General features: G+C 64.9%; 53 protein-coding genes and 2 pseudogenes (1 of these 55 running past the window's edge). 31 read left to right on the top strand and 24 right to left on the bottom strand.

The window, feature by feature from the left end; translation table 11 throughout:
- The 8 genes from AC25M7_RS11455 to AC25M7_RS11490 all read left to right on the top strand — a co-directional run.
- A protein-coding gene (locus AC25M7_RS11455) for an extracellular solute-binding protein (protein ID WP_486971070.1) crosses the window boundary here: on the top strand, positions 1-510 show its 3' portion. Its footprint begins 1,416 nt before the window's first position; 510 of the gene's 1,926 nt are visible here — the last part of the coding sequence; its start codon lies beyond the left edge, outside the window; the stop codon is at positions 508-510.
- The gene (locus AC25M7_RS11460; RefSeq protein ID WP_028688956.1) at positions 507-1,565 is read left to right on the top strand and encodes a microcin C ABC transporter permease YejB; all 1,059 of its coding nucleotides are present in this window, start codon (positions 507-509) and stop codon (positions 1,563-1,565) included. Before AC25M7_RS11455 ends, AC25M7_RS11460 begins: the two co-directional genes overlap by 4 nt.
- Positions 1,565-2,581 (top strand): ABC transporter permease, encoded by a 1,017-nt coding sequence (locus tag AC25M7_RS11465; RefSeq protein ID WP_028688957.1) that lies wholly within the window; start codon positions 1,565-1,567, stop codon positions 2,579-2,581. The genes AC25M7_RS11460 and AC25M7_RS11465 overlap by 1 nt, the downstream gene beginning before the upstream one ends.
- Before the next feature lie 91 nt (positions 2,582-2,672).
- Positions 2,673-4,058 carry a sigma-54 interaction domain-containing protein gene (locus AC25M7_RS11470; protein ID WP_028688958.1) on the top strand — a complete coding sequence of 462 codons (1,386 nt, stop codon included), beginning with the start codon at positions 2,673-2,675 and terminating at the stop codon, positions 4,056-4,058.
- Positions 4,059-4,322: 264 nt separating this feature from the next.
- A complete protein-coding gene (locus tag AC25M7_RS11475; protein WP_088852526.1) occupies positions 4,323-5,714 on the top strand; it encodes a GntP family permease in 1,392 nt (463 codons plus the stop codon).
- A gap of 11 nt (positions 5,715-5,725) precedes the next feature.
- Positions 5,726-6,496, top strand: coding sequence for a 3-hydroxybutyrate dehydrogenase (gene hbdH / locus AC25M7_RS11480; RefSeq protein ID WP_028688960.1), 771 nt, complete (start codon positions 5,726-5,728; stop codon positions 6,494-6,496).
- Between the two features lie 202 nt (positions 6,497-6,698).
- Positions 6,699-8,648 (top strand): acetoacetate--CoA ligase, encoded by a 1,950-nt coding sequence (locus AC25M7_RS11485; RefSeq protein ID WP_486971071.1) that lies wholly within the window; start codon positions 6,699-6,701, stop codon positions 8,646-8,648.
- A gap of 53 nt (positions 8,649-8,701) precedes the next feature.
- Positions 8,702-8,977 (top strand): peptidylprolyl isomerase, encoded by a 276-nt coding sequence (locus tag AC25M7_RS11490; protein ID WP_008095636.1) that lies wholly within the window; start codon positions 8,702-8,704, stop codon positions 8,975-8,977.
- On the opposite strand, the gene AC25M7_RS11495 is transcribed toward AC25M7_RS11490, so the two are convergent.
- The 3 genes and pseudogenes from AC25M7_RS11495 to AC25M7_RS11505 all read right to left on the bottom strand — a co-directional run bounded on the left by AC25M7_RS11495 (position 8,965) and on the right by AC25M7_RS11505 (position 10,846).
- Positions 8,965-9,423, bottom strand: a complete 459-nt coding sequence (locus AC25M7_RS11495) for a CZB domain-containing protein (protein WP_486971093.1) — start codon at positions 9,421-9,423, stop codon at positions 8,965-8,967. The two genes, AC25M7_RS11490 and AC25M7_RS11495, sit on opposite strands and share 13 nt — an antisense overlap.
- A gap of 36 nt (positions 9,424-9,459) precedes the next feature.
- Positions 9,460-9,699 (bottom strand): annotated as a pseudogene (locus AC25M7_RS11500) (methyl-accepting chemotaxis protein); the annotation flags it as partial.
- Between the two features lie 523 nt (positions 9,700-10,222).
- Positions 10,223-10,846, bottom strand: coding sequence for a LysE family translocator (locus AC25M7_RS11505; RefSeq protein WP_028688962.1), 624 nt, complete (start codon positions 10,844-10,846; stop codon positions 10,223-10,225).
- 136 nt (positions 10,847-10,982) lie between these two features.
- On the opposite strand from AC25M7_RS11505, the gene AC25M7_RS11510 reads away from it, so the two are divergent.
- Entirely contained in the window at positions 10,983-11,798 is an 816-nt protein-coding gene (locus AC25M7_RS11510; RefSeq protein WP_028688963.1) for an AraC family transcriptional regulator, read from the top strand.
- Between the two features lie 63 nt (positions 11,799-11,861).
- Positions 11,862-12,482: a LysE family translocator gene (locus tag AC25M7_RS11515; protein ID WP_088852524.1), complete on the top strand. Its 621-nt coding sequence runs from the start codon at positions 11,862-11,864 to the stop codon at positions 12,480-12,482.
- Here the strand turns inward: AC25M7_RS11515 and AC25M7_RS11520 are convergent.
- Positions 12,460-13,155, bottom strand: a complete 696-nt coding sequence (locus AC25M7_RS11520) for a metallophosphoesterase (protein ID WP_186596908.1) — start codon at positions 13,153-13,155, stop codon at positions 12,460-12,462. The two genes, AC25M7_RS11515 and AC25M7_RS11520, sit on opposite strands and share 23 nt — an antisense overlap.
- Before the next feature lie 74 nt (positions 13,156-13,229).
- On the opposite strand from AC25M7_RS11520, the gene AC25M7_RS11525 reads away from it, so the two are divergent.
- Positions 13,230-13,736, top strand: coding sequence for a DUF3016 domain-containing protein (locus tag AC25M7_RS11525; RefSeq protein WP_062363140.1), 507 nt, complete (start codon positions 13,230-13,232; stop codon positions 13,734-13,736).
- 3 nt (positions 13,737-13,739) lie between these two features.
- Here AC25M7_RS11525 and AC25M7_RS11530 read toward each other — a convergent pair whose 3' ends face one another.
- Positions 13,740-14,249: a DUF2867 domain-containing protein gene (locus AC25M7_RS11530; protein WP_486971072.1), complete on the bottom strand. Its 510-nt coding sequence runs from the start codon at positions 14,247-14,249 to the stop codon at positions 13,740-13,742.
- A 156-nt stretch (positions 14,250-14,405) separates the two neighbouring features.
- On the opposite strand from AC25M7_RS11530, the gene AC25M7_RS11535 reads away from it, so the two are divergent.
- Positions 14,406-14,648 (top strand): hypothetical protein, encoded by a 243-nt coding sequence (locus AC25M7_RS11535; protein ID WP_028688968.1) that lies wholly within the window; start codon positions 14,406-14,408, stop codon positions 14,646-14,648.
- 3 nt (positions 14,649-14,651) lie between these two features.
- Here the strand turns inward: AC25M7_RS11535 and AC25M7_RS11540 are convergent, their stop codons facing one another.
- Positions 14,652-15,152, bottom strand: a complete 501-nt coding sequence (locus AC25M7_RS11540; RefSeq protein ID WP_088852522.1) for a methylated-DNA--[protein]-cysteine S-methyltransferase — start codon at positions 15,150-15,152, stop codon at positions 14,652-14,654.
- A 150-nt stretch (positions 15,153-15,302) separates the two neighbouring features.
- On the opposite strand from AC25M7_RS11540, the gene AC25M7_RS11545 reads away from it, so the two are divergent.
- The gene (locus AC25M7_RS11545; RefSeq protein ID WP_028688970.1) at positions 15,303-15,812 is read left to right on the top strand and encodes a GNAT family N-acetyltransferase; all 510 of its coding nucleotides are present in this window, start codon (positions 15,303-15,305) and stop codon (positions 15,810-15,812) included.
- Here the strand turns inward: AC25M7_RS11545 and fos are convergent.
- The 4 genes from fos to AC25M7_RS11565 form a co-directional block, all read right to left on the bottom strand.
- Positions 15,803-16,213 carry a fosfomycin resistance glutathione transferase gene (gene fos, locus AC25M7_RS11550; RefSeq protein WP_486971073.1) on the bottom strand — a complete coding sequence of 137 codons (411 nt, stop codon included), beginning with the start codon at positions 16,211-16,213 and terminating at the stop codon, positions 15,803-15,805. The genes AC25M7_RS11545 and fos overlap by 10 nt on opposite strands.
- Positions 16,214-16,291: 78 nt before the next feature.
- Positions 16,292-16,639: a hypothetical protein gene (locus AC25M7_RS11555; RefSeq protein ID WP_232108862.1), complete on the bottom strand. Its 348-nt coding sequence runs from the start codon at positions 16,637-16,639 to the stop codon at positions 16,292-16,294.
- A 137-nt stretch (positions 16,640-16,776) separates the two neighbouring features.
- Complete coding sequence (locus AC25M7_RS11560; RefSeq protein WP_062363130.1) at positions 16,777-17,316, bottom strand: GNAT family N-acetyltransferase; 540 nt, start codon at positions 17,314-17,316, stop codon at positions 16,777-16,779.
- A gap of 942 nt (positions 17,317-18,258) precedes the next feature.
- Entirely contained in the window at positions 18,259-18,498 is a 240-nt protein-coding gene (locus AC25M7_RS11565; protein WP_028688974.1) for a YceK/YidQ family lipoprotein, read from the bottom strand.
- Between the two features lie 86 nt (positions 18,499-18,584).
- Between AC25M7_RS11565 and AC25M7_RS11570 the strand changes: the two are divergent.
- A pseudogene (locus tag AC25M7_RS11570) lies at positions 18,585-18,816 on the top strand (site-specific integrase); the annotation flags it as partial.
- Between the two features lie 193 nt (positions 18,817-19,009).
- Here AC25M7_RS11570 and AC25M7_RS11575 read toward each other — a convergent pair.
- Positions 19,010-19,863, bottom strand: a protein-coding gene (locus AC25M7_RS11575; RefSeq protein ID WP_486971074.1) for an IS5 family transposase whose coding sequence is annotated in 2 segments (ribosomal slippage) — positions 19,010-19,519 and positions 19,522-19,863 — 852 coding nt in all. Because the reading frame shifts where the segments join, the coding sequence is not laid out codon by codon here.
- Positions 19,864-20,111: 248 nt separating this feature from the next.
- Between AC25M7_RS11575 and AC25M7_RS11580 the strand changes: the two genes are divergently transcribed.
- Complete coding sequence (locus AC25M7_RS11580) at positions 20,112-20,303, top strand: hypothetical protein (protein WP_186596912.1); 192 nt, start codon at positions 20,112-20,114, stop codon at positions 20,301-20,303.
- Between the two features lie 24 nt (positions 20,304-20,327).
- Here AC25M7_RS11580 and AC25M7_RS11585 read toward each other — a convergent pair whose 3' ends face one another.
- Positions 20,328-20,624: a hypothetical protein gene (locus tag AC25M7_RS11585; RefSeq protein WP_028688978.1), complete on the bottom strand. Its 297-nt coding sequence runs from the start codon at positions 20,622-20,624 to the stop codon at positions 20,328-20,330.
- A gap of 870 nt (positions 20,625-21,494) precedes the next feature.
- Positions 21,495-21,824, bottom strand: coding sequence for a hypothetical protein (locus AC25M7_RS11590; protein ID WP_028688980.1), 330 nt, complete (start codon positions 21,822-21,824; stop codon positions 21,495-21,497).
- A gap of 415 nt (positions 21,825-22,239) precedes the next feature.
- Between AC25M7_RS11590 and AC25M7_RS11595 the strand changes: the two genes are divergently transcribed.
- The 3 genes from AC25M7_RS11595 to AC25M7_RS11605 all read left to right on the top strand — a co-directional run bounded on the left by AC25M7_RS11595 (position 22,240) and on the right by AC25M7_RS11605 (position 25,895).
- On the top strand, positions 22,240-22,968 hold the full coding sequence (locus AC25M7_RS11595; protein WP_082750482.1) for a site-specific integrase: 729 nt from the start codon (positions 22,240-22,242) through the stop codon (positions 22,966-22,968).
- Between the two features lie 20 nt (positions 22,969-22,988).
- The gene (locus tag AC25M7_RS11600; protein ID WP_028691879.1) at positions 22,989-24,575 is read left to right on the top strand and encodes an ABC-F family ATPase; all 1,587 of its coding nucleotides are present in this window, start codon (positions 22,989-22,991) and stop codon (positions 24,573-24,575) included.
- A gap of 153 nt (positions 24,576-24,728) precedes the next feature.
- Positions 24,729-25,895 carry an MFS transporter gene (locus tag AC25M7_RS11605; protein ID WP_028691878.1) on the top strand — a complete coding sequence of 389 codons (1,167 nt, stop codon included), beginning with the start codon at positions 24,729-24,731 and terminating at the stop codon, positions 25,893-25,895.
- Here the strand turns inward: AC25M7_RS11605 and AC25M7_RS11610 are convergent.
- Both AC25M7_RS11610 and AC25M7_RS11615 read right to left on the bottom strand, forming a co-directional pair.
- A complete protein-coding gene (locus tag AC25M7_RS11610) occupies positions 25,854-26,903 on the bottom strand; it encodes an alpha/beta hydrolase family protein (protein WP_028691877.1) in 1,050 nt (349 codons plus the stop codon). The two genes, AC25M7_RS11605 and AC25M7_RS11610, sit on opposite strands and share 42 nt — an antisense overlap.
- 148 nt (positions 26,904-27,051) lie before the next feature.
- Complete coding sequence (locus tag AC25M7_RS11615; protein WP_062363121.1) at positions 27,052-27,663, bottom strand: FMN-dependent NADH-azoreductase; 612 nt, start codon at positions 27,661-27,663, stop codon at positions 27,052-27,054.
- Positions 27,664-27,796: 133 nt separating this feature from the next.
- Here AC25M7_RS11615 and AC25M7_RS11620 point away from each other — a divergent pair, with 133 nt between their 5' ends.
- Together AC25M7_RS11620 and AC25M7_RS11625 are read left to right on the top strand one after the other, a co-directional pair.
- Positions 27,797-28,699, top strand: coding sequence for a LysR substrate-binding domain-containing protein (locus AC25M7_RS11620; protein ID WP_028691875.1), 903 nt, complete (start codon positions 27,797-27,799; stop codon positions 28,697-28,699).
- A complete protein-coding gene (locus tag AC25M7_RS11625; protein WP_028691874.1) occupies positions 28,692-29,063 on the top strand; it encodes an MmcQ/YjbR family DNA-binding protein in 372 nt (123 codons plus the stop codon). The genes AC25M7_RS11620 and AC25M7_RS11625 overlap by 8 nt, the downstream gene beginning before the upstream one ends.
- An 18-nt stretch (positions 29,064-29,081) precedes the next feature.
- Here the strand turns inward: AC25M7_RS11625 and AC25M7_RS11630 are convergent, their stop codons facing one another.
- A complete protein-coding gene (locus AC25M7_RS11630; RefSeq protein ID WP_028691873.1) occupies positions 29,082-29,498 on the bottom strand; it encodes a VOC family protein in 417 nt (138 codons plus the stop codon).
- Between the two features lie 222 nt (positions 29,499-29,720).
- Here AC25M7_RS11630 and AC25M7_RS11635 point away from each other — a divergent pair, with 222 nt between their 5' ends.
- Positions 29,721-34,748 (top strand): NEL-type E3 ubiquitin ligase domain-containing protein, encoded by a 5,028-nt coding sequence (locus AC25M7_RS11635; protein WP_486971075.1) that lies wholly within the window; start codon positions 29,721-29,723, stop codon positions 34,746-34,748.
- Between the two features lie 2 nt (positions 34,749-34,750).
- On the opposite strand, the gene AC25M7_RS11640 is transcribed toward AC25M7_RS11635, so the two are convergent.
- Positions 34,751-37,255 (bottom strand): UvrD-helicase domain-containing protein, encoded by a 2,505-nt coding sequence (locus tag AC25M7_RS11640; protein ID WP_486971076.1) that lies wholly within the window; start codon positions 37,253-37,255, stop codon positions 34,751-34,753.
- Positions 37,256-37,442: 187 nt separating this feature from the next.
- Here AC25M7_RS11640 and AC25M7_RS11645 point away from each other — a divergent pair, with 187 nt between their 5' ends.
- Both AC25M7_RS11645 and AC25M7_RS11650 read left to right on the top strand, forming a co-directional pair.
- Entirely contained in the window at positions 37,443-38,141 is a 699-nt protein-coding gene (locus AC25M7_RS11645; protein WP_028691870.1) for a pirin family protein, read from the top strand.
- 131 nt (positions 38,142-38,272) lie between these two features.
- On the top strand, positions 38,273-39,007 hold the full coding sequence (locus tag AC25M7_RS11650; RefSeq protein ID WP_062363108.1) for a hypothetical protein: 735 nt from the start codon (positions 38,273-38,275) through the stop codon (positions 39,005-39,007).
- 82 nt (positions 39,008-39,089) lie between these two features.
- Here the strand turns inward: AC25M7_RS11650 and gntR are convergent, their stop codons facing one another.
- Complete coding sequence (gntR, locus tag AC25M7_RS11655) at positions 39,090-40,109, bottom strand: HTH-type transcriptional regulator GntR (protein WP_062363105.1); 1,020 nt, start codon at positions 40,107-40,109, stop codon at positions 39,090-39,092.
- Positions 40,110-40,316: 207 nt separating this feature from the next.
- Here gntR and AC25M7_RS11660 point away from each other — a divergent pair, with 207 nt between their 5' ends.
- From AC25M7_RS11660 to AC25M7_RS11670, 3 genes are all read left to right on the top strand, one after another.
- Positions 40,317-40,856 carry a gluconokinase gene (locus tag AC25M7_RS11660; RefSeq protein ID WP_028691867.1) on the top strand — a complete coding sequence of 180 codons (540 nt, stop codon included), beginning with the start codon at positions 40,317-40,319 and terminating at the stop codon, positions 40,854-40,856.
- A gap of 114 nt (positions 40,857-40,970) precedes the next feature.
- Positions 40,971-42,323 (top strand): GntP family permease, encoded by a 1,353-nt coding sequence (locus tag AC25M7_RS11665; protein WP_028691866.1) that lies wholly within the window; start codon positions 40,971-40,973, stop codon positions 42,321-42,323.
- Positions 42,324-42,428: 105 nt separating this feature from the next.
- Positions 42,429-42,728: a hypothetical protein gene (locus AC25M7_RS11670; RefSeq protein WP_280064128.1), complete on the top strand. Its 300-nt coding sequence runs from the start codon at positions 42,429-42,431 to the stop codon at positions 42,726-42,728.
- Positions 42,729-42,910: 182 nt separating this feature from the next.
- Here the strand turns inward: AC25M7_RS11670 and AC25M7_RS11675 are convergent, their stop codons facing one another.
- The 4 genes from AC25M7_RS11675 to AC25M7_RS11690 form a co-directional block, all read right to left on the bottom strand.
- Complete coding sequence (locus AC25M7_RS11675) at positions 42,911-44,338, bottom strand: sigma-54-dependent transcriptional regulator (protein ID WP_028691864.1); 1,428 nt, start codon at positions 44,336-44,338, stop codon at positions 42,911-42,913.
- Entirely contained in the window at positions 44,307-45,800 is a 1,494-nt protein-coding gene (locus AC25M7_RS11680; protein ID WP_236247967.1) for a sensor histidine kinase, read from the bottom strand. Before AC25M7_RS11680 ends, AC25M7_RS11675 begins: the two co-directional genes overlap by 32 nt.
- A gap of 289 nt (positions 45,801-46,089) precedes the next feature.
- Positions 46,090-47,535 (bottom strand): sensor histidine kinase, encoded by a 1,446-nt coding sequence (locus tag AC25M7_RS11685; protein WP_062363100.1) that lies wholly within the window; start codon positions 47,533-47,535, stop codon positions 46,090-46,092.
- Positions 47,536-47,682: 147 nt separating this feature from the next.
- Positions 47,683-48,246, bottom strand: coding sequence for a lytic transglycosylase domain-containing protein (locus AC25M7_RS11690; RefSeq protein ID WP_371877799.1), 564 nt, complete (start codon positions 48,244-48,246; stop codon positions 47,683-47,685).
- A gap of 221 nt (positions 48,247-48,467) precedes the next feature.
- Here AC25M7_RS11690 and gspG point away from each other — a divergent pair, with 221 nt between their 5' ends.
- The 3 genes from gspG (at position 48,468) to AC25M7_RS11705 (ending at position 51,306) form a co-directional block, all read left to right on the top strand.
- Positions 48,468-48,893 carry a type II secretion system major pseudopilin GspG gene (gene gspG, locus AC25M7_RS11695; protein WP_028691860.1) on the top strand — a complete coding sequence of 142 codons (426 nt, stop codon included), beginning with the start codon at positions 48,468-48,470 and terminating at the stop codon, positions 48,891-48,893.
- A gap of 11 nt (positions 48,894-48,904) precedes the next feature.
- Positions 48,905-50,083, top strand: coding sequence for a type II secretion system F family protein (locus tag AC25M7_RS11700; protein WP_028691859.1), 1,179 nt, complete (start codon positions 48,905-48,907; stop codon positions 50,081-50,083).
- Positions 50,084-50,148: 65 nt separating this feature from the next.
- Complete coding sequence (locus tag AC25M7_RS11705; protein ID WP_486971077.1) at positions 50,149-51,306, top strand: GGDEF domain-containing protein; 1,158 nt, start codon at positions 50,149-50,151, stop codon at positions 51,304-51,306.
- 15 nt (positions 51,307-51,321) lie between these two features.
- Here AC25M7_RS11705 and AC25M7_RS11710 read toward each other — a convergent pair whose 3' ends face one another.
- A complete protein-coding gene (locus tag AC25M7_RS11710; protein WP_486971078.1) occupies positions 51,322-52,236 on the bottom strand; it encodes a site-specific integrase in 915 nt (304 codons plus the stop codon).
- A 215-nt stretch (positions 52,237-52,451) separates the two neighbouring features.
- On the opposite strand from AC25M7_RS11710, the gene AC25M7_RS11715 reads away from it, so the two are divergent.
- Together AC25M7_RS11715 and AC25M7_RS11720 are read left to right on the top strand one after the other, a co-directional pair.
- Positions 52,452-53,633: an NnrS family protein gene (locus AC25M7_RS11715; protein ID WP_069016643.1), complete on the top strand. Its 1,182-nt coding sequence runs from the start codon at positions 52,452-52,454 to the stop codon at positions 53,631-53,633.
- A 79-nt stretch (positions 53,634-53,712) separates the two neighbouring features.
- Positions 53,713-54,360: a DUF1345 domain-containing protein gene (locus AC25M7_RS11720; RefSeq protein WP_280060920.1), complete on the top strand. Its 648-nt coding sequence runs from the start codon at positions 53,713-53,715 to the stop codon at positions 54,358-54,360.
- On the opposite strand, the gene AC25M7_RS11725 is transcribed toward AC25M7_RS11720, so the two are convergent.
- Positions 54,286-55,515, bottom strand: a complete 1,230-nt coding sequence (locus tag AC25M7_RS11725) for a pyridoxal phosphate-dependent aminotransferase (RefSeq protein ID WP_486971079.1) — start codon at positions 55,513-55,515, stop codon at positions 54,286-54,288. The two genes, AC25M7_RS11720 and AC25M7_RS11725, sit on opposite strands and share 75 nt — an antisense overlap.
- Between the last annotated feature and the right edge of the window lie 71 nt (positions 55,516-55,586).

Genomic DNA, 55,586 nt, shown 5'->3' on the forward strand with positions numbered 1-55,586 from the left:
TCGGGGATGGAACGCCTGCTGCTGCCGTGGAAGCGCAACCTGGCGCAGATCGGCGTCGAACTGAACATCCGCAACGTCGACTCTGCCCAGTACGTCAACCGGCTGATGGCCCGCGACTACGACATGATCGTCACCGGCTACCCGGTGACCCTGTCGCCGGGCAGCGAGCAGTACAACTACTTCGGTTCCGCCGCAGCCAATGATCCGGGCTCGAACAACCTGATGGTGCTCAAGGACCCGGCGGTGGACCGCCTGCTCGACGGCCTGGTACGCGCCACCAGCCAGGCCGACATGCAGCGCCACGCCCGCGCCCTGGACCGGGTGCTGCAATGGAACTACTACTGGATTCCCAACTACTACCCGCCGGGCAGCTCGACGGTGTGGTGGAACCGCTTCGGCCTGCCCAAGGTACAGCCGGCCTATGACGAAGGCCTGGACACCTGGTGGGAAGTCAGCCCCCGGGCCCTGACCAACCCGCGGATGGCCGAGCGCTTGCGGAGCATGCCATGACCACCTACATCCTGCGCCGCCTGCTGCTGATCATCCCCACCTTGCTGGCCATCCTGCTGGTGAACTTCGCCATCGTCCAGGCCGCGCCCGGCGGGCCGGTGGAACAGGCCGTGGCGCGCCTGCAGGGCATCGGCGGCGGCGCGCCGGGTGCCCGCGTCGAGGCAGTACAGGGCGAGTCCCGCGCCACCCGCGGTCTGGACCCGAAGCTGATCGAGGAGATCAAGCGCCAGTACGGTTTCGACAAGTCCGCGCCCGAACGGCTGTGGCTGATGCTTGGCCAGTATGCACGGCTGGACTTCGGCCAGAGTTTCTTTCGCGGCGCCACGGTCACCGAGCTGATCGTGCAGAAACTGCCGGTGACCCTGTCGCTGGGCTTCTGGGCCACGCTGATCACCTACCTGGTGTCGATCCCGTTGGGCATTCGCAAGGCGGTGCGCCATGGCAGCCGCTTCGACGCCTGGAGCAGCGCGCTGATCGTGATCGGCTACGCCCTGCCCTCGTTCCTGTTCGCCCTGCTGCTGATCGTGCTGTTCGCCGGCGGCACCTCGCTCAACTGGTTCCCGGTGCGCGGCCTGGTGTCGGAGGACTTCGACCAGCTCAGCCTGCTGGGCAAGGTCGCCGACTACTTCTGGCACCTGGTGCTGCCGGTTGGCGCCCTGGTGATCGGCGGTTTCGCCACCCTCACCCTGCTGACCAAGAACGCCTTCCTCGACGAGATCGCCCGCCAGTACGTGGTCACCGCACGGGCCAAGGGCCTGAGCGAGCGCCGGGTGCTGTACGGCCATGTACTGCGCAACGCCATGCTGCTGGTGGTGGCCGGCCTGCCCCAGGCATTGATCACGGTGTTCTTCGCAGGATCGCTGCTGATCGAAGTGATCTTCTCCCTCGACGGCCTCGGGCGCATGAGCTACGAGGCAGCGGTGTCGCGGGACTACCCGGTGGTGTTCGGCACGTTATTCATCTTCACCCTGGCCGGGCTGCTGATCCGCCTGCTGGGCGACCTGTGCTACACGGTGCTCGACCCGCGCATCGACTTCGACGCGAGGGGCCGCTGATGTTCTCGCCCATCGCCCGGCGGCGCCTGCGGCGCTTTCGCGACAACCGCCGCGGCTGGATCTCGCTGTGGCTGTTCGCCGGGCTGTTGCTGTTGAGCCTGGGCGCGGAACTGGTGGCCAATGACAAGCCCTTGCTGCTGGGCTACCAGGGCGAGCTGTACACCCCGGCGCTCAAGCGCTACACCGAGCAGCAGTTCGGCGGGCAGCTGCCGTTCCAGCCCGACTACCGCAGCCAGTACGTGCGCCAGTTGATCGAGGGCCAGGGCGGCTGGATGCTGTTCGCGCCCATCCCGTTCAGCGCCGATACCCCCAACTACGACCTGCAGGTGCCCACCCCCAGCCCGCCCAGCGCGAGCAACTGGCTGGGCACCGACGACCAGGGCCGCGATGTGCTGGCGCGGGTATTGTATGGCACACGGGTGTCGCTGTTGTTCGCCTTCGCCCTGACCCTGCTCAGCGTGCTGATCGGCGTGACGGCCGGTGCCCTGCAGGGCTACCACGGTGGCTGGGTCGACCTGTTCGGCCAGCGCCTGCTGGAAGTGTGGTCGGGATTGCCGGTGCTGTACCTGCTGATCATCCTGTCAGGATTCGTCGAGCCGGATTTCTGGTGGCTGCTGGGGATCATGGCGCTGTTCTCCTGGCTGACCCTGGTCGATGTGGTGCGCGCCGAGTTCCTCCGTGGGCGCAACCTGGAATACGTCAAGGCCGCTCGCGCACTGGGACTGTCCGATACCCAGGTGATGCTGCGGCATATCCTGCCCAACGCCCTCAACGCGACCCTGACCTATGTCCCCTTCATGCTCACCGGGGCGATCACCACCCTCACCGCGCTGGACTTTCTCGGCTTCGGCATGCCCGCCGGCAGCGCTTCGCTGGGCGAGCTGGTGACCCAGGGCAAGCAGCACCTCGAGGCGCCGTGGCTGGGCTTTACCGCGTTCTTTGCCCTGGCGCTGATCCTGTCGTTGCTGGTATTTATCGGCGATGCGCTGCGCGAGGCGTTCGATCCCCGCTCATAGCCTTACCTCGGTCACTGCAGGAGCGGCCCTATCGCGACACAAGGCCGCTCTACAGGGGCGCACGACACTTGTCTCAACGGATACGTCTTCCATGCACGACAACCTCAAGGACTACCCCCAGGTCCGCCAACTGGCCATCCGCTCGCTGTTCGAGATCATCGAGCAATCCAGCGAAGGCACGGTGATCGTCGACCGCCAGGCGCGCATCGTCTGGATGAACGAGCGCTATGCCCGACGGTTCGGCCTGCAGGACGCCGCCAGCGCCATCGGCCAGCCCTGCGAGGCGGTAATCCCCGGCAGCCTGATGCGCGAGGTGGTGAGCAACGGCAAGCCGATCCTGCTGGACATGCTCGACACGCCGAACGAGCCGCTGGTGGTGATGCGCCTGCCGATCCACGACGACCAGGGCGCGCTGATCGGCGCCATTGGCTTTGCCCTGTTCGACGAGCTGCGCAGCCTGTCGCCCTTGCTCAAGCGCTATGCCAGCATGCAGCAGGAACTGGCCTCGACCCGCTCGCAACTGCGTGCGCGCCAGGCCCGCTACAGCTTCGCCCAGTTCGTCGGCAGCAGCCCGGCCTGCCTTGAAGCCAAGCGCCGCGCCCGCCGCGGCGCGACCAGCGACTCACCGGTGCTGCTACTCGGCGAGACCGGCACCGGCAAGGAACTGCTGGCCCACGCCATCCACGCCGCCTCGGCGCGCGCGCACAAGGCGTTCGTCAGCATCAACAGCGCGGCGATCCCCGAAGCGTTGCTGGAGGCCGAGTTCTTCGGCACCGCACCCGGGGCCTTCACCGGCGCCGACCGCAAGGGCCGCAGCGGCAAGCTGCAACTGGCCGAAGGCGGCACGCTGTTCCTCGACGAGATCGGCGACATGCCCCTGGCCCTGCAGAGCAAGCTGTTGCGCGTGCTGCAGGAGAAGGAATACGAGCCTGTGGGCAGCAACCAGATGCTGCGCAGCGATGTGCGGATCATCGCCGCCACCTCCATCGACCTGCAGGCGGCGATGGCCCGGGGAGCGTTTCGTACCGACCTGTACTACCGGTTGAATGTGCTGCCGGTGCAGGTGCCGCCGCTGCGCGAACGCCTGGAGGACCTGCCGGCGCTGTGCGAGGCGATTCTTGCCGAATTGGGCAGCCAGTATGAGCTGGAGGCCGAGGCCCAGGCACTGTTGGGGCGCCATGCCTGGCCGGGGAATATCCGAGAGCTGCGTAATGTGCTGGAACGGGCGACCCTGCTGGCCGACCAGCCACGGCTGGGCGTGCATGATCTGACAAACGCGCTGGGACCATTGAGCCCGGTGGCCGAGACGGCACCGCAGTTGGGGTACCGGGAGGCCTGTGCGCAGTTTGAACGCGGGCTGATTGTGCGGGCCTTGGGGCGCACTGGCGGGAATGTGCCGGAGGCAGCGCAGGCATTGGGGCTGGGACGGTCGACCTTGTACAAAAAGATGGTGGCGCTGGACATTGAGTCTCAATAAGGAGATACACATCTCCTTATTGAGACCGGCGCGATGGTTGCGCCCTCGATCGCCGGCAAGGCGGCTGCCACATGGCGTACCGCAATTCACTGTGGGAGCCGGCTTGCCGGCGATGGGCCGCAACGCGGCCCCACTTTCTCAAATTCGAGACATCGATCTTTATAAATTCAAGATAATTCAATAATTTCAATGACTTAACAAGTTGGCACAATTCCCGCTACTGGTATTCCAACCATAAAAACAACAGTTGGAGATCCCCTTAGGATGACCGTGCTCATCGCCCTCGCTGCCCTGGCCCTGCTGATGCTCGCCGCCTACCGCGGCTACAGCGTGATCCTCTTCGCCCCCATCGCCGCCCTTGGCGCCGTGCTACTCACCGACCCCGCCGCCGTGGCCCCGGCCTTCACCGGGGTGTTCATGGAGAAGATGGTCGGCTTCATCAAGCTCTATTTCCCGGTATTCCTGCTCGGCGCCGTGTTCGGCAAGCTGATCGAGCTGTCGGGCTTCTCACGCTCGATCGTCGCCGCCGCCATTCGCCTGCTCGGCACCCGTCAGGCCATGCTGGTGATCGTGCTGGTCTGCGCCCTGCTTACCTACGGCGGCGTGTCGCTGTTCGTGGTGGTGTTCGCGGTGTACCCGTTCGCCGCCGAGATGTTCCGCCAGAGCGACATTCCCAAGCGGCTGATCCCGGCGACCATCGCCCTGGGCGCGTTCTCCTTCACCATGGACGCCCTACCCGGCACGCCGCAAATCCAGAACATCATCCCCAGCACCTTCTTCAACACCACCGCCTGGGCCGCGCCCTGGCTGGGGCTGATCGGCACGCTGTTCGTGTTCTGCGCCGGCATGCTCTACCTGCAACGCCAGCGTAACAAGGCCCAGCGCAAGGGCGAAGGCTACGGCAGCAACCTGCGCAACGAGCCGGAAACCGCCGACGACATCGCCCTGCCCAACCCGTGGCTGGCCCTGGCGCCGCTGCTGCTGGTGGGGGTGATGAACCTGCTGTTCACCCACTGGATCCCGCAGTGGTACGGGGCCAGCCACACCCTGCAGTTGCCGGGCATGGCCACGCCAGTGCAGAGCGACGTGGCCAAGCTCACGGCGATCTGGGCGGTGCAGGCGGCCCTGCTGGTGGGCATCCTGATGGTGCTGGTGTGCGCCTTCGGCACCATTCGCCAGCGCCTGGCCGAAGGCACCAAGAGCGCCGTGAGCGGCGCCCTGCTGGCGGCGATGAACACCGCCTCGGAATACGGTTTCGGCGCAGTGATCGCCTCGCTGCCGGGCTTCCTGGTCTTGGCCGACGCCCTGCGCGGTATCCCCAACCCGCTGGTCAACGAGGCCATCACCGTCACCCTGCTGGCCGGCATCACCGGCTCCGCCTCCGGCGGCATGAGCATCGCCCTGGCGGCCATGAGCGACAGCTTCATCGCCGCCGCCAACGCGGCGAACATCCCGCTGGAGGTGTTGCACCGGGTCGCCGCCATGGCCAGCGGCGGCATGGACACCCTGCCGCACAACGGCGCGGTGATCACCCTGCTGGCGGTGACCGGCCTGACCCACCGCGAGGCCTACAAGGATATTTTCGGTATTACCCTGATCAAGACCCTGGCCGTATTCGTGGTCATCGCCACGTTCTACGCCACCGGCATCGTATGAAGGAGAACGGCATGACGCTCAAAGGCAAGACCGCACTGGTCACCGGTTCCACCAGCGGCATCGGTTTGGGGATAGCCCAGGTGCTGGCAGAGGCCGGTGCCAATATCCTGCTCAACGGCTTTGGCGATCCGGCGGGCGCCATTGCCGAGATCAGGCAGCACGGGGTCAAGGTGGCCCACCACCCCGCCGACCTGTCCGACGTGGCGCAGATCGAGCAGATGTTCGCCCTGGCCGAGCGCGAATTCGGCGCGGTCGACATCCTGGTCAACAACGCCGGCATCCAGCATGTGGCGCCGGTCGAGCAGTTTCCGGTGGAGGCCTGGGACAAGATCATCGCCTTGAACCTGTCGGCGGTGTTCCACGGCAGCCGCCTGGTCCTGCCTGGCATGCGCGCGCGGGGCTGGGGGCGGATCGTCAACATCGCCTCGGTGCACGGCCTGGTGGGCTCCACCGGCAAGGCCGCCTACGTCGCCGCGAAGCACGGCGTGGTCGGCCTGACCAAGGTCATCGGCCTGGAGACCGCCACCAGCAACGTCACCTGCAATGCCATCTGCCCGGGCTGGGTGCTGACCCCGCTGGTGCAGAAGCAGATCGACGACCGCGCCGCCAATGGGGGCGACGCGCAGCAGGCGCAGCACGACCTGCTGGCCGAGAAGCAGCCCTCGCTGGCCTTCGTCACGCCCCGGCATCTCGGCGAGCTGGTGTTGTTCCTGTGCGGCGAGGCCGGCAGCCAGGTGCGTGGCGCCGCCTGGAACGTCGATGGCGGCTGGCTGGCCCAGTAAGCGGCTAAAGTGGAGTAAGGACGACCTGACGCCGAATGATCAGGGATACACGTTTTTTGTAATCGATGGACTCGCCCCCGCCGAGGCATCACAGTGCCACGGTGGCGTTCGAAGAAGCCAACGGCAGCGAGGGCGAGACCATCGATTACAGGGATTGCGCTTGCCTGTTATCAGACCAGTAGCCATTTTCGAGGGTCCCGGCATGAACGACGTCCTCTGGCGCCCCTCCACCACCCGCATCGAAGCGAGCCGGATGGAAGCCTTCCGCCGCCGGGTCAACCGGCGCTTCAACCTCCAGCTCGACAGCTACGCCGCCCTGCACCGCTGGAGCATCGAACAGCGCCCACAGTTCTGGCAGGCCCTGGCCGAGTACTTCCATGTGCGCTGGCACACGCCACCGGCAAGCATCCTCGAGGAAGGCGAGCACATGACCGAGGCCCGCTGGTTCCGCGGCGCCACCCTGAATGTCGCCGAGCACCTGCTGCAGCGCCGAGACGATCGACCGGCCGTGGTGGCCGTGCGCGAGGACGGTACTCGCCACTGCCTCACCCACAACCAGCTGGCCGCCCAGGTGGCCGGGCTGCAACAGGCCTTCAGGCAGGCCGGCATCCAGCCCGGCGACCGTATCGCCGCGGTGATGCCCAACACCTGGGAAACCCTGGTGGCCATGCTCGCCGCCACCAGCCTCGGCGCGGTCTGGTCCAGTTGTTCACCGGAGTTCGGCACCCATGGCATCATCGACCGTTTCGGCCAGATCGCGCCCAGGCTGCTGGTGGCGTGCGCCGGTTATCAATATGCCGGGAAGGTCATCGACCAGGTGGAGAAGATCAACCAGGTCGTGGCCCAACTACCGAGCGTCGAGCAGTTGCTGGTGGTGCCGCACACTCGGCCGCAGACCCGTGCCGATGAGTTCATCGGTACACCGACGACCCTGTGGGCCGATTACTTCACGCCCGGCGGCACGCCGGCCTTCACCGCGCTCCCCTTCGACCATCCGCTCTATATCCTTTACTCCAGCGGTACCACCGGCGTGCCCAAGTGCATCGTCCACCGTGCCGGCGGCGTGCTGCTGCAACATCTGAAGGAACACGGTCTGCACAACGACCTCAAGGCCGACGACGTGCTGTTCTACTACACCACCTGCGGCTGGATGATGTGGAACTGGCTGGTCAGCGGCCTGGCGGTCGGCGCCACCCTGGTGCTGTACGACGGCTCGCCGTTTCATCCGGGCCCCGAGCGCCTGATCGACCTGATCGACGCCGAAGGGATCCATGCCTTCGGCACCAGCGCCAAGTACCTTGCCGCACTGGAACAGGCGAGCGTCGAACCGGCAAGCTCCCACCGCCTCGACAGCCTGCGGCTGATCCTCTCCACCGGATCGCCCCTGTCACCACACAGCTACGACTATGTATACGCCAAGGTGAAGCCCGACGTGTGCCTGGCGTCCATGTCCGGTGGCACCGATATCGTCGCCTGCTTCGTGCTCGGCAACCCGCTGCTGCCGGTGCGCCGCGGCGAAATCGCCGGCAAGGGCCTGGGCATGGCGGTGGACGTGTGGAATGAACAGCGGCAATCGATCACTGGCGAGAAAGGCGAGCTGGTCTGTACCCAGCCCTTTCCTTCGATGCCGCTGGGGTTCTGGGGGGACGACGATGGTAGCCGCTACCATGACGCCTATTTCAGCCAGTTCGAGGGTATCTGGTGCCAGGGCGACTATGCCGAGCAGATCCCGGGCGGCGGCCTGGTGATCCACGGCCGCTCCGATGCCGTGCTCAACCCCGGCGGCGTACGCATCGGCACCGCGGAGATCTATCGCCAGGTGGAAAAGGTCGAGGAGGTACTGGAGAGCGTGGCCATCGGCCAGGACTGGCACAACGACGTGCGCGTGGTGCTGTTCGTGCGCCTGCGCGACGGCCTGCAACTGGACGACGCCCTGCGCCAGCGCATCCGCCTGGTGATCCGCCAGTACACCACGCCGCGCCATGTGCCGGCGGTGATCGCCCAGGTCGACGATATCCCGCGCACCCTCAGCGGCAAACTGATGGAGCTGGCGATCCGCAACGTGGTGCATGGCCTGCCGGTGAAGAACACCGATGCGCTGGCCAACCCCGAGGCGCTGGAGCAGTTCCGCGACAGACCGGAGTTACGCTGATGACGCCATCAGGCATAATGTCGACCTTTTGCCCCCGAAGCACAGGTAAGCCCATGAAAGCCCAAGCCCGCCACATCCTGGTCAAGACCGCTGACGAAGCCGAAAAGCTCAAGCAGCGCATCGCCAACGGCGAGGCCTTCGACGTGCTGGCGAAGAAATTCTCCACCTGTCCGTCCGGCAAGCGCGGCGGCGACCTGGGCGAGGTGCGCCCGGGCCAGCTGGTCGGCGCCATCGACCAGGTGATCTTCAAGAAGCCCCTGCGCGTGGTACACGGGCCGATCAAGAGCAAGTTCGGCTATCACCTGGTGCAGACGTTCTACCGCGACTGAGCCTCATCGGCGCGGCGCCTTTGCAGCAGCGCTGGCGATTGTTCGCCACTGGCGACCACGCGCTCCAAGCCTTCCTGCACGGCCAGGCTGGCGCTTTCCATGTCGGCCACTGCCTTGAGCATCGCTGCGGTATTGCCGCTGGCATGGGCATCAATGGCGTCGAATGCGCAACGGTGCACGGCGGCATGGGGCGCGTCGATGTCCTTGTATCCTGCAAGATGTGAATAGTGCAGGGCCCCGTCCCCCTCGCGATACCACTTGCCCAAGCGGCAAAGGGTATGGTCGGTAAAGTCCGCGCCGCGCTCCTGCGAGACCCCGAACAGCACCTTGTAGACGCGGAACTTGTAGATCAGGTGGTCGAGCTTGGCCAGCTCGCAGAAACTGCGCAGCGCCGACACCGATGCCGAACCCTCCGCCACCGTCGACATGTCCAGCAACTGGCGCATGGTACTGGCCGCCGTCTGGCCAACACCGCTGTACGATGACGAATGCTCGGCCAGGCTGGCGATATGCCCGCGGCTTTGCGCACTGTCGGCTCGAATGGCCGAGACCAGCGTGCCGATTTCGGCAGTGGCGTCCGCCGTGCGCCTGGCCAGGGTCCTGACTTCATCCGCGACCACGGCAAAGCCGCGCCCGGCATCCCCAGCCCGCGCCGCCTCGATGGCCGCATTCAGGGCCAGCAGGTTGGTCTGGTCCGCCACCTCGCGGATGATCTCCAGCACACCACCGACCTGCTGGGCTTGGTGATCGAGCCTGCCAACCTTCTCCGACGCCTCGCCGGAGGCATCGGCCAGTTGCTCAAGATTGGTCGCGATGGCATCAATGCTGGCCTGGTTGCTGCTGGCGATACCCTGGATGCGGATGGCGTACTGCCTTTCCTGCGCCATGCTGTGGGCGAGGCTGGCGAACGAGGTCTGGGTCATTTCCAGGGAATGCGAGAATGCCGAGAGGTTGCCGGCCAGGTGGGCGAGCACCTGGTTCTCCCGTGCCAGTTCCGTGGCCTTCGATTCTGCCTCGCGGGCGCGCTGCTCCCACGCCGCCAGCTGTGAGCGGCTACGTTCGAGCGCGAGGTTCAGCTCCTTGATCTGCGGGTCTTGCCGACCTGCCTTGCTCCACCACTTCACACCACGCTCCCGGGATAGACCCACCTATTGTCACCCGGCGCAAAAGCGCCGGGCAGAAACAGGGAAAGGTGTCAGCAAGCGCACAGTGCGGCAATACTCAGCTGCACTGAAAAACAGCGGATCAACGACGAGCCGCGAGCAGGCCAAGCCCCGCGCACCCCAGTAGCGAGGCACTCACCCGGTTGAACAGCCGACGTGGCCCGGGTCGTTCGAACCAGCGCTGCAGGTAGGCGCCGAGCCCGGCGTAGATGGCGATAGCCGCCCACTCCAGCAGCAGGAACAGCACGCCCAGCTGCAGGAACTGCTCGCTCACCGGCGTGGCGCTGCCCACCGAGACGAACTGCGGCAGGAAGGCGGTGAAGATAAGAATGGCCTTGGGGTTGCCCGCCGCCACCCAGAACTCCTGGCGCGCCAGCTTCCAGGTGCCGCGCGGCTGCTCGCCGGCCACCACCGCCTCGCCGACCGGCGCCCGCCACAGCTGCCAGGCGATATAGAACAGGTAGCCAGCGCCCAGCACCTTGATCGCCAGGAACAGGTACTCGCTGGTGTGCAGTACCACGGCCAGGCCCATGGCAGCCAGGGCAATCATGCCGCTGAAGGCCAGCAAGCGCCCGGCGCCGGCCACGCAGGCGGTGCGCAGGCCGTAACGGCTGGCGTTGTGCAGGGACAGCAGGTTGTTGGGGCCCGGCGCCATGTTCAGGGCGAAACAGGCGGGGATGAACAGCAGCAGGCTCGACAGGTCCATTATTCTTCTCCAGCGGTGACCGTCGCAGCGTCGCGCCCGGCGGGCAGGCGCGTCAAGCACAGTGGCACGGTAAATGGCCGGAACAGCAGGCACGCGCTAGACTGGCGCCCTGCGCTCCCCTCCAGGCCCTCTCGCCATGACCCCATCGAGCAGCGAAATCTGGCACGACCCGGCCCTGCCCTACGTCGAGAGCCGACGCGCCTGCCACAGCCGTGCCTGCTACAAGGCCCACAGCCACCCGAGCTTTTCCATTGGTGCGGTGGATGCCGGTCATAGCCGCTTCACCGGGGCCGGCGACGGACAGGTGCGGCTGGCACCCGGCACCTTGGTGTTCGTGCCGGCCCAGCGGGTGCATGCCTGCAACCCCGAAGCCGGACAGGCCTGGAGCTACCAGATGCTGCACCTGGACGCCGATTGGCTGCGTTGCCTGCGCCTGGAGTCGGGGATTGCCGCCGACCAGCCCAGCGCGGCGGCCCGGATCAGCCGTTCGGCAGCTCTGTACCGGCGGTTTTGCACACTGAACACCCTGCTGTTTTCCAGGGCGACGGCGTTCGAGAAAGAGGCGGCACTGGTGGCCTTTCTCGGCGACAACGACTTCTCCATCCATCCGCACCTGCCACCTGCGCCGCCCTTGCCACCTTCGACACTCCGCGACCTGCTGGGCCATGCCGAAGAGCAGACGCTGGCCGAACTGAGCCTCGACCGCCTGGCACGGTTGGCCGGCATGGGGCGCTATCAATTGATCCGCGCCTTCAGCCTCGCCACCGGCATGACGCCCCATGCCTACCTGCTCAACGCCCGTGTAAACAAGGCTCGGCAACTGTTGCGCCAGGGCCAGCCGCTGGCTGAAGTCGCCTACGGCCTGGGCTTTGCCGACCAGAGTCACTTCCAGCGGGTGTTCAAGGCGCATGCCGGGGTAACACCGGGGACATACCGCGCAGCCTTGCAATAATCTTCAATACCCGCCCTGTCGCCCCGCCACAGACTGCGGCTTCCTCTCCCTGGAAGCCCGACCATGCAACTGTTCCTGCTCATCGCCACCGCCCATTTCCTCGCCCTGCTCTCGCCAGGGCCGGACTTTTTCCTGGTGGCCCGGACCTCGGCCAGCGCCGGCTGGCGGGTGGCCAGTGGCGCCTGCGCCGGCATCGCCCTGGCCAATGGCGTGTTCATTGGCGCGGCGTTCGCCGGGGTGTCGTTCCTGCGCGACGGCAGCCCGCTGTTCGTCGCCCTGCAACTGGCCGGCTGCGGCTACCTGCTGTACATCGGGCAACTGTTCCTGCGCCATGCTGGAAAGAGCGGCCTGACGGGTGCCGCCGCCCATGCTTCATCCCACGCCGGCAGTTGGCTGAACAGCCTGGGCATGGGCTTCGCCTCGGGCATCCTCAACCCGAAGAACGCACTGTTCTACGCCAGCCTGGCCAGCATGACCGCCAGCAGCGGCGCCCTGGCCAAGCTGGCCTATGGCATGTGGATGTTCGCCATCGTCCTGGCCTGGGATCTGCTGGTGGCCGTGGCCATCGGCAATCAGCGGGTGCTGCACCGCTTCGCCCGCGCCCTGCCCTGGCTGGAACGGACTTCGGGGGTGATGCTGATCCTGCTCGCCAGCGGCGTGCTCATGCACCTGGCCTTGGGCTGAGCAACGTCAGCCCCCGCAGCTCGAGCAGGCTGAAGTGACCACGGCTCCAGCCGCCGGTGTCCAGGTGCCAGACGTTGCCCAGCACCTTCACCTCCAGCACTGGCGTATGCCCGACCAGCAAGGCACGCAGGCCCTTCACCGGTCGGCTGTCGCCCTCCTTCAGGCGCCGTCGCGACCACTGGCACACCTCGCGCACCTCGGGGTCATCCCCAGCCTGCAGGTTCACGCATAGATGCTCCCAGTCATCGAACGGGCTGTCGGCGTGCAGCAGCCCGACCGGACCGTTGGGTGTGTCGACCTGCAACGCGATCGGCAGTCGCTCGAACGCCTCGACGAAACGCGCCTGCTCCGTTTTCGGCAGGTCGAGGAACCAGCCGCCGCCGGCCGCCCGGTACATGTCCAGGTCAACCCGCCCGCCGCGCAGGTGATTGACCGCCAGTGACTCGTGGTTGCCCTGCACCGCGTGGAACCAGGGCTTGGCCAGCCATTCCAACGCCTGCGGGCTGGCCGGCCCGCGGTCGACCAGGTCACCGACGCTGAACAGACGGTCCACCGCCGGATCGAATTCGACGGCCTCGAGGCATTCCTGCAAGCGTTCGAAGTGCCCGTGAATATCACCCACGGCCAGGTCACGCCCGCGGGTATTGGCGGTCATCCGCCGAAAAGCGCTCATTGCATCAGTCCTCTGCTTATGCTCCGTACCGGCGTAAAATAGGCAGGCAAGCCGCCCCAACCCGGAGGTGCATCATGCGTACCACCCTGGCCAGCGCCCTGTTGCTGGTGCTGGCATTCGACAGCATGGCACAGGGCACCCCGACCGCGCAGGTCGAGGTGCGTTTCGACCACCCGGAAAAATTCCGCGATGCCAGCCTCGACAACCGCGGCTATCCCCAAGGCGCCGACCCGCAAGTGATGAAGGCCCTCACCCAGCACCTGCAGAAGCTCGGCCAGCGCTACCTGCGACCCGGCCAGCAACTGGTCATCGACATCCGCGACATCGACCTGGCCGGGCGCTTCGAGCCCTGGCACAGCCAGGCCTACGATGTGCGCTTCATGCGCGAGGTAACCTGGCCCAGCATCGACCTCGACTACACCCTCCAGCAGCCAGGGCAGGCCGCGCTCAAGGCCCAGGAACACCTGAGCGACAAGATGTACCTCAGCCGCCCCGGCCGCCTGGGCAGTCACGACCGGCTGTATGCGGAAAAGGCCATGCTCGGTGATTGGTTCCGTCAACGCTTCGCGCCGCCGTCCTGATCGTCACCGCGCCAGCCGGCGCAGGGCGATGGGCGCGATCAAGCGATGGAACGGCGCCACCGGCAGCATGTACAGGCGGCCCAGCCAGTTGTGCGTGCGCACCACGGTGCTGACCAGCACCTCGCACCGCCCCGGGGCCGTCGGGCGACGCATCAGGGCGATGTGTACGTCCAGATGATGATCGCGGTCGACCAACAGCACCTCATTCGCGCTGTTGCTGATCAACGTAAAGATGCCCACCCGCTCTCCGGGCTGGTAGCTGTCCGGGGCGCGGGCTGGATCGATGGCGGTCAACCGGCCCAGGTTCTTCAGCCCAAGCAGCCCGACCAGGCGATTGCGTAGGACCATCAGTTCGTCGATCCAGCCGGGCATGCTCGCCATCAGGCGCAGGAAGTGCGCCATGGCGGGCTGCCCGTCGTCCGCCAGGTCGATCGCCCGGCAATGACGAAAGCCCGCCTGCGCGGCGTAGGGGGCGATCAATGAGTCGGCGGGTATGGCTGCGGCATGGGTCATTGCGGTCTCGTCCGTGAAATCGACACATCGGCGCTGGGAGTCAGCGCCCATCGATTGTATCCTCGTCAGCCGACGACATGCCAAGGACGGATGCACCATGAGGAGCCGCATGCTACGACCGGTCTCACCGGCAGGCACTGCCGGGGTATCGCCCCTATGAAGTATGTGCTGGTGATCCTGGCCAGCTATACCAGCGCCTGGTATCTGGTGGGCACCCTGATTCGCGGACGCTTGGCCGATATTGCCGAAGGCCTGCGCCATCGCCCGGACGCCCCGCCTCCAGGGCAGTACCTGCGAGAAGTCGAAGCCCACGCCCGCCGCGCACACCGCCACTACAGCCTGTTTGCGGGCACGCTGTTGGCCCTCGTGTTGGCGCTGCTCTGTTTCTGGCTCGACTGACGCCTAGAAATCCAGCGCCAGGCTCTGCCGCCCTTCCAGTGCCAACAGGAACTGCTTGGCCGGCAGGCCGCCGGCAAAACCGGTGAGACTGCCCGAGGCTCCGATCACCCGGTGGCACGGTGCGATGATCGAGATCGGGTTGCGTCCGTTGGCCGCGCCTACCGCACGGACCGCATCGGGCTTGCCGATCTGCCGTGCGATCTCGCCGTAGCTGCGGGTCTGGCCGAAGGGAATGGTCAACAGCGCCGCCCAGACCTCCCGCTGGAACTCGGTGCCGGCGAAATCCAGTTCCAGCTCGAAACGCTGGCGTTGCCCGGCAAAGTACTCGCCCAGCTGGCGGGCGGTCTCGCGCAGCACGCCGTGCCGGTCGTCGCGGTGCAGGTCGCCCAGGCGCACCCGGTTCTCCCGCTCGTGCTCCCACAGCACGGCGGCCAGCCGCTCGCCCCGCGCCACCAGGGTCAAGGGGCCGACAGGCGATTGCATGAGGGTGAAGGCACAAGACATGACAGGCTCCGGCAAGACGACGATCGCTGCACTCTACCCATCGCGGCACGACGGCGCATCCGCTTTCTTGCCCGGCCATCGCCACTGGCCAGCTTTGGCCTGCGCCTCGTACACTGAGGCGCCACTCGTTTTTCAAAGGATGGAAACACAGTGAACGACCCATCGCCCGACATCGTCATCGAACGTTTTGCCGAGCAGCATCTGCAGGGCATTACTGCGCTCTACAACGAACCTGCCGTGTGCCGCCAGGTACTGCAGATGCCCTATCAGTCCGTCGAAGTCTGGCGTGAGCGCCTGGCCACCTACCATGAGCGACAGGTCCGCCTGGTGGCGGTGCACCAGGGCCAGGTGATCGGTAACATCGGCCTCGACCAGAGCACGCGCATTCGCCAGGCGCACCTGGGCGAGCTGCTCATGGGTGTTGCCCAGGCCTGGCAAGGCAGGGGCGTCGGCTCGCGGCTGATGGCCGCCATCCTCGACATTGCCGACAACTGGATGAACCTGCGCCGGGTCCAGCTCACCGTCTACGCCGACAATGAGCCGGCGCTGGCGCTGTATCGCAAGTTCGGCTTCGAGACCGAAGGCCGGCTGCGCGATTACGGCGTGCGTGACGGGGTGTATGTCGATGCGCTGTGCATGGCGCGGATGCGTCAGCCGTAGAACACCATGCCCGCGTAGGGCTTGGCCCGACAGGCCGCCAGCCGCGACTGCAGATCGCCGACATGGGCTTCGAGCTGGTGGCCGTCCGGGTCGAGGAAGTACAGCGAATCGCCCTCGCTGCTGTCCTGTTTCCAAAGTTGCACGGCATGCTCATGCAAGCGCTGGGCGAATGCCACGAAGTCGGCCTGGCGGATGGAAAATGCGTAGTGCGTGTAGTTGCGCTGTAAGTCGCCTGCCTCGATCTGGTCGACCGACAGGCACAGCCAAAGGTCGTCCAGACTCAGATAAGCACCGTGGTCCCAGCGCGCATCAAGCTTGAAGCCCAGGACCTGCTGATAGAACACGATGCTGTCCGGCAGGCTGGAAACCGCCAGGGTGAGATGGTTGAGTCCGTTCAACATGAGGGGCACCTGAGGTGAAGTGAGGCGGGATCGCTTCACGGAGCGCGATGGAAACGAGCGCGCCCCGCTACGCTGCGATCATACCCGCGAACACATCAGCGCGGCATCGAGCAGACGCCCCTTGTCATACCAGGCATCACGCTGGTACGCCGAGAACTGATGCTGCCCGGCGGCGCCTTGAACCTTGACCAGCCCCTCGGCCTTGTTCGGGTCGGTGCTGGCGACAAACAGCTCCAGGGCGTCCTGGTTCTGCATGACATAGGTCGTGGCCGTATCGGGAAGCTCGGCCTTGACGCAGTTCAGGTACTCCGGCGGGCTTTTCGAGGTCATGCCGAAAGTGTTGTCTCGGCCCGCGCGGATATCGGGATCATGTGCGCAGCCGGCCAGCAACAGGCTGGCCACCACTGCCATCGTCAAACGGCTCATACAGACTCCAACCACCCCAGCAGCAAGCCCTGGACAGGGTCATACACCCACCACCCTTTTTAATAGTCTGCTTACGATCTACAAGACTAGCCCGGGGTGACGGGCACGGTAGGCCGGTTCGCTATATCGCCAGGCTTTCAGGTCGGCTTGTCTATTCGGTAGAGCACATGCGGGCGCAATGCATTGCCTTCAGGCACCGTTGGGTCGGGGAAGTCCTCCGCCGGGTCCGAACGCATACCCAGCCGCTCCATCAATGCCCGTGATGGGGTATTGATGCTGGAGGTGTAGCCGATGACTTGCCTTAATCCAAGCGTCGACCAGGCGTGCTCCAGGCATGCGCTGGCCGCCTCGAATGCGTAGCCCTGCCGCCAGTGGCTGCGTCCGAGGATCCAGCCGATTTCGACCTGCGGGCCGCCCGGGATCTCATCCCCGGTCAGGGACAGCCCAAGCCCACCGACCAATGCGCCATCGGCCTTGCGCTCGACGGCGACGAAACCGAACCCATGGACCTGCAGATGTTGATCGCAGTCCGCGAGCATCGACCGGGTTTGATCGGAAGACAGTATCGCAGGGTAGTAGTAGCGCCTGACTTCGGGGTCGGCATTGACGAGGGCAAAGGCCTCGATGTCCCGATCGGCCCAGGGGCGCAGGACAAGACGCGGTGTTTCGATGAACATGGGTAAACTGAAACTCCCTTCTACCAGGCACTCCTCGCAACAAGGAGGTTGCCATGCCACTACTGGATCTTGAGTCAATAGCGAAGGTTTGCCCCACGCGTGGAAATCCACCGTGCTGGGATAGGTGGGGTGTTCGAACATCAAGGTGCTGCGCATGGACCAGATGCCCGTCGAGGCAGAGGTGCATGACTACACCGAGGGGTTGCTGGTCATTTCGCAGAGCAGCGTTGCCGAGCGCTGATCCGCTCTCTCGTTGACCTCATACGATCCAACCATCCCATCAGAACTCCCCTGGCCGGCAAAGACTGAATCATATTCGATACCCGGCTGCTGGGTCGATGTTGCCGTGGCGTGCAGGCACAAGCGCCAGTTCAGGGGCCGTATCCCCAGGAATGGGGATCAGGCACCGGCCTGGAGAAACACAAAAACCGCCACCACATCCAAAGCCAGCACGGCAGCCACGACGAAGCTCATGAAATCGAAATCATTCTGGAACATGTCCGCTCTCCCCGCATGATCGCTTTCCTGGGTTCAAGCAACTCCCATTCCAGCCTGCCCGCGCCGGGGCCATGTCCATTGGTCAGGCGAGACGGGCGTTTCGGGCAAACAGGCGTTTACTGATGATCATGCCCCTGGCTCGCGCAAGGATGCCCATCAAGGTGTGCCCCCATGAGACGCATCCAGAAGATCATCCAGCAGCGCCGTCGGCAGCTGCATGTCCACATTCCGCCCAGCGAATTGAAGGGGATGCAGTCTGGCGATGGGCCCAGCGCGGCGAAACCGCTGCCACCGCGAGAGGTTCGTCAGGCAGGAATGAGAAGAACCGCACTCGAAGGGGCAGCCACTGACTGAGCAGGCCCTGCCCGAACCGTCAGCGAGCGCCAGCCGGATGCTGCGCGCTGCACTTGCCGTTGGAAGGCTCAGCCAATGACTGGCCCATGATCAGAGGTTGCAGGTGTATTGATACTCAAAGGGAAAGAAAACGGTGTCCACCACCAGGGAAAACGGCGCATCAATCAGTAAAAAAGGGATCAGCTTGCCTTTGGAGGTGCCGACCAGCCACCAATCGAACCTGAGGCCGATGTAGGGGCATCGGTGCTTGTCATAATCCATGCGCATGGCGGTAGCCATGCACCCACTCAAGCTGGCTATCAGCACCAGTAAAATCGCCTTGCAAATCACGTAACGTCCTTTTTGCTTCCTTGCACAGACCTCTATAGACGCCGTTGCGTGGCGTGGGTCACCCACTGGCGCCCATGGTGAAGAGGCTGAGTGAACTGGGGATCAGGAGAGCCCCATGCAACTGTCGTCACACCTACGCGACAATAGCCGCAATGTCTGGCCTCAACTCCCGCATTTATCACCCAACAGCTGGGTTACAGCGTGCGCATGCTGCTGTCGACGCATGCGCGTTGGCTCAACTCAAGCTCCGACTGGAACGAGCTGGACACGCTCAGGATTGGTATCAGATCGGTATCAGCTGAAAATCCAGCCACGTAAGTTACTGATAGGTAAGCGCTTTGATCTCCACCGCTAATATCACCATGCGCTATACGATGGGATTTGGCGGGTGGGGATGTGTCGATTTTGTTGGGCCAAATCCCCTCAATCCCCTACCGGAACGCATCCGCTGGTTCGCAAATTGGTCCGAATCTGGTCTGAGATGCCCCATGCCGAATGTGCATAAGGCTTTCTAGGCACTGTACGAAAAGTAATGTCGTAAACACCGCCGCCAGCAAGCCAGCGTGAGCATCGCAGCGAAGCTTTCCGCTAGCTTGCAATAGCCTGTACCCAGGCGGCGGTGCTCCTTCAACCAACCAAATAGGCGTTCGATAGCGTTCCGCTGCCGATACTTGGGCTTGTCAAATAGCCGCGGCAAGCCCGGCTTCGGCTTGCGTTTCATGTCACGCAGCGGAATCACCGGCTGCATCCGATAGCGGTCGCAGTATTGCCGCAAGGATTCTGCGTCATAGCCTTTGTCGGCCAGGAGCCAGCGGCAGCGCTTGCGTGGCCTACCTCGATTCGAAGGGATGTGGACACCGTCCAGCAGGCGCTGAGCATGGGAGATGTCGCTGGCATTACCACCAGAGAGCGTGAAGAGGAGTGGGATGCCACGGGCGTCACTGACCATGTGAATTTTCGTCATCAACCCGCCCCGGCTTCGTCCAAGTGCGTGGTCCGTTGGTTCTTCAGCCCCCCTTTTTTGCCTGCTCCGGCAGAGGCACGGGTGGCCCTCACGGCGGTTGAGTCGATGCACCAGGTGGTCAAGTCAATCTGGCCCTGTGCATTGAGTTTGAGGTGTAACCGCTTGAGCATCTTGTTGAAGGTTCCTTGGTTTCGCCAGTCTCGAAATCGTTGATAGACCGTCGACCACGGCCCGAACCGTTCAGGCATGTCCCGCCAGGTTGCACCTGAGCACAGCACCCACAACACGCCGTTGAGCATCAAGCGATCATCGACTCTTGGGCGTCCTGTACGTCGATGTGCGGTGAAGAGATCCGCGACTATTTCCCATTCTGCATCGGAAAGTTCGTATCGCTTGGACATGGCAGAATCCTTCGCCTAAAAAGCGAGAACTCTACGGAAAATCAGGCCGCCAGAGACTCCGGTGAGGTTTCAAAGGTTTTCATACAGAACCTAGGGCCTTCGAAGACAGCCACCTCCGCGACAAGCATGGTAGCGAGGCGCCGACTTTCATTGTCGAGAAAGGCACGGGCTACTCGTTCACCTCCGAATACTGGCACCTCTATGCCGATGCCAACGAGGGGGTGGACAAGTATTCCTGTCAGGTGCAGATGGCGTTCACTGGTGAAGGTGAGTGCTACTCCCTGCGTGTTGGCGAAACCGACATGAAGAAGTCGCTGATTCTTGGCAGCGCGTACGGCGCCGAGGCCTTGGTACTGAACCTGTACACGGGCGGCACCAAGGTTGAATACGAGCAGATGTACGTTGGTAACATCCGCTACAGCGAAGAAGCCTACGACTGACTTCACTGCACAGCCGGCAGCGCTTTAGGAGTCCGCACCCTTTACCTGGCAGACCCCGTTGGCTCGGTTCTTACCGGTATATGAAACATCAGGCGAGCCATCCGGGTTGATCGACAGCGAGATAGTCACATCGCTGCCCTTGGCTTCGAAGTAGTTGTCGTTGAACTTCTTCAGCTTTGCTTCCTTGCCATTGATGTAGATCGGGCCGCCCTTGTCGGCGTGAACCTCGATGTTTCCTGGGCATGTGGCGTTCACCAGCGGAATACCGGCTTGGGCCGCGCCAGACACCACCAACAATGTCCCCAACACTAATCTCTTCATCTCACACTCCTTGGTGGATTGACCGAGAAGGAAGCAATAGCCCAATTTGGAGCTGCCCACCAGTACCTCAACGATTATCGTGCAGCTCAGGCGGCCATGCGCTGAAGAAGATGTAGACGCCTGGTCCACCGATCCAGGCCCAGCTGATGCTTGGCCACACTACCGCCGCAGCGATCCAAGCGACGATCAGAGTTGCCCCAGTGCGCCGCCGGCGCCTTGGAGTGAGCCACTCCTGCAAAGCCTTATGCCTCTCCCGCAACCCCATTACCACGCTCCTTGTTTGGTAAGCGGCGAAGCATACCACTCGCTTAACTGAGCCACATACGGCGTTGCCCGCCAGCGCCTTCCCCTATTCAACGATAACGCCGACCCAGAGGAGATGACCATGCCAACAGAAAACCGATCCAGCAACATGCACAGGGCAAGCTGCGCGCCCCTAGGAGGACGGCTCGATTGCCAGATCTGTGTTACAGGAAAGGTCTGAGCAGGGATCGAGGCTGAAAGTCGCAGATCCTCTGCGACTTCGGATCAACCTGACAACGGAGCTTGAGCTTTCTGGCTGAGGAAGATGACCCAAGCGTCATATGACTTCTGGTGCCAGGCCACCGCATCGTCCCAAGGGACGCCTTTAATCTCGCCGCTAGAAACCAGGTACCTGAGCCTGGAACTTGAGGCATCCAGTTCGAGGAGGTGCCGATGAGCCATGTATCGAAAATCATCATTGCTTAGCATTGGACTGATGTCCTAAAGGGCTGGCCCGAGAATACGTGCCGATGTCCCTGCGCCGTCATTGTGACACTAAATTGAAGCGATCACTTAGGGAATCCGTACGGAGCACATTTGTACTCCATCCAACTGTACCTCTCCCCTCTACTTTGCGAGTCGCGATCCCTTCCTCGGCAAGGGTTGTCTCGCTTGAACGGGTATCGCCGGAAAGGTGGTTGCAACCCATTCCTTCGCATGCTGCAGCGCCCATGCCATTGCCGCACTCATGGTCTGCCCCTTGCAGTCTGCATAGCTCTCTTCGACCAGCATTTCACCCTTCTCTTTGTAGATACCAAAGAAGAGCTGGGTAGCCCCGAGAGGCGAAGTGCGCACTTGTACATTGATCAGGGTGCCGCAGGACAGACGCTCATCGCAGTTGCGGAAATGCAGCTGCGGATCGGCCCAATCCCAGTACACCTTCCCGCGATTACGCATGGTCGGGCCTTCGAGAAGAATGGAAGAAAGTTGACGTAACAGTCAGCGTATAGAGCTTCCTCAGCTTATCCAGAAATAAATTGAATCGGTTACGAACTTTCACAACTGCCGCGATATGGCGGCCAAGGAATCGTCATGTCTGAAATACTCAAACTGGAGCGCGGCCGCACCTATCGCGGCAAGAAGCCCGCATGCGTGCGCAGCTGCGGCTTGGTGAACGATCGCACCGTTATCTATATCGGCGTGGACAAGGTCCAGTACGACGGACCATCAGTGGCCCCTGGGCGCCACTATCCGCGCATGCCGATAGACAGGTTCCTACAGTGGGCCGGTCGCGATGTGACCGACGAACTGCCGCCAGGGGAATACGCATCCTGGCCACCAGCAAAGCAGGCAGCATCTGGAAGGCGCCGCAATGAGCGCAAGGATCGTCTGCCAGTTCAGTTGCGGCGCCGCTTCGGCGGTGGCCACCAAGCTGGCCTTGGCAGAGTACGGCAGCACGCACGACGTGCAGATCATCAATGCGTTCCTTGCCAATGAGGAATCCGACAACCGCCGATTCGCCCAGGACTGCGAAACATGGTTCGGCCAGCCGATCACCGTCCTGCGGGACGAGAAGTACGGCGCCGACGCCCACGAGGTGTTTCGCCGCAAGCGCTACATGAAAGGCCGAACCGGGACGCCGTGTACCAAGATCCTCAAGCGGCGCTTGCTCGACTCGTGGAAACAGCCAGGTGATGTGATGGTGTTCGGTTACACCGCCGAGGAAGCCGACCGCCTGGAAGACTTCAGGGAGCGAAACCCAGACCGCCCAGTGATCGTCCCGCTGATTGACCGCAGCTTGGGCAAGGATGACTGCAAGGCCATCCTGCTGCGTGCGGGCATCGAGCTGCCCCTGATGTACCGGCTACTCCGACGACTAGGGATTCGATACCGGCCGCCATACAACTGCCGCCACACCTATGCGACAATATGTTTAATGTCTGGTCTCAACCCCGCATTTATCGCCCAACAGCTCGGGCACAGCGTGCAGATGCTCTTATCGACGTATGCACGCTGGATCAACTCGTCCAGCGACTGGCAGGAGCTCGAAAAGCTCCAAATTGGTCCGAAATTGGTCCGTAGCTGCGAAGACTCCACGTAAGTTATTGATAGGTAAGGCACTTGATCTCCACCGCTAACATCACCATGCAGTTCGGCTCCAAGCCCCTGTTCGAAAACGTCTCGGTCAAATTCAACAACGGCAACCGCTACGGCCTGATCGGCGCCAACGGTTGCGGCAAGTCGACCTTCATGAAGATCCTCGGTGGCGACCTGGAGCCATCCGGCGGCCAGGTGATGCTCGAGCCCAACACCCGCCTGGGCAAGCTGCGCCAGGATCAGTTCGCCTATGAAGAATTCACCGTGATCGACACGGTGATCATGGGCCACGAGCAGCTGTGGAAGGTCAAGGCTGAACGCGACCGCATCTACTCCCTGCCGGAGATGACCGAGGAAGACGGCATGGCCGTCGCCGAGCTGGAAACCGAATTCGCCGAGATGGACGGCTACACCGCCGAGTCCCGTGCCGGCGAGCTGCTGCTGGGCCTGGGCATTCCGCTGGAGCAGCACTTCGGCCCGATGAGCGAAGTCGCTCCCGGCTGGAAGCTGCGCGTGCTGCTGGCCCAGGCGCTGTTCTCCGATCCGGACGTGCTGCTGCTCGACGAGCCGACCAACCACCTGGACATCAACACCATCCGCTGGCTGGAAACCATCCTCACCGCGCGCAACAGCACCATGGTGATCATTTCCCACGACCGCCACTTCCTCAACAGCGTCTGCACCCACATGGCCGACCTGGACTACGGCGAGCTGCGCCTGTTCCCAGGCAACTACGACGAATACATGACCGCGGCTACCCAGGCCCGCGAGCAACTGCTGTCGGACAACGCCAAGAAGAAAGCCCAGATCGCCGAGCTGCAGACCTTCGTCAGCCGCTTCTCGGCCAACGCCTCGAAAGCCAAGCAGGCCACTTCGCGCGCCAAGCAGATCGACAAGATCCAGCTGGCCGAGGTCAAGCCGTCGAGCCGGGTCAGCCCGTTCATCCGCTTCGAGCAGACCAAGAAACTGCACCGCCAGGCGGTCACCGTCGAGAAGATGGCCAAGGCCTTCGATGACAAGGTGCTGTTCAAGGACTTCAGCTTCACCATCGAAGCCGGCGAGCGCGTAGCCATCATCGGCCCCAACGGCATCGGCAAGACCACCCTGCTGCGCACCCTGGTCGGTGAAATGACCCCGGACAAGGGCGAAGTGAAGTGGACCGACAGTGCCGAGGTGGGTTACTACGCCCAGGACCACGCCCACGACTTCGAAGACGACATGACCCTGTTCGACTGGATGGGCCAGTGGACCAGCGGCGAGCAAGTGATCCGCGGCACCCTGGGGCGCATGCTGTTCTCCAACGACGAGATCCTCAAGTCGGTGAAGGTGATTTCCGGTGGTGAGCAGGGCCGCATGCTGTTCGGCAAGCTGATCCTGCAAAAACCCAACGTGCTGGTGATGGACGAACCGACCAACCACCTGGACATGGAATCGATCGAGGCGCTGAACCTGGCGCTGGAGAACTATCCGGGCACCCTGCTGTTCGTCAGCCACGACCGTGAGTTCGTGTCGTCGCTGGCCACCCGCATCATCGAGCTGACAGCCGATGGCGTGGTGGACTTCAGCGGGACCTATGACGACTACCTGCGCAGTCAGGGCGTGGTGGTCTGAGCCAACGCTGAGTAACCTTCATCGCGGGGCAAGTCGCGGCGGTACGCCGATGCGACTTGCCCCGCGACACGTTTAATTAGTTAGCCTGCTTTCTTTTCCGTCGCGCGGCAGCCATGATGGGCACAGCCCCACCGCCCGCCCGCGAACGAGCCCATGACCGCGCCACACGCCTCCAGCGTCACCCTGCAGATTCTCTCGATCGTCCTCTACACCTTCATCGCCTTCCTCTGCATCGGCCTGCCGATCGCGGTGCTGCCTGGCCATGTGCACGACCAGCTGGGCTTCGGCGCGGTGATCGCCGGCCTGACCATCGGCCTGCAGTACCTGGCCACCCTGCTCAGCCGGCCCTTTGCCGGGCGGGTGGCGGACACCCTTGGCGGCAAGCGCGCGATCCGCTACGGCCTGTACGGCATCGCCGGCTGCGGTGTGCTGACCCTGCTGTCGGCCTGGGCCCTCGCCCTGCCCTGGCTGAGCCTGGCGCTGCTGTTGGGCGGCCGGCTGTTGCTGGGCATCGCCCAAGGGCTGATCGGCGTCGCGACGCTGAGCTGGGGCATCGGCCAGGTGGGAGCGGAACATACCGCGCGGGTCATCTCCTGGAACGGCATCGCCTCCTATGGCGCCATCGCCATTGGCGCGCCCGCTGGCGTGCTACTGGTGGACGGCCTGAGCTTTGCCGTGCTCGGGCCTGCACTGCTGGGCCTGGCGCTGCTGGCCCTGCTGGTGCTGCGTACGCGGCCGGACGTGGTGGTGGTGCGCGGCGAACGGTTGCCGTTCTGGTCGGCGTTCGGCCGCGTGGCACCTTGTGGCGTGGGATTGACCTTGGCGTCGATCGGTTATGGCACCCTGACCACCTTCGTCACCCTGTATTACCTCGAGCGCGGCTGGGTCGGCGCCGCCTGGTGCCTGAGCGCCTTCGGCCTGTGCTTCATCCTCTCGCGACTGCTGTTCGTCAATGCGGTCAACCGCTACGGCGGCTACAACGTGGCCATCGCCTGCATGGCCACCGAGGTGCTCGGGCTGAGCCTGCTGTGGCTGGCGCCGTCGCCGTTGTGGGCGATGGTTGGCGCCGGGCTGACCGGCTTCGGCTTGTCGTTGGTGTACCCGGCCCTGGGCGTCGAGGCGATCCGCCAGGTCCCCAGCAGCAGCCGTGGCGCCGGGCTGGGCGCCTACGCGGTGTTCTTCGACCTGGCGCTGGCCATCGCGGGCCCGGTGATGGGCGCGGTGGCGGTGCACCTGGGGTACGCTTCGATCTTCTGCGTCGCCGCCCTGCTCGCCCTGTCAGGGGTGGGCCTGACCCTGTTGTTGGCCCGCCGCGGCTGAACGCTCAGCGGGCTCCGGCGCGCCCAGAGCCTGGCTAAAGAAGGCGGTGGTCTCGCTGCGTAGCGAGCGGTGGATATGCTGACGGTCGACGCCCTCGGCGTCCTTGCACAGCACCGGCATGCGCTGATGCTGCTCATCGTCACAAGGGGCCATGAACACGAAGTGCCCGGCGCCGGCCAGCAGGCGGTAGTCGGGGGTGACCGGCAGCTTGCGCGCCAGGGCATCGGCATTGTGCTCCAACACCAGCAACTGGTCGTTGTCACCGCTGTAGATCAGCGCCGGCACCTGCACGCCGGCCAATGCGTGACGACCGAACATCAGGCTCAGCGGCGCCATCAGCATCACCGCGCCCACCCGGGGATCGGCGCGGGGCGCCAGCTCGCTGTGGTCGGCGATCAGCACGCCATGGGTCTTGCAGGCGTCGGTGTCGGTGGGGCGTTGCTCGCAATAGCGGCGCAGGCGTTCGAGGTCGGGCCGTGCGCCGGACAGGATCAGTGCGGTCTCGCCGCCGGCGGAATAGCCAATCACCCCGACCTTGCCGTCATTCAGATACGGCGCGAGCAGCCTGTCGTTGCGCGCCGCGGTGATCGCGGCGCTGATTTGCAGTGGCCGGCCATAGAGGTTGCTGAGGGTACCCAGGCGGCTATGGTCACGGTTGTTGTCCCCGGGGTGGACCACCGCCACCACCACGAAACCCTGGCGAGCCAAGCCATTGGCCAGGTCATGCAAGGCCATCGGGCTGCCGGTATTGCCGTGGGAGATCACCAGCAGCGGGAACTGGCCCATGGCCACCGGCGCCTCTTCGGCGACACGGGTCTGGTAGCCCTCGATGCGCACCGGGCGCGCTTCGCCGCTGGAAGGATAGAACACCAGCGCCTGCATGGGCCGGGCGTCCACCGGGTCAGTGAGCGTCAGGCGGTGCAACCCGGCCACCCACGGCGCCGCGTCGGCGCGTGCCAGCAGGCCGCCGAGCAGCAACAGCGCCATCAGCATACGGGTTCGTTTCATCGCAGGGCACTCCTCGTCGCAAGGCACTGCGCAGCACTCGGGAATGGAGGCCAGCATAGAACCCGGCTCGCAGCCAGCACATGAAAACTGGATGAAAAAAGCCGACTGGCGCGCTGGGCGGCAGTCGGCTTTGGTCAAGCAGTCGCAATCAGGCGGCGGCGAACAGCTCACCGGCAATCTGCGCCTGGGCGGCGTCGATGGCCTTGGCACGGTGCTCCGGACCATATGCCAGGCCATGGGCGCGGACGATTTCCAGGTCGGTGATGCCGATGAAGCCGAGGAACACCTTGAGGAAGTCCTCATGGCCGACACCGGTCGGCTGGCCCTGGTGCAGACCACCGGCGGTGGACACCAGGATCACCTTCTTGTCGCCGCACAGGCCTTCAGGGCCGGCCTCGGTGTAGCGGAAGGTCTTGCCGGCCACCGCCACGCGGTCGATCCATGCCTTGAGCTGGGTCGGCACGGTGAAGTTGTACATCGGCGCGCCGATCACAACGGCGTCGGCGGCGAGGAATTCTTCCAGGGTCTCGGCGCTCAGCTTGGCCTCGTGGGCCTGGGCGGCATCGCGCATCTCCTCCGGGGTGCCGGCGGCGACCAGGGTGGCGGCGGAGAAGTGGCTGATGGCATCGGCAGCCAAATCGCGGTAGACCACTTCGAGGCTCGGGTCGGCGGCTTTCCAGGCCTCGACCACTTCGCGGCTCAGCTGGCGGGAGGCGGAATTGTCGCCCAGGATGCTCGAATCGATATGCAACAGTTTCATGGGACTCTCCTGTGAATGAAGACCGCGGCGGTGGGCGATCACGATGGGAGCAATCCTATCGGCACATCGAATAGCTGATAAGTCGGTAAAAACGCGTTAGTTTGTTCCACTGATGGAACAATGAGACTGTCAAATGCAAGACCTCAACGACCTCTTCTACTTCGCCCGGGTGGTCGAAGCCGGTGGTTTCGCCGCCGCTGGGCGCCAGCTGGGCATCCCCAAGTCGCGCCTGTCGCGGCGCATCGCCGAGCTGGAGGAGCGCCTGGGCACCCGCCTGCTGCAGCGCACCACCCGGCAGCTCAAGCTCACCGCCGTGGGCGAGCGCTACCTGAACCATTGCCAGGCCATGCTGCTGGAGGCGGAGATGGCCGACGAGGTAGTGGCCAGCATGTCCAGCGAGCCCCGGGGTCGCCTGCGGGTGTCCTGCCCGGTGGCCCTGGCCCACGCCTTCCTGCCGGATGTGATCAGTCGCTTTCTCACCCAATACCCCCAGGTGCAGCTCGACATGGTGCTGCTCAACCGCCGGGTCGACTTGATCTCCGAGGGCATCGACGTCGCCCTGCGGGTACGCGACCTGGGCGACGAGGACCCGGCGCTGGTCACCCGGCGCCTGCGCCAGGCGCAGATGCAGCTGGTGGCCGCGCCGGGCTTCGCCGATCATATCCGCGAGCCCGCCGAGCTGGCAACCCTGCCGGTGCTCGGCGCGGCCGAAGCCGACCGCCTGGTGCACTTCCGTCTGCACGGGCCCCATGACCGTCAGGAGGAAGTCGCCCTGGAGCCGCGGCTGGCCATCGACGACTTTGTCGTGCGCAACGCCGCGGTACGTGCAGGGCTGGGCTTCACCGCCCTGCCGTCGATGTTCTGCGAGGAAGAACTGGCCCGTGGCGAACTGGTGCGCCTGCTGCCAGACTGGTCGCTGCCCGGCGGCTACCTGCAGGCGGTCTACCCGCACCGCCGGGGCCTGCTGCCAGCGGTACGCGCATGGATCGATCACCTGGCGGCTTCATTCGAAGCCTGTGGAGAGCGTTATGTCTGAGAAAAGGCTGTCCGAGGAGCAGGTGGCGGCGCTGTGCCTGGCCCTGCCTGGGGCGCGGGAAGACTACAAATGGGGCGGCATCCGGGTGTTCTCGGTGGCCGGCAACAAGATGTTCGCCGTGCAGGACCTGGGCGGCGCCGGCTTGTCGTTCAAGGTGGCCGACGAGCTGTTCCTCGGCTACTGCGACCGCCCCGGCATTCGCCCGGCGCCTTACCTGGCGCGGGCGAAGTGGATCAGCATGTTGCCGCCCTACCCGATGGGCCGCGACGAGCTGAGCGACCTGCTTAAGCGGTCGCACCAACTGGTGGTGCAGCGCTTGCCCAAACGTCAGCAGGCGGGGTTGCTGCTTGGGTCTACAAGCTGAGTGCGCATCGCAGCACCTTTATGCCTGAATGGGCGGCCCTTTGAGTTCGACGCGGTTGCCATCGGGGTCGTAACAGTACAGCGAGACACCCTCACCTTCAGCGCCGTAGCGTTTCTCTGCGGCCTCGACCCTTACCCCGGCCTCACGCAGCCGTGCGCTCAGCGACGGTTCGTCGAACGGCTCGATGCGCAGGCAGAAATGGTCGACATTGTGCCCGCTCGGGCCGGGCAGCGGGCCGCCCTGGCGCCCCAGCGGACCATCGACAGCCACCAGGTCGATCAGGCCGTCGCCGGCCCCCAGATGGATCATCCCCAGCGAATCCCTGCGTTTGCGCACCGGACAGCCAAGCAGTTCATGGTAGAAGGCCAGGCTGCGCTGCAGATCGCCGACGCGCAGGACCAGGTGGTCAATATGCAGGATGGTGAAAGCTGGCATGGCAGTGCTCCACGTTCAGGCTTTGTCTAGACCATAGCAGCGTCCCCGCGGGCTGACCTTAGGCCGACGCCGTCAATGGCCGACGGTAGGTCCGCCGCAGGTGCTGTGGGCCAAACGGCTCCTGACATGTCAGCCATCGCCCTGGAAGCGGCTCAACTATGTACCGCCTCAAGCCCTTCCCACTGTCCTTGAATGGTCGCTCCCCCTTATTGGAATGCGACCATGCACAGCCTCGATCCTCCCTACCACCAGCAACAGATCTTGCGCAGCCTGCCGGGCTGGACCAGGCATCTGCATCCAACCCACACTCAAAGGCTGTTGCGTCGGGCACACCGGGAGCACATCAAGCCGGACGGACAGTTCGCGGACTGGTTCGTCCAGGCGTCGCCGGTCCGCCAGGCAGAACTGCGCGAGGCCATCAAGCAGCGAACGACCAGTAGCAAGGCACTGGCCAAGGCCTTACAGGCTCTGCGGGGCATCACCGAGTTCTGCGAACCTTTGCTGAAGGCGCGACTGGGCGTGCAGGTCTCCCTTACACAAGCGCAGTTCAACCGTCAGCCATTTACGCAGGGCCAGATGGGTGGGTTTCCCGATCCGGACGCATCCCATGTCATGCCCCGCCCGGTGATCCTGACCGAGCAACCGACCGGCGCCGCCACGCTCACCAGCCTGCTGGAAGCCGCTCTGCACAATTTCGAAGGCATGGCTGAGGTTGGCCCCTTCAGCACCTTGCAGCTCAGTGTCGAAGACACCACCCCAATCCCTGGCTTGAGTACAAACGCTTTTGTCCGCCACTGCCGTGCACTCGACCTGGGCAAGCGCTATCAGCAGCACCTGCAAAGCATCTACGGCGGCACGCGAAAGGCCGTGCTGCAACCGCTATGGAGCCAAGCGCGGCGCGATGAGCTTGCCGTGCAGGCGCTGATCGCCCATATGCGCAGACACCTGACGGATGAAGGCCTCCAGGCATTGCTCCAGCTCTGTACCACCGACCAAGCGCCAAGTTACGGGACGGCAACGGCCTCGGTGCTGACCTTGAGCATGCTGGGCACTCAATTGCACGACCTGTGGCTGTTGAAAGCAAACAGCCAGCCCGCCCCCGCCTGTATCGCCTACCTGCCCTTCGACGACGATCAACCTGTACAGGAGTTCATCAATCTGCTCGCCTTCGGCAGGTACCTACGGCGCCGGCTGCTGGAGCCCGGCTATCGCGAACGTTTTCTGGAACATGTCGCCCTGAAGGATCGCCCCGAGATGGCAAGAAAACTAAAGGCCAGGCTGTTCGAAGGCCCCCGGGCGCAGGTGATCCCCCTCGAGACGCCTTCCCCCGCGTTTGCCGAGACCGAACCTGGCACGCATCCCTGGCAAGGACAGGAAACGGCCAGCGAAGCAGATGAGCCACCAACACCGCGCCCCGTCCGCTTCCCGGTGCTGGCGATCCATGAAACCCCCATCGCATTCCCGGTGTGGCCCAAGCTGTTCAACGACCATGTACAACGCCTGCAGGACGACGCGCGCGGGGTGGCGGTACCGACGGCCGATGTCGACGCCAAGGCACGGCGTGAGCGCCTGATGCTGTGGGGCGAGCGCGGCTTCAACCTGCTGGGGGTGGCGGCCATGTTCGTCCCCGGCCTGGACGTCGCCATGCTGGCAGTGGGCGCAGGCCAGGTCATGAGCAGTATCTTCCACGGTTTCGAAGCCTGGTCCGAAGGTGACAACGCCCAGGCCGCAGGGCAGGTCGAGTCGCTGCTCATCAACCTCGGCAGCGTGATCGCCATCGCTGGCGTCGCCAAGCTGGCCAGGGCCAGCGGCTTTGTCGACGGGATGGAAAGCCTCTGGATCAATGGCGAGCAGCGACTGTGGCACCCGCAGTTGCAGCCCTACCGCAGCCCGGTCGAACTGCCGGCGGACCTGCAACCGGACAACCAAGGCATCCTGCAGTATGACAATCGGCATTTCATCGAACTGGACGATTCGCTCCACGAGGTGCGAAAGCACAGCGATGAAGACTGGCGCATTGTCCATCCGGAAGATCCACAGGCCTATCAGCCACGACTGCGTGGCAATGGCGAAGGGGCTTGGCGCTTGTCGCACGAGCGGCCGCAGGACTGGAGCCGGGTCAAGCTGATGCGCCGCCTCGGTCCGCTCTGCAAGGGCTTGAACGATGAAGAACTGCTGGCAGCGCTCGACAGCAGCGGCCTGGACCGTGGCGTGCTGGAGCAGGTCCACGCCGACGGCAGGCGCCCTCCGGCGCTGCTCGAGGACGCCCTGCGCCGGCTCAAGGCCGACAGCACCGCCGACGAGATCATCGCCAGAACCCGCCAGGGCCGCCCGTTGGCAGCCTACAAACAATTCGCCATCAGTGTGCTCGGCGAACTGCCCGGTTGGCCCGAGGATGTGGTGCTGGAGGTTTTCGAGGGGGTCGAGCCGATGGGCAGCGCCACCCGCTATGGGCGCGATCGGCTCGGTGACCAGGTAATCCAGTTGACCCGCAGCGACCTGGACAACGGCGACCTGGCCAGGATCGTCCTGGAAAACCTGGACGAAGAAACGGTAAACGCCCTGCTGCCCGAGGGTGCCTCAGCCGGGCAACGCCAACAGGCCTTGCAGACGCTGATGGCCGACCGGTTGAGCGCAAGTCGGTCGGCGCTGTTCGACAGCCTCTACAACGCTCATACCAGCGCAGCCACGCCCACGATCTTGGCCATCGGTCGACAGTTTCCCGGCCTGCCCCGGCAGGCACTCGACGAACTGGCCAGCCAGGCCAGCAGCGCCGAACGCAACAGCCTGCTTGCAGGCCGGGTTCCCCTGCGTATTGCCGAGGAAGCACGGCTGCTGCAAGCCCGCGTGCGACTGGACCGGGCAATCCTGGGCCTGTACCGCAACAGCCTGGCCAACGCCGATAGCCAGCTGATCAGCGACAACCTGCTGGCCCGCTACCCACAAAGGTCCGCGCAACAGCGCTATCACGCGGCGCTTGCCGACCGTCCGGCAGCCGCCAGGCTGATCGGCCAGCAACCGGTGAGCCCCGGCTTTCGCTCGCCCCTGCGCCTGAGCGATGGCAGGTATGGCTACCCGCTGAGCCCAGGCGTATTCGCCTCCCGGGCCGAACGCGAGCTGCATGCCTTGTACCCCGGGCTCGGTGATCGCGAGGTCAGGCAATTGTTGGTTACCCTGCGCGTCAGGGGCAGCGCTACTGAACAGATTCAGGCATTGCGTGCTCAATTGGCAACACTGCGTGAACAGCTCGGCGCCTGGGCCAGCAAAGGCGCCGACGACTGGGGCGAAGAAGTCGGCGCCTACTTCACCAGGACCGCCGACCAACTGGTCCGGGCCTGGCAGCGCCTGGACGGCGAAGTACTCAGCCTGTCCAATATCACCCTCGATGCGTTGCCGCCGCTAGCGGCGCGTTTCGATCACATCGCCACGTTGACGCTGGAGAACCTCAACGTGATCGAAATGCCCGCCGACTTCCTGCAGGCCTTTGTGTCATTACGGCGAATCGATGTGCGCAGCAGCCCGCAGTTGAGCGCCGCTTCGGTCCTGCGGGCACTGCGCAATGCTCCGCAATTGCGTGAACTGCGTCTGAGCGGGGCACGCCTGGGGGAGCTGCCAGCTGTCGCCCACGAGGTATTGCCGACACTGGACAATCTGCGCAGCCTGGAACTGCCCCGCAACCGCCTCACCCTGACCCTGCCGGACCTGCAGATGATTGCGGGCCTGCGCCTGGAGACCCTGGATCTGCGGGTCAACCGCATTGCGCTGGATGCGCAAATGGCGGGGGCCTTTGGCTCGATGCGTGCGTTGCGGCACTTGCACCTGAGCCTGAATCCGCTGGGCCTCGGCCCTGACGTGGGCAACCTGGAGAACCTGGCCACCCTGCGTCTGGACAGCACCCAGTTGCAGCACTGGCCATCCGGGCTCGGCACCTTGATGCAGCGCACCCCATGCATGCTGCGCGAAGTGGACCTGAGCATGAATCGCATCACGCAGATTCCCGATTTCGACTCGCTGATCTACTCAGCCTATTCAGACGCACTGCTGGCCAGACGTCCTGGCTATCGCTGGCGCTTCAACTACAACCCTTTGGATGAACGCACCCGCACAAGCCTGAGGGTCATCGGCGCCTCCGCCGAGGAAGAAACGATCGAGGCGCCTTTGCCTGCACCTGCGCAGCGAATCGACTGGCTGAGCGGTGCCAGCGAAGCCCGCCAAGCCACCTGGAACGCATTGTTTGACGAGGACCGCAACACCAGCTTGCGCGAGGTCATCGAACAGGTCGGCATGTCAGCCAGCGCGCTGCGTCAGCCCAGGGCCTTTGCCCGTCAGGTCTGGAGACTGCTTGATCGGGCTGCCGCCAGCACTCGCTTGCGCACCCGCCTTAACGAGGTGGCCAGCGAGTTTCCGGTGACCTGCGGCGATGCCGGTGCCGATGGTTTCGATACCTTGCAGGTCGAAGTAATGGCCTACGATGAGGCCGCAGAGATCAAGGCCGACTATGGAATCGCCGGTGACGAGGTTGCCACGCCACCACTGTTCCAGTTCTTTAGGCGCCTGTTCCGACGAGACCAGGTGAACGCCCTGGCCCAGGACCTGTTCAACGCCAGGCTTGCGCGACGCGATGCCCTACGTGCAATGGATGCCTGGCATGCCCAGCCATTGGACGAGCGCGGTGCCAGGCCCGCAGTACCCGAGCTGCATCGCTTCGATACGCTGTCGGACGACGTGCTGCACAATGGCCTTGGCGAAGGCCTGGACCTGATCGAGATTCGCCTGGCCCTGCGCACTCGCCTGTCGAGGATACTGGACTTCCCCGAGTTCCAACAGGACATGCTGTACCGGCAAACCGCCGAAATCTCGGCGCAGACCGAAGATGCGGTACGCAATGAGGTCGAGACACGGGACACTAGCGCCGACAGGCGTCGCCAGTGGATCTCTCGACACCCGACCTGGCGCCGCTTGCTGCACCGGGAATTCATTACTCGCTTCAATGTGCTCAGGCGTCGCTGGGATGTCGGCATGGACTTCCTGGAGGGCAATGACCTGGACGGCACGCTCGAACCCCCGGTGATCGAAGCGCTGACCCAGGCGCTGGGGCGCAGTCCCCTTGGCGAAGATGGCCAGCCCCTGCGCCAGACCCTCACCAGTGAACAGTATGTCGCGGGCATGAACCGCATGGCCCTGGGCCTGGAAGCGGACGAAGACGCCCTCTACCTTGGCCTGACCGCACGCCGCGACCCCAACAACTGAGCCTACTGGCCGCGCAGGTCTTCGAAGAAGACCTGCCGGCCGTGTACCTGGCTCGACGCGCGCGGCTGCCCGGCCACCTCGCCACTGGCCTTTTCCACATGCCAGTAGCAATGCCGGACTGCTCGCGTGACAGCCACATAGGCCAGTCTTTGCACCTCTTCCTTCTGCGCCGTGTCGAACGCCTGGGCATCACCCGGCTTACCCAGGCCGGCCAGACGGTAGACCTGGTTCTTGTAGGGCGAGCTGGTCAGGTACTGGCAATCGCCCAGCATGAACACCGTGTCAGCCTGCAGGCCCTTGGCACTGTGATAGGTCAGTTGGCGCAGGCGGCGCTGGCCGATCGGCAAGCTAGAATCAACTTTAACAATCGATGATATATATTGCTCTATCAATAGTTTATCGCTGGATTTTCGAAACAGTATCATGACTGTTTCGCCACGTTGATAGTGCTCGATCACGGTCTCGGCCAGTGCCGCCTCGTCCCGGTCGAAGACCCTCACCGGTGCCAACGGCAATTCAGCCGCCAGCCCTGCGGCCTTGGCCTTCTTGCCAGTGATGGCCGGGGCGCCTTTGACCAGATGCTCGGCGGCATCGATGATGTGCTGCTGGCTGCGGTAGTTCTCCACCAGCATCACCCGCGTGTTGGCGGGTGACGGGAACGCCTTGGTGAACTCCATGAAGTACTTCGGCGAACTGCCGCGCCAGCCGTAGATCGACTGCCAGTCATCACCGACGCACATCAGCGACGAATGCTGCGCCACCCGCCCGACATGCAGGGCCGGCCCACGGCGGCGGATCTCGGCCAGGCTCGCGCGCAGCCAGCTGACGATCTGCGGCGAGACGTCCTGGAACTCGTCGATCATCAGGTGCGCCAGGGGGCGCAGCAACGGGTCGGGCAACAGCCCGAGGTTCTCCGGGTTGTTCTCGCCGAACAGGGCGAACATGCGGTTGTAGGTCATCACCGGCGGCGACTGGCCCAGTAGGTGCGCCTCCAGCGCCTTCCAGTACAGGGCCAGGGCTTCGAAGAAGGTCGCGTCGGTGTCGCCGGACGGGAAGCTCATGGCCGCCACCGCCGCATTCACGTCCAGGCCTAGGTTCTCGATGAAACTGGCCGCAGTGACGAAGGCGTCGAGCAACGGCGCCGGGGCCAGCTCGCCCTTGACCTTGTACTCGAAGCCCGGACCTGCCACGGCATCACCCGCCAGGGACGCCGCCAACCGTTTTGCCGAAGAATAATTATCAAGCCATATCAATGGTTTATCGCAGAAAGCTTGAAACAAAGTGCGCTTTACCGCCCACTCCGCACGCACCGCCAGCTTGGCGCCAGGACGCTGATACTGGCCGCTTTCGGCGGGATCGAAGCCCAGTACTACCCAGGCATCCAGCCCTTCCAGGCGACCATGCACATGGAAACGGCTGCCACGGATCTGCACCGTGTCCCGGCACGGTTCGATGCCCTTGATCGGCCAGGCGCCGGCGGCGAACCACAGGTCCTCGATCACGTCGCACAGCTCTTCGTCGCGCTGGGCCGCCAACTGGGTCACCTGGGCGCGCTTCTGCACATCCGGGTGATCGGGATCCAGCGGTTTGAGCAGCAGGGCTTCCTGGCGCAGCGCACCGATGAGCTGGGCGAAACGCGGACTTTGGCCCATCAGGTCGCGGTAGCACAGGTTGAGCTGCTGGCGCTGGGCATCGTTCAGGCGCAGGTCGAACGGGTTGCTGTCGGCACTGGCCTCGCTTGCCACTGGCACTTCATTGCCCAGGGTCTCGAACGCCCGCACCTGGGCGAATCCCGGCAGGCTGCGCACCAGCGGCAGAATCCGCGAGTGGAAGGTGCGCACCAGTTCGCGCCCCTGGGCCGGCGACAGTTCGACCTGCCACAGGGCGAATACCTGCAGCAGGCGCTGGATGAAGTCCTTGCGCGATTCACGGGTGAACGTCACCACGGTCAGGGCATCGAGCTCGAAGCCCAGGTAATGGCGCAGCAACAGGATGCGCAGCACCAGCGAGGTCGACTTGCCCGCCCCGGCGCCGGCCACTACGCAAGTGGACGGGGTGTCGCTGAAGATCAGCTTCCACTGCGCCGCGCTCGGTTGCATCTCGGCGGGCAGGCGCTGGGCGACATCGGCCTTGAAGCGCTTCTTCAGCTCGGCGGTCAGCGGCAGGCGCCAGTCGTCGAACAGGTTGTCGTCCTGGCCCGGCACAGCGACATGCTCGGGGCGGGTATCACGGATCACCAGGACTTGGCGCCCGGCCTCGTAGCCGTCCACCCGGCCCCGCTCGTAGCCTTCGCGCAGGCCATCGGCATGGCCGTTGCGCTGGCCCGTGGCGTGGCCCAGGAACCAGGAGTCACGGTGCTGCGCCTTCAGGCGCGACAGGCCGCGCCCCAACAGGCGGGCCGCCAGGCGGCGCAGCCACGGCAACTGGGCGGGCGGGGTCAGGTCGGCCGGGGCCTGGGGATGCTCGTGAGGCACGGTCACTCCATTGAGAATCAGAACAGCCGGCATGTTCACCTCATCCGCAAGAAAGTGCCAGCGAATGCTTGTGTATCAGTCAATTAGGCGATGAAGCGCATGTTGATTCACATTCATTCGAATCGAATTAATAGATCATATAAAGCCGATATTTACGCTTTTTATCGATCTTTCAAAACCGCATCATGGCACCATTCCACCGAATCAGAGGAGCAATATCATGCTGCAACTGCGACCCTTCGAAAGCCTTGGCCACGCCAACCACGGCTGGCTGGACGCTCATCATCACTTCTCTTTCGCCGAGTACCATGACCCGGCACGTGTGCACTGGGGCAACCTGCGGGTCTGGAACGACGACCTGATCGCCGCCGGCGCAGGCTTCCCGCCCCATCCGCACCGTGACATGGAAATCATCACCTACGTCCGCGAAGGGGCTATCACCCACCAGGACAGCCTGGGCAACAAAGGCCGTACCGAGGCCGGGGACGTACAGGTGATGAGTGCCGGCAGCGGCATCGTCCACAGCGAATACAACCTGGAGAAGGTCGACACGCGGATCTTCCAGATCTGGATCATTCCCGAGAAGGTCGGCGATGCGCCGTCCTGGGGCACCCGGCCGTTCCCCAAGGGTGAACGTGGCGAGGGCTTCGTGACCCTGGCCAGTGGCCGCGAGGGCGATGAGGACAGCCTGCGCATCCGCACCGACGCACGCCTGGTGGCTGCCACTCTGCGCGCCGGCGAAAGCGCCGAGTACCGCCTCGATGCTGGTCGACGCGGCTACCTGGTACCGGCGAAGGGGCTGATCGAGGTCAACGGGCTCCAGGCCAAGGCGCGCGACGGCGTCGCGATCGAGCAGGAGACGGTGCTGAAGGTGACGGCAGTGCAAGACAGCGAGATCGTGCTGGTCGATGTCGCCTGACCCGCGCGGCCCTTGACCACGGCTTATCGTGAGTCAAGGGTCGCGATATTGCACTTTTTCGCCTTACTGCGCTCTATCCATGGCCAGGCTCCGCCGATCCCCGGCAGAACCGACGACTCCCACCGGTGCCGATGGCCGTACGACAACCCGCCGAGCTTCACCACCGCCTGATGTTGGCCGCTGCCCTCGTGTGCCTGACAGCCTGCACCCAACAGCAGGGGCGCGACATGCTCACCCAGATCGGCAACGGCAAGCCAGACGAGTTGTTCCAGACCAGTGTCGACCGCATGGCTACCCTGGCCATGCGCGACAACCTGCAAAGCTTGTACCTGCTGATGGACAAGCTGTACCTGCGCAACCCCAGCCAGTGGAGGCTGTCGGGCTACCTCGACGCCACCACGGCGGCGCGGCAGATTCGCATCGCCATCGAACAGCGCCAACCACTGCCGCAGTTGGGCGAGCGCCGCGACCTGGCAGCCTTGAGCTACGCCCTGAGCCCGGAGTTTCGCGGCGACCGGGTCGGCGCATTCATCTACGCCATCGGCAGCATGCTGGTCACCGCCCATGGCGGACGCACCGCGTTCTACATGACGGACACCCTGGACCCCTTGTTCATCAACAACGCTGCCCGCAACATCGAGAAAGCCACCTGGATGCTGAGCCAGCGCCAGGATGCCAATGGCGTGCTCTTGCTGTTTTCCAACGAAATTTCCGAACAGGGCAGCAACCTGAGCTTCGCGGTGGAGTTCGGCAAGGTCGTCGCGCGCCTGGACCTGGTGGCGCAGATGCTCGACGAACGCTACCGGCGAATCGGCCTGAACTATGCGCAGAGCCTGCTGCTGATGAACTTCCTGCCAGTGCAGTGACGCGTGTCCGCTGATCGCACGCGCCAGCCCTGGAGCTGTGGTTGAGACAGGGATATCCGGATCGTGCAGTGCCTGTAGCGGCTCAGGAACTCTCTCTCACCATCAGCTCGAACCCCAGGTCCTGTTGCCCGGTGGCCACCCGCTTGCCATCGAGCAATGCCAGCAACGCCTGCGCCGCGCCGCGGCCGACCGCCGCGCGCGGGGTGCGGATCGAGGTCAGGCGCGGGACCATGTGCGCCGAGGCCGGCAGGTCGTTGAAGCCGACCATCGCCACCCGCCGCGGCACCTCTACGCCTTCGCGCAGCGCCTGCAGCACCGCGCCCTGAGCCAGGTCGTCGTTACAGAAGAAGATGCCATCGACATCCGGCGCCTTGGCCAGCAGGCGGCTGAACAGCGTGCCGCCCAGACCGATGGACGACGGCTGCGGATCGAGCATTTCCAGCTCGGGCGCCTGCAGACCGGCCTCGGCCAGGGCCTGGCGGAAGCCCTCGGCGCGTTGCATCACCCGCGGGTCGAGCTGCGCGGCGATGAAGCCCAGGCGCCGCCGACCGCGCTCGATCAGGTGGCGCGCCGCGGCACGTCCTGCCTCGTGCTGGGAGAAGCCCACCGACAGGGCGTCGGCCTCGCCGCCCAGCTCCATCATATGTACGCACGGCACCCGACTGGCGGCGAGCATCTGCCGCGAAGCGTCGCTGCGCTCGAAGCCGGTGAGCAGCATGCCGCACGGCTGGTAGGCCAGGTAGTTGCGGATGAGGTTCTCTTCCTCGGCAATATCGTAGTGATAGTTGCCGATCAGCACCTCCAGCCCACGGGGGCGCATCACCTCGTGGATGGCCTCGAGGGTGTCGATGAACAACTGGTTGGACAACGATGGGATCAACACCACCACCGACTGGCTGCGCGCCGAAGCCAGGGCGCGTGCCGCCGGGTTGGCGACATAGCCCAGGCTGGCCGCTGCGGCCATGACCTTCTGCGCCAGCTCCGGCGCGACCGTGCTGACGCCGCGCAGCGCGCGGGAGGCGGTGATGGGAGAAACCCCGGAAAGCCTGGCGACTTCCGCCAGGGTGGGACGACCGGTAGTGCGCGAGCCAGTGCGGGACATGAGTGTTGTAATTTTACCGCTTGCAGGAATGGGGAACGGTCACTAAGGTAGCGCTGTCTCTGAATGCAGGCAATGCAATCTTGGTAGCAGGCATGCGTTCAGCGTCCATACTGCCAAAGACAAGATCAATAACACCCGGGAGGGTGGCGCATGACGCTCGGTCCGTCCCGACCGAGACAGCGCTATCTCACCCAGCAGGAGGTACAGATGAACCCTTCCCTGTCCGCGATCGTGGTCATGGGCGTAGCCGGCTGTGGTAAAAGCAGCGTCGGCGCCGCCATCGCCACCCGCAGCGGCGGCCGCCTGATCGAAGGCGATGCCTTCCACCCCGCCGCGAACATCGCCAAGATGAGTGCCGGCATTCCCCTGGACGACGACGATCGCGCCGGCTGGCTGGTGCTTCTGGGCCAGGCGCTGCAAGACACCCTGGCCGCCGGCGAGCGCCCGATCCTGACCTGCTCGGCCCTCAAGCGCCGTTACCGCGACACCCTGCGCCAGGCCGTGCCCGAGCTGTGCTTCGTGTTCCTCGAACTGACCCCGCAAGAAGCCGAGAAGCGCGTGCTGGCCCGCCCCGGCCACTTCATGCCGGCCAGCCTGATCGACAGCCAGTTCGCCGCACTGGAGCCGCCGCACGCCGAACCCCTGACCCTGGCCCTGGATGCCACCCGCCCGCTGACCACGCTGGCCGAGGACGTGCACCAATGGCTAAAGCCTTGCGGTGAGCAGGCGCTGGCGCGGACTGCCTGAACCGGCGGTTTTTCCGGCTCACCAAAGACAGCGCTGTCTCCCTGCTTCTCAAGACGCAATGACGCAAGACACGCGACACCAAAACAACAACGAAAAGACCGAGGTTCACGAACCATGTTCGGACTGGCTACCGATACCTTCCTGTTGCTCGACGCACTGGTCACCATCGTCGGGCTCATCCTGCTGATCACCCATTTCAAAGTCCACCCCTTCGTCGCCCTCACCCTGGCCGCGGGCTTTCTTGGCCTGACCTCCGGCATGCCGGTGGCCAAGGTGATGAAGTCGTTCCAGGACGGCTTCGGCGGCGTGCTCGGCTTCGTCGGCATCGTCCTCGCGCTGGGCACCATGCTCGGCAAGCTGATGGCCGACTCTGGCGGCGCCGACCAGATCGCCCAGACGCTGATCCGCGCCTTCGGCAAGCAGAAGGTGCACTGGGCGATGATGTTCGCCGCCTTCCTGGTGGGCATCCCGCTGTTCTTCGAGATTGGCTTCGTGCTGCTGATCCCGCTGGTGTTCATCGTCGCCCGCCGCTCCGGCGTGTCGCTGGTGAAGATCGGCATCCCGCTGCTGGCCGGCCTGTCAGTGGTGCACGGCCTGGTGCCGCCGCACCCGGGGCCACTGCTGGCGATCGGCATCTTCCACGCCGACATCGGCAAGACCATCTTCTACGGCCTGCTGGTGGCCCTGCCGACCGCAGTGATCGCAGGCCCGCTGTTCGGCAACTTCATCTCGCGCTATATCCCGGGCAACCCGTCCCAGGAGCTGATGGACCAGATCGCCCGCGACTCGAACCAGCAGAACCTGCCGAGCTTCAGCGTGACCCTGATCACCGTGCTGCTGCCGGTGGTGCTGATGCTGCTGAAAACCTTCGCCGACGTGGTACTGCCGGCCGAGCACATCGTGCGCCAGTGGATGGACCTGATCGGCCACCCGATCACCGCCCTTCTCGCCGCCCTGCTGCTGGCCTTCTACACCTTCGGTTCGGCCCGCGGCTTCAACCGCCAGCAGATCATGAAGATGCTCGACCAAAGCCTGGCGCCCACCGCCGCCATCGTGCTGATCGTCGGCGCCGGCGGCGGCTTCAAGCAGATGCTGGTGGACACCGGCGTCGGCAACGTGATCGGGCAGATGGCGGTGCAGGCCGAGATCTCGCCGATCCTGCTGGCCTGGCTGGTGGCGGCGGTGATCCGCATTGCCACCGGCTCCGCGACCGTGGCCACCATCACCGGCGCCGGCATCGTCGCCCCGGTGATCGACCTGGTGCCAGGGGTGAACCGTGAACTGCTGGTGCTGGCCACCGGCGCCGGTTCCTTGATCCTGTCCCACGTCAACGACGCCGGGTTCTGGCTGGTCAAGCAGTACTTCAACATGACCGTGGCCGAGACCTTCAAGACCTGGAGCATGATGGAGACCATCCTTTCGGTGGTCGGCATCATCTTCATCATGTTGCTGTCGATGGTAGTGTGACCGTTGGTCGCCGTCATGGCACCTTGCTGACGGGCCACAGGCCCAAGTGAGACAGAGGCCCTGCGCAGGCAGGGCCGCTTTCTCCGTCGCAAAGGAGCCTGCCCCATGAAACACGCCTTCCTCCTCGCCGCCCTGCTCGCTTCGCCCCTGGCCTTGGCCGCCGGTACCGGCGCCACCTACCCTGACGATCCGCACAATCCGGCGCCACAGCCGGGGGTCGACAGCACCCTCAACCCGATCGAGAAGCCCATGCCGCGGGACACCGACCCCCGGATCAAGGGCAATGACCCGGAAAGTCCGCCAGCCGAGCAGAACGATGATCGTGATCTGCCGGGGATGGGCAGTAGCGGGTCGGAGGGAATGGGGCGTGACGGGGGTGGGTCAGGGAGCAGCGGTAAGCCTTGAGCCCATAACGCTACTCGGTCCCGTAGAAGTGGCCTTGCCGAGGCGTCGGACCGGTCGGAAAGGGGTGCGAAGCGCCCCCAGGATTCGTTAATCAAGCTGATATCGCCAGGGCCGCTGTGCGGCCCATTCCGACCGGTCCAACGTCTCGGCAAGGCCGCCACACATCGATCGCGCTGAGCTGGTCACCACTGCCGCTTGTCCGGTCGGGTCAGGCCGAGTTTTTCGATCTTGTAGCGCAGCATGTCCCGCGACAGTCCCAGCAGCCGTGCCGACTTGGTGACGTTCCAGTCAGTGCGATCCAGCGTGCGGCAGACCATGTCGCGCTCCATATCCGGCAGGCTGGCGGTACCCGGGGGCTCGTGGCGCGGCGCTTCGAACGCCAGCACCTGCGCAGGTTGCGCCTGGGGCTCGTCGACCAGGGTCAGGCACAGGTTCAGCTGATGAGCGCCGATTACCTCGCTGGGCGCCAGCAGCACCGTCTGCTCGAGCATGTTGCGCAGTTCCCGCACATTGCCCGGCCAACCGTAGCCCAGCATCAGCGCCTCGGCCTCGGCCGAGAAGCGCAGGTTGGGCTTGCCGTAGCGCCGCCCGTGGTGGGCCAGGAAATGCCGCGCCAGGCGCAGGATATCCTGCCCGCGGGCATACAGGCGCGGCACCTTGAGCGCGATGATGCGCAGGCGGAAGAACAGGTCGCGGCGGAACTTGCCCTGCTGGACCATCTGCTCGAGGTTGCAGTTGGTGGCACTGATCACCCGCAGGTCGACCTTGCGCTCCTTGACCGCGCCGATCCGGCGGATGGTCCGATCCTCCAGCAGCTTGAGCAGCTTGGCCTGCAGCACCAGGTCCATCTCGCCGATCTCGTCGAGGAACAAGGTGCCGCCATCGGCCGCCTCGACCAGGCCCACACGACGCTCCTTGGCATCGGTGAAGGCGCCCTTCTCATGACCGAATAGCTCGGCCTCCAACAAGTTGGCAGGAATCGAGGCGCAGTTGAACTCGATAAATGGCCCCTTGGCCCGACTGCCGTCGAAATGCAGGGCGCGGGCCACCAGTTCCTTGCCGGTGCCAGTCTCGCCCTCGACCAACACCGGCGGCAGGTCGCCGCTGGCCATGCGCCGCTCGGCGTCGAGCAGCTGGCGCAGGGTGTGCTTGAGTTCGAGCATGGCCGGCGACTCGCCGATCAGCGCCTGCAGCCCGGACTTCTGTGCTTCGCGTTCCTGGTAGAACGACAGCGTGCGTTCCATGCGCTCGGCCGCCAGGGCCTTGTCCAGCATCAGCTTGAGCTCGGCCAGCACCACCGGTTTGGTCAGGTAGTGGAACGCCCCCTCCTTCATCGCCAGCACCGCGTCCTCGACGTTGCCGTAGCCGGTCATCATGATCACCTTGAGCTCCGGCGCCTGCGCCACCAGCGTGCGCAGCAGGTCGTGTCCGCTCATGCCGGGCAGCGAGTTGTCGGTCAGCACGGCGTCGGGCCGGGCGCGCTTGATCTGCTCCAGCGCCAGTTCCGCACTGTGGCACACCGTGACCTCGAAGCCTTTCAGGCCCAGGTAGGTGCGAATGTTGTCGGCGAGGATTTCATCATCCTCGACCACCAGGATGCTGTGCTCCATGGTCCCCTCCCGCTGCAATTTTGAAAGTCAGGCTGACGCGGGTTCCTTCCTCTTCGCGGCTGGTTAGCTCGACCGCGCCGCCAAAGCGCTCCATGATCCGCTTGACCAGGGCCAGGCCGACACCCAGGCCGCCCTGCTTGGTGGTGAAGAACGGCTTGAACACCATGCGCCGTTGCTGCTCGTTCATGCCCTTGCCGGTATCACTAAGCTGCAACAGGGCCTGCTGGTCCTCCAGCTGGCGCACCTCGGCGCGCAGCTCGCCGCCCTGGGGCATGGCCTCCAGGGCGTTGGCGAACAGGCTGTTGAGAATCTGCGTCAGTTGCAGCGGCTGGCTGGCCACCCATTGTGTTGACGGCCCCTCGAAGGCGAAGCGCACGCCGTTGCGCTCGATCTGCGGGGCGAAGGTCTGTCGCGTATCCTCGATGGCCGCCACCAGGTCCACTGACTCGGGCTCGTCGCTGGCCGGGCGCAGCGATACCAGCAGGTCGCGGACCCAGCGCGACATGCGATCGACCTGGGTGATGATATCGCCGATATTCTTCTGCGCCGCCGGGCTGGCGATGTCCTGCGCAAGCTCCGCGCTGGAGCGGATATTGGCCAACGGGTTGCGCAGGCTGTGGGCCACCGCCGAGGACATCTCGCCCAGGGCCACATAGGTCTCGCTGGCCACCAGGCGGTCCTGCTGGTGGTGCAGCAGGCTGGCGGCGCGGCGCACGATCCAGAACAGGCCGAAGTAGATCAGCGCCCCGCCGACCAGGGTCGAGGCCCAGATCAGCACGTAGCCGCGGTGGATGCGCCGCACCAGGTCCTGGGGTTCCTTGTAAATCTCGACCATCGCCAGCACCTGCTCGCCCTGGCTGTCATACAGCGGTATGTAGTTCTCGATGAACAGGTGCCGGGGCTCGCGCTGAAACTTCTGCTCCTCGCGCTCCTCATCGGCCTGGTGGTAGCTGGCCGATACTGACTTGCGCGAATGGAAGGCGCGCTCCAGGTCCGCGTCCTCGTCGATGCGCTTGCCAATCAAGTTGGGGTTGGTCGACCAGACCACCAGGCGGTCGCGACCATAGACATTGGCCAGCAGGGTGTCGGGCAGGTGTTCGATGTGGTCAAGGAACTCGACCCGGGTCGACTCGGCCAGTTGTGGGGTGAACTGCAGGTGTTGCTGGTCCATACGCGGGTCAAGCAGCTCGCCCATGGTGATGCCGGGCGGCAGCTGCGAATGGCGCACCTCCGCCTGGGCCATGGCCTGGATGAACTGGGCAGTGAGCATGGCGTCGCGTTCAACGCTGTCACGCACCACGAAACGCGTCGAGACATATCCCAACCCGCCGGCGACCGAGGCAATAATCAACAGGCTGACCAGCGAGAACCAGCGCAGCAGGTTGAACTCGCTCAGCGGCGCGGCCAACCCAGAAGCGGGACTGCCGGGCTTGTCAGAGGCATCATTGTCGAGCGTCTGCATTGCGTCGCTCCCGCCTGGGGCCGATGAAGGCTATCGGCATGCCATTGCTACCGATGGTAGCAAAGTGACTCCATTGAGGCCGGGCGGACGGTGCCGCCTCAGGCTTGTATCAGGTGAAGCAAAAACTCGGCCAGCCTATAAATTATTTTATTTTCCCTTACAAATCATATGCTTGGATAGATTTATTAATGTTAAATATAGAAAAATCCCCCAACTCTGGGGAATCTTTACCCAGAAAAAATAAATAGTTAAAAAACAATAGGTTAATAGGTATTCCTACAGTTGATAATCACATAACGGCGACACGAAAATTCAACAACACCCGTGTCCCCATCCCCTCGCGACTGCTCAACCGCACCGAACCACCAAAGCACTCCATGATCCGTTTGACCAGCATCAGCCCCACGCCCACGCCACCCTGCTTGGTGGTGAAGAATGGCCGGAAGGCCATGCGCTGCTGCTGCTCATTCATGCCCTTGCCGGTGTCCGAGAGACGCAGGCTGAGGGTGCGGCGGTCGTGGCGCACCACCTCCACGCGCAGCTCTCCACCCGCCTCCATCGACTCCAGGGCGTTGGCAATCAGGCTGTTGAAGATCTGCCCGAGCAAAGCCGGTTGGCCCAGCACCCGGGCCGTCGGCAGCTCGTCCATGACCAGACGCACCCCCCTCTGCCGCAGCGCCTGGTCATGGGCCAGGAAGCTGTCGCGCACGGCCTGCGCCACATCCACCGGCACGGCCTCGTCACCGAGCGGGCGCAACGACTGCAGCAGCTCACGCACCCACTGCGACATGCGGTCGACCTGGCTGATGATGTCGCTGATGTTCTTCTGCGCCGGGCCATCATCGAACGCCTGGGCCAGCTCGGCGCTGGAGCGGATGCTCGCCAGCGGGTTGCGCAGGCTGTGCGCCACCGCCGACGACACCTCGCCTAGGGCGACGAAGGTTTCATTGCCGATCAGCCGCTTCTGCTGCACCGCCATCAGGCGCGCAGCGCGGCGCATGATGCCGTACAAGCCGACGTAGACCAGCCCGGCGCCCACGGCGATGGCCAGCCAGATCAGCAGCAGGCCGTGCTCGATGCGCACGATCAGGTCGTGGGGCTCCTTGTAGATCTCGACCATGGCCGTGACGTTTTCGTCGTCGGCATCGAACAGGGGAATGTAGTTCTCGATGAACAGCTCCTCGGGCGGGGTGACGAACTTCTGCTCGCTGCGCGCCCGCTCGAAGTCGTGGTAGCTGGCCGACACCCGCATCTTGTACGCGAAGGCCCGGTCGAGGTCGTCGTCGGACTCGATCAGTTTGCCGATCAGCGCCGGGTTGCTCGACCAGATCACCGTGCGATCGGGGGCGTAGATGTTGGCCAGGAGTATGTCCGGCAGATGGGCGATATGGTCGAGGAACTCACCCCGGGCACGGCGCCGGGCCTCGGGGTCGACGTCCGACAGGGCCTTGTCGGTACGCGGGTCGAGCAGTTCGCCCATGGTCCGCACGTTGGGGATCGCCACATGACGTACTTCGGCATCGGCGATGGAGGTGATGAACTGCGCGGTAAGCAAGGCGTCGCGCTCGACACTCTCATTGATGATGAAGCGGCTGGAGATCAGGCCCAGGCCGACACCCACCGAGACGATGACAGCCAGGCTCACCCAGGCGTACCAGCGCAGCAGGTTGAACGGCTTGCGCGCCGGGGCGGTCTCGGCGGGCAGCAGTGTGTCGGGACGGGGGGCGAGGTCCATGGCTGGCTCCGCGGCTGGGCACCTTTAGAGGTTATAGCCCAGAGTTGGGGAAACCATGGGGTGTCGGTCGTGCTAATAGTCGCATGAAGGCTGCCAGGTGCTCGCCGCGAGCCTTGCAGCGCCTTTGAGATCGAGCGCCGGCCGCCCTCAAAGCGGCGCATCCTCAGCCAGTCCGCGCAGCAACCGATACTCTCGCAAGACCGCCGGCACATACCGCCGCGTCTCGGCAAACGGCGGCACCACCCGCCCCCGGCTGAGCACCGCGTCGGGCCCGGCATTGTAGGCCGCCACCGCCAGGGTGATGTCGTTGTCGAACAGCTTGAGCATGCGCTTGATATAGCGCGCCCCGCCCTGCACGTTGGACGCCGGGTCCAGCACATCCGCGACACCCATCTCCTTCGCCGTGTCCGGCATCAGTTGCATCAGCCCCGCCGCCCCCTTGGCCGAACGGGCCTTGGGGTTGTAGCCGGACTCGGCCTTGATCAGCGCATGCAAGAGCGCAGGCGACACATCGTTGGCCAGGGCCGCGGCCGCCACCAGGTCGGCATAGGGCCGCCCGGTGACCAGCTGGGCGTTGACCGGCCCGCCAGCCAAGCCGCTCTCCTTGATCACCCGCTCATAGTGCCGTCCTGGCCGATGCACGTTGGACAGCACGAAGCCGCCCTTGCCATCACTGGCGATGTAGATGTCGGCCTGGGCGCCGAGCGCCATCAGCCCCGCCGCCAATCCCAGGATCAGTCCACGCATGTCGGTCACCTCCCGCCGCACAAGAACAACAGTGGCCCCCGATGTGGGGAAAATGGCCCGTCGAATCGGGCTTTTCGGCTATGACGCAAGCGCCGTGCCGCCCGCCAGCGCTCATGGCGCAAGGGCCCGGCGCAGACGTGCACGGCTGTTGCATGGCAGGGGTAAACGCACTGGAGGATTTCACCATGCAGCGCAACATCCACAGCCAACGCGGCTTCACCCTGCTCGAACTGTTGGTGGTGCTGGTGGTGCTGGGCCTGCTGGCCGGCATCGTCGCGCCCAAGTACTTCAGCCAGCTGGGCCGTTCCGAGGCCAAAGTGGCGCGGGCGCAGATCGAAGGCCTGGGCAAGGCCCTGGACCTCTATCGCCTGGAAGTCGGCCACTACCCCAGCAGCGAACAGGGCCTGCAGGCCCTGGTGGCCGCCCCCAGCGGCGAGGCGCGCTGGTCGGGGCCATACCTGCAAAAAGCGGTACCCCAGGACCCCTGGGGACGCCCCTACATCTACAAGCAGCCCGGCGAGAACGGCGGCGAGTACGACCTGCTGTCGATGGGCAAGGACGGCCAGCCCGGCGGCGACGGAGAAAATGCCGAGATCACCAGTTGGCAGTGAGGAGCACGACCATGCGCTACCAGCTCAAGGCCCTGGGCAGCCAGGGCGTGGTGCAAATGCAGGTCGAGGCCGAGGACAGCGACCAGGCCCGGCGCCAGGCCGAGGACCAGGGCCTGCGCGTGCTCAGTGTGCGCAGCCGGGGCCTGGCCCTGCGCCGACGCCCGGCAGCGTTCGACCTGATGCTGTTCAGCCAGGAACTGGCCACCCTCCTCGGCGCCGGCCTGCCGCTGATCGACGCCCTCGAAAGCCTGGCCGAGAAAGCCCCCGGCGGCGCCACGCGCAAGACCCTGGCGCAACTGGTGGGCCAGCTGTACGAGGGGCGTTCGCTGTCCCAGGCCCTGGCCCAGCAGCCACGGGTGTTTCCCGCCCTGTACGTGGCCCTGGTGCAGTCGAGCGAGCGCACCGGCGCCCTGGGCGATGCGCTGAACCGCTACATCGGCTATCGCCAGCGGCTGGACCTGGTGCGCCAGAAGCTGGTCGGCGCCTCGGTCTACCCGCTGCTGCTGTTGTTGGTGGGCGGCGGCGTGGTGCTGTTCCTGCTGGGCTATGTCGTGCCGCGCTTCAGCCTGGTGTTCGAGGGCATGGGCAGCGAGCTGCCCTGGTTGTCACGGGTGCTGATGCAGATCGGCCTGTTCCTGCATGCCCAACAACTGCCGCTGGGGCTGGGCACCCTCGCCGGCCTCGGCGCGCTGGTCGCCCTGCGCCGCCATCCGGCACTGCGCCGTGGTGCCGGTCGCCTGCTGCGCCGGCTACCGGCCCTGCACCAACGCCTGGTGATGTACGAGCTGGCGCGTTTCTACCGCTCGCTGGGGATCCTCCTGCAAGGCGGCATTCCCATCCTCACCGCCCTGGGCATGGCCCGGGGGCTGCTCGGCAGCAGTGCGGCCGAAGGCCTTGAGCAGGCCAGCCGACGGGTCGCCGAAGGCCTGCCATTGTCCGATGCGCTGCTGGCCGGGCAACTGGTCACGCCGGTTTCGCTGCGCCTGCTGCGCGCCGGCGAGCAATCGGGCAACCTGGGCGAGATGCTCGAGCGCTGCGCGGATTTCCACGACCAGGAGATCGGCCGCTGGGTCGAATGGTTCGTCAAACTGTTCGAACCCTTGCTGATGACCTTCATCGGCCTGCTGATCGGGCTGATCGTGATCCTGATGTACATGCCGATCTTCGAACTGGCGTCGAGCATTCACTGAGCGAGGTAGCAAATGGCCATGCGCATGGCTTAGCATCGCCGGTTTGCCCCTAGAGCCCTTCAATCGTGCCGCTTAGCCTGCCGACCCTGATCCTGGTCGCCGTTTTCATCCTGGCCCTGATGGGCATCCTGACCCTGCACGCCTGGCGGCGCTGCGCCAGCGACCCGAGCCTGGGCTACCTGGGCGCGATGCTGCTGATCTCGGGCCTGGGAGTCTGCCTGAACGCCCTGCGCGGGTTTGGCGCGGACTACCTGGCCCTGGTACTGGGTAATATCGTCCTGCTGGTCGGCACCGGCCTGGGCTGGACGGCCATGCGCGTGCTCGGCGGGCGCAAACCGCACTGGCCGCTGCTGCTGGCCGGCGCCTTGTTCTGGGGCCTATTCAGCCTATGGCCGGGCTTTTACGGCGATCTCGGCCTGCGGGTGAAGGTGTATTCGCTGCTGACCCTGGGCTATACCGGCCTGAGCATCGGCGAGTTGCTGCGGCCACGGGTGCGCCTGCAGGTGTCCTATACCCCGGCGCTGATCCTGACCACCCTGCATGCAGCGCTCTACCTGATGCGCACGCTGCTCGAGGACGGTGTCGCCCTCGACCAGGCGATCAACAACGGCGGCGCCAGCCCGGGCTTCTTTGCCTTCATCCTGTTCGAGTCGATGCTGTTCGCCATCGGCATTTCCTATGTGACCCTGGCAATGGTTCGCGAGCGCGCCGAGATCCTGCTCCGCGCCGCGGCCTACAGCGACCCGCTGACCGGCATCGACAACCGCCGGGCGTTTATGGAGCGTGGCAACCAGTTGCTGCATGACTGCGCAACAAGTCAGGTGCCGGTGGCGTTACTGCTGTGCGACCTGGACCATTTCAAACGGATAAACGATCGATTCGGCCACCCCGCCGGGGATGAGGTGCTGTTGGCGTTCGCCCGGGAAACCGCTCGCCACCTGCGCCGCGACGACCTGTTTGCGCGCATCGGCGGTGAGGAGTTCGCCTGCCTGCTGCGCGGCGCCAGCGAGGCCGAGGCCGAACAGGTGGCGCAGCGGATTTGCGCCGGATTTTCCGGGCTGGCGTTGCTGGAACCGGGCCTGCTGGGTGTAAGTATCGGCATAGTCAGCCAGCCGGCCGCGCCAGGGGAGCTATCGCGGCTGCTGTCGATGGGCGACCGGGCCTTGTACGCGGCCAAGCATCAGGGGCGTGGCCGGGCGTTGCGCTATGCCGAGGTGTGCTGAGGCCCGCGCTCGCTCTCAGTAGTCGAACCGTTCCACCGCCCGCCGCCGCTCGTTGTCGTCGCGCCGGTCATAGCTCGCCGTGGTCTGGATATTGGCATGGTGCGCGAGCTTCTGCGCGATCGACAGGTCGTGCTCCTCGATCACCCGGGTGATGAACGCCCGGCGAAAATCATGGGGCATGATCTTGGCCCCCACCTGCGCCCCACGCTGGCGGGCAATGTAATAGATCGCGTGCTTGGTGATGCGCGCACGGGTGATATGGCTGCCGCGACGGATGCGGTTGAACAGGAAGCTGTCGTCGTGCTCGCCGCTGGGCAGGTGCTGCCGGCGCAGGTCGAGCCAGGCCTGCAGCTTGTCGAAGGCCCAGGCCGGGGCGTACTTGACCAGCTGGCGGTTGCCCTTGGCCAGCACCTGCACGCTGCGCTCCTGGAAGTCCACCTGGTCCAGGTCGACATCCACCGACTCCGACTTGCGCATGCCGGTGCCGTAGAGCAACGCCAGGATCGCCGCGTCGCGCACGCCCTGGGGGCGCGGGTCGGCGGCGCACACGTCCATCAGTTCACGGATCAGGTTGCGCCGCAGGTTGCGTCCCAGCGGCAGGCGGCTGCCGCCGGCCGGCTTGACCTCGCGGATCATCAGCAGTTGCTCGTGGTCGATCAGCCCCTGGCGCCAGGCCTCGTTCATCACCCCCCGCACCGCATTGACGTACAGCGACGAGGTATTGGGCGCGTAACCATCGGCGCGCAGCGCCGCCACCAGGGCGATCACATGGCCGGGCTCGAGACGGTGCCAAGGCACATCGGCGATATCGTCATCGGCGAAGCCCAGGCGGTCGGCGGCATCCTGCAGGATGTAGCGCATGGTCAACTGGCTGGACGGGGCCAGGCGGGCGAGGTACTGCAGCAGCGGATTGCGCAGGAGGTCGGTCACAGCGGGGATCCTGTAGCAAAGCCGAATGCGCGGCGAGCGCAAGACGGCGCAAAGCGAGTCATTTCAACCCTGATCATGGTCAAAAAGACTACAAACAAAAAGAGTCATAATGACCTTAAGCAGTGCCATCACCTTGATATTCAAGGCCTTTGAACGCTGGCATGGTTCGTGATGGTACCCCATTCAACCGCTCCGATCGAACCAAGGTCCCCGCCATGCTCGTCCAGCCGATCACCGCTCGCCCACGTCAGGCCCTTTGGGCCCTGGGTTTTCGCCCGTTCTTCCTCGGTGGCAGCCTGTTCGCCCTGCTCGCCCTGCTGCTGTGGGCCGGCGAGCTGGCCGGCGCGCTCCAGCTCAACCCGGCGGGTGGCATGCTGGCCTGGCATCGCCATGAAATGCTGTTCGGCTTCGCGGTGGCCATTGTCGCCGGCTTTCTGCTCACCGCCGTGCAGAACTGGAGCGGTATCCCGGGCCTGAGCGGCCGGCCGCTGCAGGGGCTGTTCCTGCTCTGGCTGCTGGGTCGGATCAGTTGGTTCCTGCCCTTGCCGGCCTGGCTGCTGGTCTTGATCGAGGGTACCTTCCTGCCGCTGGTGGCGCTGGCGCTGGCGCGACCGATCGTGCAGCGGCGGCTGCGCAACAACTATCCCATCGTCGCACTGGTGCTGCTGATCGCCGCCTGCCAGTGGCTGACCTTGGCCGGCGGACTGCAGGACAACGAGCTGTGGCAACGGCGCGGCGTGCTGGCCGGGCTTTGGCTGGTGGCGGCGATGATGAGCGTGATTGGCGGGCGGGTGATCCCGTTCTTCACCCGTCGCGGCCTGGGCAACATGAGCCCTGCACCGGCCCGCCCCTGGCTGGACCGCGCCTGCCTGCTGGGCAGCGTGGCGCTGCCGCTCACTTACGTGCTCGGCTTCAACGATGCGCCGCAGCCGCCAATGGCCTTGCTGTTCGCCACCCTGGCGGTGCTGCACGGCGTGCGCCTGGTGCTTTGGCATGACCGTGGCCTGTGGCGGGTGCCGCTGCTGTGGTCGCTGCACCTGGCCTACGCCTGGCTGATCCCGGCCTGCCTGGGCCTGGCGCTGTGGCATGCCGGGGTGGCGATCAATCCGAGCCTGGCCGCCCACGCCTTGACGGTCGGCGCCATGACCGGACTGATCGTGGCGATGATGGCCCGGGTCAGCCTGGGGCATACCGGGCGGCCGCTGGCGGTACCGCGCAGCATTGGCTGGGCGTTCGCGCTGATCCAGCTGGCGGCGCTGGCCCGGGTCGTGGTGACGCCGTTCACGCCGCTGGGGCTGGGGGTATCGGTGCTGTTCGGCAGCGCCGCGTTGCTGCTGTTCCTCCGGCACTACCTGCCGATCCTGCTACGGCCGCGGGTGGACGGCATGCCGGGCTGAACGAGGTGGAGCAGGCTTGCCCCGCGCCAGGGCCGCATCTGGTCTACAGTTCACCCACGCTCATCCACCAAGGGACCGCATGACCTTCCACCACCTCACCCGCACCCACCCCCGTCTCAGTATCGCCACCCTGGCCGGCCTGCTCGGCGGCTGGCTGATCCCCGCCGGCGACACCGTGCAGCACATCCTTGCCGGCTGGAACCTTGGCGTCTGGCTGTACCTGGCCATGGTCCTGTGGCTGAGCCTGCGGGCCAATGCCGAGCGGGTGCGCAAGGTCGCCCGCATCGAGGATGAAAACGCCGGTCTGGTGTTGATCACCGTCTGCGTCTCGGCCATCGCCAGCCTGGCCGCCGTCACCCAGCAGTTGGTATCCAGCCGCGGCCTGGAGGGCGGCGCCCTGGCCCTGCACTACCTGTACACCGGCCTGACCGTGGCCGGTTCATGGCTGCTGATCGGCTGCATCTTCAGCCTGCACTACGCCCGGCTGTTCTATACCGGCGACCGCCATGAACCGCCCCTGCGTTTTGCCGACGGCGAGCGTAACCCGGACTACTGGGACTTCCACTACTTCTCGTTCACCATCAACGTCGCCGTGCAGACCTCGGACATCGGCGTCGCCGGCCGGGCCATGCGCCGGGTGGTGCTGGCGCACTCACTGGTAGGTTTCGTGTTCAACACGGCGATCCTCGGTTTTACCATCAACATCGCCGCCGGGTTGCTCGGCTAGCAACCGCAGCGCGCAGGCGGCGATGCGCCGACACACCTGCTCTAGCACCGCGGCCTCCAGCACCAGCCCCAGGCGCAGATGTCCCGCCGCGCTCGGCCCGAACCCATCCCCCGGCAGCAGGGCCACGCCCTCCTCGTCCAGCAGGCGCTGGGCGAACGCCTGGGCGCCGAGCCCGCTGCCGCGAATATCAAGCATCACGAACATGCCGCCGACCGGCCGATGGACATGAATGCCCGGGCAGCCCCCCAGCGCCGCGCAGACCCGGTCACGCCGCTGTCGGTAGACCTCACGCATCCGCCGTACGTCTACCCCAGCCTGGTCCAGTGCCACGCAAGCCGCATGCATGACGAACTCCGGCAGGCCGAACAGCATGCTCATCACCAGTGTGCCGAGGTGCTGGGCGAACAGCGGCGGGCCGATCACCCAGCCGACCCGCCAGCCACTCATCGCATGGGACTTGGACAGGCTGCCGATCGACACGCAGCGCTCGGCCATGCCTGGCAGGCTCAACGGACTGGGCGCCTCACCTTCGTACAGCAGCGACTGGTAGACATCGTCGCAGACCAGCCACAGATCATGCTCCCGACATAACTGCGCCAGGCGCTCCAGGTCGGCCTGGTCGATCATCGCGCCCGTCGGATTGTGCGGACTGTTGAGCAGCAGGCCCCGGGTGCGCGGAGTGATCACCCTGGCCACCGCGGCAGGATCCAGGCGAAACCCCTGCTCCGGCCGCACCGCGACCTGTACGACCCGTGCACCGCAGGCATCGAACACGCCGTGATAGGTCACGTACATGGGCTCGGCGACGATCACCTCGTCGCCGGGCTCGAACAGGCACTGAAAGGTCGCGAACAGGCCGCACTGGGCTCCGGCGGTCACCACGACCTGCGCGGGATCCAAAGATAACTGGCTGTGGCGCACCACAGCCTCACGCAAGGCGAGACTGCCACGCACATCGCTGTAATGGGTATCGCCGCGCCGCAAGCTGGCCACAGCGGCCTCGACCACCGGGCCCGGGGTATCGAAGTCCGGGTCGCCCACCGATAGCAGAAAGATTTCGCGCCCCAGGCGGCGTTGCTCCAGGGCCTGGTAATGAATGTCCCAGGCGGCGACTGCATGGCCGGCAATACGTTGGGTAAGCGTGGAAAAACGCATGACTGTCTCCCTGTCTGCCCGGCCGACACCGTTGGTCCGAAAAATCGCTGCCGATAAACATAGCAGAGCAA

Source organism: Pseudomonas sp. P106(2024), assembly GCF_057480815.1.

Bases quoted from the DNA above. Each gene is read 5' to 3' on its own strand.
- AC25M7_RS11725 (WP_486971079.1), bottom strand. From the start codon at position 55,515: ATGCGTTTTTCCACGCTTACCCAACGTATTGCCGGCCATGCAGTCGCC.
- AC25M7_RS11510 (WP_028688963.1), top strand. From the start codon at position 10,983: ATGACCCCATCGAGCAGCGAAATCTGGCACGACCCGGCCCTGCCCTAC.
- AC25M7_RS11665 (WP_028691866.1), top strand. From the start codon at position 40,971: ATGTTCGGACTGGCTACCGATACCTTCCTGTTGCTCGACGCACTGGTC.
- AC25M7_RS11515 (WP_088852524.1), top strand. From the start codon at position 11,862: ATGCAACTGTTCCTGCTCATCGCCACCGCCCATTTCCTCGCCCTGCTC.
- hbdH (WP_028688960.1), top strand. From the start codon at position 5,726: ATGACGCTCAAAGGCAAGACCGCACTGGTCACCGGTTCCACCAGCGGC.
- AC25M7_RS11465 (WP_028688957.1), top strand. From the start codon at position 1,565: ATGTTCTCGCCCATCGCCCGGCGGCGCCTGCGGCGCTTTCGCGACAAC.
- AC25M7_RS11675 (WP_028691864.1), bottom strand. From the start codon at position 44,338: ATGGAGCACAGCATCCTGGTGGTCGAGGATGATGAAATCCTCGCCGAC.
- AC25M7_RS11645 (WP_028691870.1), top strand. From the start codon at position 37,443: ATGCTGCAACTGCGACCCTTCGAAAGCCTTGGCCACGCCAACCACGGC.
- AC25M7_RS11525 (WP_062363140.1), top strand. From the start codon at position 13,230: ATGCGTACCACCCTGGCCAGCGCCCTGTTGCTGGTGCTGGCATTCGAC.
- AC25M7_RS11595 (WP_082750482.1), top strand. From the start codon at position 22,240: ATGAGCGCAAGGATCGTCTGCCAGTTCAGTTGCGGCGCCGCTTCGGCG.
- AC25M7_RS11520 (WP_186596908.1), bottom strand. From the start codon at position 13,155: ATGAGCGCTTTTCGGCGGATGACCGCCAATACCCGCGGGCGTGACCTG.
- AC25M7_RS11640 (WP_486971076.1), bottom strand. From the start codon at position 37,255: ATGCCGGCTGTTCTGATTCTCAATGGAGTGACCGTGCCTCACGAGCAT.
- AC25M7_RS11610 (WP_028691877.1), bottom strand. From the start codon at position 26,903: ATGAAACGAACCCGTATGCTGATGGCGCTGTTGCTGCTCGGCGGCCTG.
- AC25M7_RS11460 (WP_028688956.1), top strand. From the start codon at position 507: ATGACCACCTACATCCTGCGCCGCCTGCTGCTGATCATCCCCACCTTG.
- AC25M7_RS11585 (WP_028688978.1), bottom strand. From the start codon at position 20,624: ATGAAGAGATTAGTGTTGGGGACATTGTTGGTGGTGTCTGGCGCGGCC.
- AC25M7_RS11615 (WP_062363121.1), bottom strand. From the start codon at position 27,663: ATGAAACTGTTGCATATCGATTCGAGCATCCTGGGCGACAATTCCGCC.
- AC25M7_RS11505 (WP_028688962.1), bottom strand. From the start codon at position 10,846: ATGGACCTGTCGAGCCTGCTGCTGTTCATCCCCGCCTGTTTCGCCCTG.
- AC25M7_RS11715 (WP_069016643.1), top strand. From the start codon at position 52,452: ATGCTCGTCCAGCCGATCACCGCTCGCCCACGTCAGGCCCTTTGGGCC.
- AC25M7_RS11630 (WP_028691873.1), bottom strand. From the start codon at position 29,498: ATGCCAGCTTTCACCATCCTGCATATTGACCACCTGGTCCTGCGCGTC.
- AC25M7_RS11605 (WP_028691878.1), top strand. From the start codon at position 24,729: ATGACCGCGCCACACGCCTCCAGCGTCACCCTGCAGATTCTCTCGATC.
- AC25M7_RS11560 (WP_062363130.1), bottom strand. From the start codon at position 17,316: ATGTTCATCGAAACACCGCGTCTTGTCCTGCGCCCCTGGGCCGATCGG.
- AC25M7_RS11635 (WP_486971075.1), top strand. From the start codon at position 29,721: ATGCACAGCCTCGATCCTCCCTACCACCAGCAACAGATCTTGCGCAGC.
- AC25M7_RS11580 (WP_186596912.1), top strand. From the start codon at position 20,112: ATGGCGTTCACTGGTGAAGGTGAGTGCTACTCCCTGCGTGTTGGCGAA.
- AC25M7_RS11650 (WP_062363108.1), top strand. From the start codon at position 38,273: ATGGCCGTACGACAACCCGCCGAGCTTCACCACCGCCTGATGTTGGCC.
- AC25M7_RS11535 (WP_028688968.1), top strand. From the start codon at position 14,406: ATGAAGTATGTGCTGGTGATCCTGGCCAGCTATACCAGCGCCTGGTAT.
- fos (WP_486971073.1), bottom strand. From the start codon at position 16,213: ATGTTGAACGGACTCAACCATCTCACCCTGGCGGTTTCCAGCCTGCCG.
- AC25M7_RS11540 (WP_088852522.1), bottom strand. From the start codon at position 15,152: ATGTCTTGTGCCTTCACCCTCATGCAATCGCCTGTCGGCCCCTTGACC.
- AC25M7_RS11625 (WP_028691874.1), top strand. From the start codon at position 28,692: ATGTCTGAGAAAAGGCTGTCCGAGGAGCAGGTGGCGGCGCTGTGCCTG.
- AC25M7_RS11720 (WP_280060920.1), top strand. From the start codon at position 53,713: ATGACCTTCCACCACCTCACCCGCACCCACCCCCGTCTCAGTATCGCC.
- gspG (WP_028691860.1), top strand. From the start codon at position 48,468: ATGCAGCGCAACATCCACAGCCAACGCGGCTTCACCCTGCTCGAACTG.
- AC25M7_RS11555 (WP_232108862.1), bottom strand. From the start codon at position 16,639: ATGAGCCGTTTGACGATGGCAGTGGTGGCCAGCCTGTTGCTGGCCGGC.
- AC25M7_RS11620 (WP_028691875.1), top strand. From the start codon at position 27,797: ATGCAAGACCTCAACGACCTCTTCTACTTCGCCCGGGTGGTCGAAGCC.
- AC25M7_RS11485 (WP_486971071.1), top strand. From the start codon at position 6,699: ATGAACGACGTCCTCTGGCGCCCCTCCACCACCCGCATCGAAGCGAGC.
- AC25M7_RS11475 (WP_088852526.1), top strand. From the start codon at position 4,323: ATGACCGTGCTCATCGCCCTCGCTGCCCTGGCCCTGCTGATGCTCGCC.
- AC25M7_RS11690 (WP_371877799.1), bottom strand. From the start codon at position 48,246: ATGGCGCTCGGCGCCCAGGCCGACATCTACATCGCCAGTGATGGCAAG.
- AC25M7_RS11700 (WP_028691859.1), top strand. From the start codon at position 48,905: ATGCGCTACCAGCTCAAGGCCCTGGGCAGCCAGGGCGTGGTGCAAATG.
- AC25M7_RS11670 (WP_280064128.1), top strand. From the start codon at position 42,429: ATGAAACACGCCTTCCTCCTCGCCGCCCTGCTCGCTTCGCCCCTGGCC.
- AC25M7_RS11470 (WP_028688958.1), top strand. From the start codon at position 2,673: ATGCACGACAACCTCAAGGACTACCCCCAGGTCCGCCAACTGGCCATC.
- AC25M7_RS11490 (WP_008095636.1), top strand. From the start codon at position 8,702: ATGAAAGCCCAAGCCCGCCACATCCTGGTCAAGACCGCTGACGAAGCC.
- AC25M7_RS11590 (WP_028688980.1), bottom strand. From the start codon at position 21,824: ATGCGTAATCGCGGGAAGGTGTACTGGGATTGGGCCGATCCGCAGCTG.
- AC25M7_RS11680 (WP_236247967.1), bottom strand. From the start codon at position 45,800: ATGCAGACGCTCGACAATGATGCCTCTGACAAGCCCGGCAGTCCCGCT.
- AC25M7_RS11660 (WP_028691867.1), top strand. From the start codon at position 40,317: ATGAACCCTTCCCTGTCCGCGATCGTGGTCATGGGCGTAGCCGGCTGT.
- AC25M7_RS11530 (WP_486971072.1), bottom strand. From the start codon at position 14,249: ATGACCCATGCCGCAGCCATACCCGCCGACTCATTGATCGCCCCCTAC.
- AC25M7_RS11685 (WP_062363100.1), bottom strand. From the start codon at position 47,535: ATGGACCTCGCCCCCCGTCCCGACACACTGCTGCCCGCCGAGACCGCC.
- gntR (WP_062363105.1), bottom strand. From the start codon at position 40,109: ATGTCCCGCACTGGCTCGCGCACTACCGGTCGTCCCACCCTGGCGGAA.
- AC25M7_RS11495 (WP_486971093.1), bottom strand. From the start codon at position 9,423: ATGCGCCAGTTGCTGGACATGTCGACGGTGGCGGAGGGTTCGGCATCG.